47 protein-coding genes and 6 pseudogenes (1 of these 53 running past the window's edge) are annotated in these 57,671 nt (G+C 43.3%); 31 read left to right on the top strand and 22 right to left on the bottom strand.

What is annotated here, in order from left to right; translation table 11 throughout:
* The 5 genes and pseudogenes from ACRQ5D_RS14275 to ACRQ5D_RS14255 form a co-directional block, all read right to left on the bottom strand.
* A protein-coding gene (locus ACRQ5D_RS14275) for a SusC/RagA family TonB-linked outer membrane protein (protein ID WP_091172180.1) crosses the window boundary here: on the bottom strand, window positions 1–2,937 show its 5' portion. The gene continues 90 nt to the left of window position 1, outside the view; only the first 2,937 of its 3,027 coding nucleotides appear in the window; its start codon is at window positions 2,935–2,937; its stop codon lies beyond the left edge, outside the window.
* A 295-nt stretch (window positions 2,938–3,232) separates the two neighbouring features.
* Entirely contained in the window at window positions 3,233–3,502 is a 270-nt protein-coding gene (locus tag ACRQ5D_RS14270) for a helix-turn-helix transcriptional regulator (RefSeq protein ID WP_432329290.1), read from the bottom strand.
* On the bottom strand, window positions 3,481–6,093 hold the full coding sequence (locus ACRQ5D_RS14265) for a triple tyrosine motif-containing protein (RefSeq protein ID WP_432329288.1): 2,613 nt from the start codon (window positions 6,091–6,093) through the stop codon (window positions 3,481–3,483). The genes ACRQ5D_RS14270 and ACRQ5D_RS14265 overlap by 22 nt, the downstream gene beginning before the upstream one ends.
* 102 nt (window positions 6,094–6,195) lie before the next feature.
* Entirely contained in the window at window positions 6,196–7,152 is a 957-nt protein-coding gene (locus ACRQ5D_RS14260; protein ID WP_091172177.1) for a rhodanese-related sulfurtransferase, read from the bottom strand.
* A 201-nt stretch (window positions 7,153–7,353) separates the two neighbouring features.
* Window positions 7,354–9,833, bottom strand: a pseudogene (locus ACRQ5D_RS14255) (DUF5686 and carboxypeptidase regulatory-like domain-containing protein).
* A gap of 130 nt (window positions 9,834–9,963) precedes the next feature.
* Here ACRQ5D_RS14255 and kbl point away from each other — a divergent pair.
* The 11 genes and pseudogenes from kbl (at window position 9,964) to ACRQ5D_RS14200 (ending at window position 18,764) form a co-directional block, all read left to right on the top strand.
* Window positions 9,964–11,153 (top strand): annotated as a pseudogene (kbl, locus tag ACRQ5D_RS14250) (glycine C-acetyltransferase).
* A 41-nt stretch (window positions 11,154–11,194) separates the two neighbouring features.
* Complete coding sequence (locus ACRQ5D_RS14245) at window positions 11,195–11,344, top strand: DUF6364 family protein (RefSeq protein WP_431199851.1); 150 nt, start codon at window positions 11,195–11,197, stop codon at window positions 11,342–11,344.
* Between the two features lie 120 nt (window positions 11,345–11,464).
* The gene (locus ACRQ5D_RS14240) at window positions 11,465–11,881 is read left to right on the top strand and encodes a type II toxin-antitoxin system VapC family toxin (protein WP_091172169.1); all 417 of its coding nucleotides are present in this window, start codon (window positions 11,465–11,467) and stop codon (window positions 11,879–11,881) included.
* On the top strand, window positions 11,881–12,915 hold the full coding sequence (gene pheS, locus ACRQ5D_RS14235; protein ID WP_176844531.1) for a phenylalanine--tRNA ligase subunit alpha: 1,035 nt from the start codon (window positions 11,881–11,883) through the stop codon (window positions 12,913–12,915). Before ACRQ5D_RS14240 ends, pheS begins: the two co-directional genes overlap by 1 nt.
* Entirely contained in the window at window positions 12,912–13,172 is a 261-nt protein-coding gene (locus tag ACRQ5D_RS14230) for a hypothetical protein (RefSeq protein WP_431199850.1), read from the top strand. Before pheS ends, ACRQ5D_RS14230 begins: the two co-directional genes overlap by 4 nt.
* A gap of 151 nt (window positions 13,173–13,323) precedes the next feature.
* A pseudogene (locus ACRQ5D_RS14225) lies at window positions 13,324–13,904 on the top strand (TetR/AcrR family transcriptional regulator).
* Window positions 13,905–14,254: 350 nt separating this feature from the next.
* Window positions 14,255–15,589 (top strand): cell envelope integrity protein CreD, encoded by a 1,335-nt coding sequence (gene creD / locus ACRQ5D_RS14220; RefSeq protein ID WP_091172162.1) that lies wholly within the window; start codon window positions 14,255–14,257, stop codon window positions 15,587–15,589.
* Window positions 15,590–15,923: 334 nt separating this feature from the next.
* The gene (gene rlmD, locus ACRQ5D_RS14215) at window positions 15,924–17,333 is read left to right on the top strand and encodes a 23S rRNA (uracil(1939)-C(5))-methyltransferase RlmD (RefSeq protein ID WP_091172160.1); all 1,410 of its coding nucleotides are present in this window, start codon (window positions 15,924–15,926) and stop codon (window positions 17,331–17,333) included.
* Window positions 17,334–17,457: 124 nt separating this feature from the next.
* Window positions 17,458–17,853, top strand: a complete 396-nt coding sequence (locus ACRQ5D_RS14210) for a hypothetical protein (protein ID WP_091172158.1) — start codon at window positions 17,458–17,460, stop codon at window positions 17,851–17,853.
* Between the two features lie 131 nt (window positions 17,854–17,984).
* Entirely contained in the window at window positions 17,985–18,497 is a 513-nt protein-coding gene (locus ACRQ5D_RS14205) for a phosphoribosyltransferase family protein (RefSeq protein ID WP_091172302.1), read from the top strand.
* A 30-nt stretch (window positions 18,498–18,527) separates the two neighbouring features.
* Complete coding sequence (locus tag ACRQ5D_RS14200) at window positions 18,528–18,764, top strand: hypothetical protein (RefSeq protein ID WP_091172156.1); 237 nt, start codon at window positions 18,528–18,530, stop codon at window positions 18,762–18,764.
* A gap of 284 nt (window positions 18,765–19,048) precedes the next feature.
* On the opposite strand, the gene ACRQ5D_RS14195 is transcribed toward ACRQ5D_RS14200, so the two are convergent.
* From ACRQ5D_RS14195 to ACRQ5D_RS14175, 5 genes are read right to left on the bottom strand one after another with little or no spacing between them, the layout of a single operon-like run.
* Complete coding sequence (locus ACRQ5D_RS14195) at window positions 19,049–19,558, bottom strand: shikimate kinase (RefSeq protein ID WP_091172152.1); 510 nt, start codon at window positions 19,556–19,558, stop codon at window positions 19,049–19,051.
* Between the two features lie 10 nt (window positions 19,559–19,568).
* A complete protein-coding gene (locus ACRQ5D_RS14190; RefSeq protein WP_432329284.1) occupies window positions 19,569–20,060 on the bottom strand; it encodes an ABC transporter permease in 492 nt (163 codons plus the stop codon).
* Window positions 20,054–20,626: a hypothetical protein gene (locus tag ACRQ5D_RS14185; RefSeq protein WP_432329282.1), complete on the bottom strand. Its 573-nt coding sequence runs from the start codon at window positions 20,624–20,626 to the stop codon at window positions 20,054–20,056. The genes ACRQ5D_RS14190 and ACRQ5D_RS14185 overlap by 7 nt, the downstream gene beginning before the upstream one ends.
* 4 nt (window positions 20,627–20,630) lie before the next feature.
* Window positions 20,631–21,794 (bottom strand): BT_3928 family protein, encoded by a 1,164-nt coding sequence (locus ACRQ5D_RS14180; RefSeq protein ID WP_431199848.1) that lies wholly within the window; start codon window positions 21,792–21,794, stop codon window positions 20,631–20,633.
* 5 nt (window positions 21,795–21,799) lie between these two features.
* On the bottom strand, window positions 21,800–22,291 hold the full coding sequence (locus tag ACRQ5D_RS14175) for a DUF1599 domain-containing protein (RefSeq protein WP_090534301.1): 492 nt from the start codon (window positions 22,289–22,291) through the stop codon (window positions 21,800–21,802).
* Window positions 22,292–22,468: 177 nt separating this feature from the next.
* On the opposite strand from ACRQ5D_RS14175, the gene folP reads away from it, so the two are divergent.
* A complete protein-coding gene (gene folP, locus ACRQ5D_RS14170; protein ID WP_091172145.1) occupies window positions 22,469–23,323 on the top strand; it encodes a dihydropteroate synthase in 855 nt (284 codons plus the stop codon).
* 162 nt (window positions 23,324–23,485) lie between these two features.
* Here folP and ACRQ5D_RS14165 read toward each other — a convergent pair whose 3' ends face one another.
* The 5 genes and pseudogenes from ACRQ5D_RS14165 to ACRQ5D_RS14145 all read right to left on the bottom strand — a co-directional run bounded on the left by ACRQ5D_RS14165 (window position 23,486) and on the right by ACRQ5D_RS14145 (window position 28,302).
* Window positions 23,486–24,013 carry an REP-associated tyrosine transposase gene (locus ACRQ5D_RS14165; RefSeq protein WP_091172143.1) on the bottom strand — a complete coding sequence of 176 codons (528 nt, stop codon included), beginning with the start codon at window positions 24,011–24,013 and terminating at the stop codon, window positions 23,486–23,488.
* 183 nt (window positions 24,014–24,196) lie between these two features.
* Window positions 24,197–25,739 (bottom strand): annotated as a pseudogene (locus ACRQ5D_RS14160) (GH3 auxin-responsive promoter family protein).
* A gap of 7 nt (window positions 25,740–25,746) precedes the next feature.
* Complete coding sequence (gene lptB / locus ACRQ5D_RS14155; RefSeq protein ID WP_091172299.1) at window positions 25,747–26,487, bottom strand: LPS export ABC transporter ATP-binding protein; 741 nt, start codon at window positions 26,485–26,487, stop codon at window positions 25,747–25,749.
* A gap of 64 nt (window positions 26,488–26,551) precedes the next feature.
* Window positions 26,552–27,628, bottom strand: a complete 1,077-nt coding sequence (locus tag ACRQ5D_RS14150; RefSeq protein ID WP_432329279.1) for a single-stranded-DNA-specific exonuclease RecJ — start codon at window positions 27,626–27,628, stop codon at window positions 26,552–26,554.
* Between the two features lie 17 nt (window positions 27,629–27,645).
* Window positions 27,646–28,302: a single-stranded-DNA-specific exonuclease RecJ gene (locus tag ACRQ5D_RS14145; RefSeq protein ID WP_432329277.1), complete on the bottom strand. Its 657-nt coding sequence runs from the start codon at window positions 28,300–28,302 to the stop codon at window positions 27,646–27,648.
* Window positions 28,303–28,385: 83 nt separating this feature from the next.
* Here ACRQ5D_RS14145 and ACRQ5D_RS14140 point away from each other — a divergent pair, with 83 nt between their 5' ends.
* Window positions 28,386–29,159, top strand: coding sequence for an MBL fold metallo-hydrolase (locus ACRQ5D_RS14140; protein ID WP_091172137.1), 774 nt, complete (start codon window positions 28,386–28,388; stop codon window positions 29,157–29,159).
* Here ACRQ5D_RS14140 and ACRQ5D_RS14135 read toward each other — a convergent pair.
* The 3 genes from ACRQ5D_RS14135 to gcvP all read right to left on the bottom strand — a co-directional run bounded on the left by ACRQ5D_RS14135 (window position 29,156) and on the right by gcvP (window position 33,079).
* Window positions 29,156–29,575, bottom strand: a complete 420-nt coding sequence (locus ACRQ5D_RS14135) for a response regulator (protein WP_091172136.1) — start codon at window positions 29,573–29,575, stop codon at window positions 29,156–29,158. The two genes, ACRQ5D_RS14140 and ACRQ5D_RS14135, sit on opposite strands and share 4 nt — an antisense overlap.
* A gap of 177 nt (window positions 29,576–29,752) precedes the next feature.
* Window positions 29,753–30,127, bottom strand: coding sequence for an antibiotic biosynthesis monooxygenase family protein (locus ACRQ5D_RS14130; RefSeq protein ID WP_091172134.1), 375 nt, complete (start codon window positions 30,125–30,127; stop codon window positions 29,753–29,755).
* 60 nt (window positions 30,128–30,187) lie between these two features.
* The gene (gene gcvP / locus ACRQ5D_RS14125; RefSeq protein ID WP_091172132.1) at window positions 30,188–33,079 is read right to left on the bottom strand and encodes an aminomethyl-transferring glycine dehydrogenase; all 2,892 of its coding nucleotides are present in this window, start codon (window positions 33,077–33,079) and stop codon (window positions 30,188–30,190) included.
* Window positions 33,080–33,206: 127 nt separating this feature from the next.
* On the opposite strand from gcvP, the gene ACRQ5D_RS14120 reads away from it, so the two are divergent.
* The 5 genes from ACRQ5D_RS14120 to ACRQ5D_RS14100 all read left to right on the top strand — a co-directional run bounded on the left by ACRQ5D_RS14120 (window position 33,207) and on the right by ACRQ5D_RS14100 (window position 42,871).
* Complete coding sequence (locus ACRQ5D_RS14120) at window positions 33,207–34,139, top strand: hypothetical protein (RefSeq protein ID WP_431199847.1); 933 nt, start codon at window positions 33,207–33,209, stop codon at window positions 34,137–34,139.
* Between the two features lie 155 nt (window positions 34,140–34,294).
* Window positions 34,295–36,733: a gliding motility-associated C-terminal domain-containing protein gene (locus ACRQ5D_RS14115; RefSeq protein WP_432329273.1), complete on the top strand. Its 2,439-nt coding sequence runs from the start codon at window positions 34,295–34,297 to the stop codon at window positions 36,731–36,733.
* Window positions 36,734–36,850: 117 nt separating this feature from the next.
* Window positions 36,851–39,517, top strand: coding sequence for a gliding motility-associated C-terminal domain-containing protein (locus ACRQ5D_RS14110; RefSeq protein WP_432329271.1), 2,667 nt, complete (start codon window positions 36,851–36,853; stop codon window positions 39,515–39,517).
* Window positions 39,480–40,340, top strand: a complete 861-nt coding sequence (locus ACRQ5D_RS14105; protein WP_432329269.1) for a gliding motility-associated C-terminal domain-containing protein — start codon at window positions 39,480–39,482, stop codon at window positions 40,338–40,340. Before ACRQ5D_RS14110 ends, ACRQ5D_RS14105 begins: the two co-directional genes overlap by 38 nt.
* A 173-nt stretch (window positions 40,341–40,513) precedes the next feature.
* On the top strand, window positions 40,514–42,871 hold the full coding sequence (locus ACRQ5D_RS14100) for a gliding motility-associated C-terminal domain-containing protein (protein ID WP_091172125.1): 2,358 nt from the start codon (window positions 40,514–40,516) through the stop codon (window positions 42,869–42,871).
* Here ACRQ5D_RS14100 and ACRQ5D_RS14095 read toward each other — a convergent pair.
* A pseudogene (locus ACRQ5D_RS14095) lies at window positions 42,854–43,584 on the bottom strand (pyridoxine 5'-phosphate synthase). The gene ACRQ5D_RS14100 and the pseudogene ACRQ5D_RS14095 overlap by 18 nt on opposite strands.
* A 55-nt stretch (window positions 43,585–43,639) precedes the next feature.
* Between ACRQ5D_RS14095 and ACRQ5D_RS14090 the strand changes: the two are divergent.
* Window positions 43,640–44,176 (top strand): hypothetical protein, encoded by a 537-nt coding sequence (locus ACRQ5D_RS14090; protein ID WP_091172122.1) that lies wholly within the window; start codon window positions 43,640–43,642, stop codon window positions 44,174–44,176.
* Complete coding sequence (locus ACRQ5D_RS14085) at window positions 44,157–45,158, top strand: polysaccharide deacetylase family protein (protein WP_091172120.1); 1,002 nt, start codon at window positions 44,157–44,159, stop codon at window positions 45,156–45,158. Before ACRQ5D_RS14090 ends, ACRQ5D_RS14085 begins: the two co-directional genes overlap by 20 nt.
* A 397-nt stretch (window positions 45,159–45,555) precedes the next feature.
* On the opposite strand, the pseudogene ACRQ5D_RS14080 reads toward ACRQ5D_RS14085, so the two are convergent.
* Window positions 45,556–46,466 (bottom strand): annotated as a pseudogene (locus ACRQ5D_RS14080) (serine hydrolase).
* A gap of 85 nt (window positions 46,467–46,551) precedes the next feature.
* Between ACRQ5D_RS14080 and ACRQ5D_RS14075 the strand changes: the two are divergent.
* From ACRQ5D_RS14075 to ACRQ5D_RS14045, 7 genes are all read left to right on the top strand, one after another.
* Window positions 46,552–46,818 (top strand): hypothetical protein, encoded by a 267-nt coding sequence (locus ACRQ5D_RS14075; protein ID WP_431199842.1) that lies wholly within the window; start codon window positions 46,552–46,554, stop codon window positions 46,816–46,818.
* Window positions 46,803–47,006, top strand: a complete 204-nt coding sequence (locus ACRQ5D_RS14070) for a hypothetical protein (RefSeq protein WP_431199841.1) — start codon at window positions 46,803–46,805, stop codon at window positions 47,004–47,006. The genes ACRQ5D_RS14075 and ACRQ5D_RS14070 overlap by 16 nt, the downstream gene beginning before the upstream one ends.
* 170 nt (window positions 47,007–47,176) lie before the next feature.
* On the top strand, window positions 47,177–47,494 hold the full coding sequence (locus tag ACRQ5D_RS14065; protein ID WP_431199840.1) for a tetraacyldisaccharide 4'-kinase: 318 nt from the start codon (window positions 47,177–47,179) through the stop codon (window positions 47,492–47,494).
* A complete protein-coding gene (locus ACRQ5D_RS14060) occupies window positions 47,466–48,059 on the top strand; it encodes a tetraacyldisaccharide 4'-kinase (protein WP_431199839.1) in 594 nt (197 codons plus the stop codon). Before ACRQ5D_RS14065 ends, ACRQ5D_RS14060 begins: the two co-directional genes overlap by 29 nt.
* Window positions 48,056–48,220, top strand: a complete 165-nt coding sequence (locus ACRQ5D_RS14055) for a hypothetical protein (protein WP_431199838.1) — start codon at window positions 48,056–48,058, stop codon at window positions 48,218–48,220. The genes ACRQ5D_RS14060 and ACRQ5D_RS14055 overlap by 4 nt, the downstream gene beginning before the upstream one ends.
* Window positions 48,204–49,019, top strand: coding sequence for a purine-nucleoside phosphorylase (locus ACRQ5D_RS14050; protein ID WP_090534201.1), 816 nt, complete (start codon window positions 48,204–48,206; stop codon window positions 49,017–49,019). Before ACRQ5D_RS14055 ends, ACRQ5D_RS14050 begins: the two co-directional genes overlap by 17 nt.
* Before the next feature lie 34 nt (window positions 49,020–49,053).
* The gene (locus ACRQ5D_RS14045; RefSeq protein ID WP_091172297.1) at window positions 49,054–51,117 is read left to right on the top strand and encodes a putative porin; all 2,064 of its coding nucleotides are present in this window, start codon (window positions 49,054–49,056) and stop codon (window positions 51,115–51,117) included.
* 523 nt (window positions 51,118–51,640) lie between these two features.
* On the opposite strand, the gene ACRQ5D_RS14040 is transcribed toward ACRQ5D_RS14045, so the two are convergent.
* Together ACRQ5D_RS14040 and ACRQ5D_RS14035 are read right to left on the bottom strand one after the other, a co-directional pair.
* Window positions 51,641–52,345 (bottom strand): REP-associated tyrosine transposase, encoded by a 705-nt coding sequence (locus ACRQ5D_RS14040; RefSeq protein WP_431199837.1) that lies wholly within the window; start codon window positions 52,343–52,345, stop codon window positions 51,641–51,643.
* Between the two features lie 67 nt (window positions 52,346–52,412).
* Entirely contained in the window at window positions 52,413–52,781 is a 369-nt protein-coding gene (locus ACRQ5D_RS14035) for a glyoxalase superfamily protein (RefSeq protein WP_091172111.1), read from the bottom strand.
* Window positions 52,782–53,008: 227 nt separating this feature from the next.
* On the opposite strand from ACRQ5D_RS14035, the gene ACRQ5D_RS14030 reads away from it, so the two are divergent.
* The 4 genes from ACRQ5D_RS14030 (at window position 53,009) to ACRQ5D_RS14015 (ending at window position 57,668) form a co-directional block, all read left to right on the top strand.
* Window positions 53,009–53,470, top strand: coding sequence for a hypothetical protein (locus ACRQ5D_RS14030; RefSeq protein WP_431199836.1), 462 nt, complete (start codon window positions 53,009–53,011; stop codon window positions 53,468–53,470).
* Window positions 53,452–54,042, top strand: a complete 591-nt coding sequence (locus tag ACRQ5D_RS14025; protein WP_431200789.1) for a sensor histidine kinase — start codon at window positions 53,452–53,454, stop codon at window positions 54,040–54,042. Before ACRQ5D_RS14030 ends, ACRQ5D_RS14025 begins: the two co-directional genes overlap by 19 nt.
* Window positions 54,039–54,743 carry a LytR/AlgR family response regulator transcription factor gene (locus tag ACRQ5D_RS14020; protein ID WP_432329264.1) on the top strand — a complete coding sequence of 235 codons (705 nt, stop codon included), beginning with the start codon at window positions 54,039–54,041 and terminating at the stop codon, window positions 54,741–54,743. The genes ACRQ5D_RS14025 and ACRQ5D_RS14020 overlap by 4 nt, the downstream gene beginning before the upstream one ends.
* A 549-nt stretch (window positions 54,744–55,292) precedes the next feature.
* A complete protein-coding gene (locus ACRQ5D_RS14015; RefSeq protein ID WP_432329262.1) occupies window positions 55,293–57,668 on the top strand; it encodes a TonB-dependent receptor in 2,376 nt (791 codons plus the stop codon).
* Window positions 57,669–57,671 lie beyond the last annotated feature (3 nt).

Here is a 57,671-nt window from a genome sequence, read left to right as displayed (position 1 = left end):
TTCGGGGCTAAAGCCTTTGTAGCCGAAAAAGTTAAGGGCGTTTTGAGCGTTGGCAAACAGCCTGACTTTTTGAATTTTCCATTTGCTTAAGATGCTGCCCGGCAAGGTATAACCCAACTGCGCATTTCTGAGCCTGAAGTAGGCACCGCTTTCTACATAAAATGAGTTAGGTTTTGCATTGTCTGTCGAGCCCACGTTTACTGATGGATAGGTATTTGAAGTACCCGGGCCATGCCAGCGATGATCAAAAAAATCTTTAGTGAAGTTTTCGTTACCAAAACGGTAAGCAATATTGGCGTTATAAACACTTACATCGGCAGTACCCTGAAAATCCAGAGCCAGGTCAAAGTTTCGGTAAGTGAACGAGGTATTGATACCGTAGTTATATTTTGGCAGCGGGCTACCTAAAACTACGCGGTCTTTGCTATCAATTACACCATCATTATTGGTGTCCTGGTATTTAAAGTCGCCAGGTTTGGCGCTGGTTTGTTTTGATGCCGCAACTTCCTGTGGCGTTTGGAAAATACCGGTTACCTGGTAACCATAAAACTCGCCGATGGGCTGACCAACCACAGTACGGGTAGCCAACTGACCATTGGCAATGCCGTTACCGCCCTGGTAAATAGGAATATTTCCTGATAATACATTTAACACTTTATTGGTGTTAATGCCAAGGTTAGCGCTGATGCTGTAATAAAAATCCTTGGTAGCCTGGTCTTTCCAACTTAATAAGAACTCGACGCCGCGGTTTTGGATGGTAGCCTGGTTGCCAAGCACTACGCCGCCATTTGTACCCAACGATCCAAGTATTGGAAGAGGATAGATGGCATCTTTGGTTTTACGATCATAATAATCAGCCTCAAACGATAATTTGCTATTAAGAATCGCACCCTCTATACCAAAATCGGTCGATTGGGTTTTTTCCCAAAATATAGTTGGCGGTACTACTGTGTTAACGCTTGCACCAGGGAACGTTGTTTGAGGTGTGCCAAATATCGCTGTTAAGTAAGGATCGGCAGATACGGTTAGGATGCTCGGGTTAATAGGTACACCTGAGTTACCTACTTTACCCCAGCTGGCACGTAATTTTAAAGTGTTAAACACCTTCTGATCTTTCATAAAATCCTCGTTGGTGATAACCCAGCCACCGCCTACCGACGGAAAGTACCCGTAGGTATGGTCGCCGTAAAACTGCGATGCACCATCGCGGCGTATAGAGGCGTTTAAGAGATATTTATCTTTAAACGAATAGTTAACACGCGCAAATTGCGACAAAGCGCGGGTATATACCTGCGAGCCCGGAGTAGCGTAATAAGTTACCTTAGCCGTATCAGGGAACGAACCGCGCTGGCTGCCGCTACCAACGTAAGGTACATTTTGCGCATGCGCATCTAACTGTTTGGTACGATAATTTTGCGCGCTGTAACCTAATAAAGCGGTTATTTTATGATCCTTGATTTTCACATCGTAGGTAAGTGTGTTTTCCCAGATCCAGTTACGGGTTTCGCTGTGGTTAACATCCAGGTTTGATACAAGGCTTTTTTGTGCAAATGTGGCGGCATAAACCGGAGTGTATCCTCTAACTTCGGCCTGACCTATATCGCCGCCAAAGCTTGTTTTAAATTTAAAGTTTTTGAGAAAAGATACTTCACCATACCCATTGTAAGTAAAGCGCATGTTTCTTGATTTCTGATTGAAAAAATCAAGTGTAGCCTGCGGGTTATAGTTATTACCATCACCTGTATGGTAATCGTTAGGATCGCCATAAGCACCATCTTTATAATAAACAGGTAAGGTTGGAGCCACACCAAACAACTGATGGAAAATTCCGCCGTTTACATCGGCCGATTTCCCGGATAAACCACTTAATGTATATCCCAATTTAAGCCCTTTTACAGGTTTAAAATCGTTTGATAAGTGAAGTGTGTAACGCCTGTAATTGTTTGTTTTAGCCAAACCATCCTGGTCAAGGTAACCGAATGAAAGGTGGTATGTTACCTTTTCGGTGCCTCCGCTTACTGAAAGTTCATGATTTGTTACGAAAGCATTGCGTAAGATTTGCCCATACCAATCAGTACCTTTTCCGTAGCTTGCCGGATCGCTGAATAATACCGGGCTTACGTTATTAGAAGTATAAAGCTCATTAATAGCCGTTGCGTACTCGGTAGCATTAGCCATTTTTACCTGGTTGGTAACCGACTGCCAGCCTGCATAACCGTTATAATTAATAACAGGTTTGCCTTTGACCCCGCGCTTGGTTGTAACCAGTACAACACCGTTGGCTGCACGGATACCATAAATAGCAGTACTTGAGGCATCTTTTAAAATAGAGATATTCTCGATATCCTGCGGGTTAAGAAAACTGATATCATCATACCAAACCCCGTCAACCACAAACAATGGGCTTACATTACCAAATACAGTACCTAAACCGCGAATACTTACCGCAGGTGAAGCGCCCGGAGAACCGCTGTTGGTGATCTGCACACCGGCAACCTTACCCTGTAAACCGCTTATTGGGTTTACCGAAGCCTGTTTTGAAATTTCGGTACCTTTTACCGATGCTACCGAACCGGTAACATCAAGCTTACGCTGAGTGCCGTAACCAACCACAACAACCTGTGCCAATTCGTTTGCTTGTGCCTGCAGCGTTACATTCAATGTGGTTTGTTCGTTTACCGGTACAGACTTGGTTGCATAACCGATATAAGTAATGGTTAAGATTCCATTTTTTGATGCCTTAATTGAGTAAAGGCCGTTAACATCTGTTTGGGTCCCGTTAGTTGTTCCTTTTTCTTGTACCGATACGCCTATCAAGGCTTCGCCGGTAGCAGCGTCGGTTATTTTTCCTTTTACTGTAACGTTTTGTGCAAACGCAGCGTCAAAAGAAAAAAGAAGCAATAACATCAACCCTGAAATAGTAAAAATTCTTTTCATAGTGGTTAATTAAATAAAAAGCGGATTAGAAATAATTGGTTTATTATTCTACAAAGCTGAACAGATAATGTTTTCTTAACAAATATTGATACTCAACATTAATACATCATCATAAAAATACTTTCTCAAGAGCAATTTTATTAATCTGCAATGAACTGACAATTAAATATATACATACAAAAAGCATATACCATACATACTACACAACCGGCTACACCGGATTGATGTATTAAAGACACGATGAGAGGTAATGATGTAGTATTAAAGCTCAATGAGAAACTCGGTTAGGTTTTTATCATGCTCCAGATTGAGCTTTTTGCGCAGCCGGTAACGACGAGATTTCGACACCCCGCAAAGAGATGTTGAGCAGTGACGCTATCTCCTTACTATTCATATTCATGCGCAGGTACGCGCATAGCTTAAGGTCATTTGGCACCAGGTCGGGGTGACCGGCTTTTAATTTTTTAAAGAAATTTTCGTGCGCTTCGTTAAAACTGGTTTCAAAAATGTTCCAGTCACGCTCATCGCTCATGCCTTCATCAATCACTTTTTGGATACGGCGCAATTGCTCGTCGGCAAGCTTCTTACCGTCGCCCCCTTGAGGTGGGTTAACTCGTCGCTTATTTTTTGCAGCAATTCATTTTTATAAACTATGTTCATGGCCGAATTTGCGAGTTCACGGCTTTTACTGGCCAGGTCGGCTTGCAGCTGCTCGTTCTTTATATTGATGATGTGCTGCTCATTTGCAATAGCTTCCTGCTTCAAAAATTCTTCCTTCTCTTTCTGCAGCTTTTGTTGAATCTGCTGCTGATGTTTTTTCAATTTAAGCCCGTAGTAATACCTGATCACATAAAATAGCAATACAGCCAGCAATACATAAAACACCAGCGCTATTTTGCCGGCATACCATGGCGGCAATACCGTAAAAGTTATTGTTGAAACAGCAGATTGATACTGGTCATTGATCTTAGCCCTCACCTTGAAATTATAGGTACCCTGGTTAAGATTCGTAAACTCCTTTTGGCTTTGCGGCATCCACTCACTCCATTGATGCGAATAGCCTTCCAGATAATACTGAAACCTGATTTTAGCCTGGGTATAATAAGGCAGAGAATAACTTATACGGATGTTATTTTCGGCGTAAGGTATTTCAATGTTATTGTTCTGTTCTGCTGCTTCAGTTATCAACGATACCTTATCGGTAACATTCTCTATCCTCCTGATCAAAACATCAGGTATTTTGATCCTATTGGGCAGTTGAGCATCTGCATCGTTTAATATCACAAACCCGTCATCAACACTTATCAAATAGGTTGAGTTGTTGATACGGTTAATGGTTTCATAATGCTGTACCATCTGTCCGTTCAGGATTGAAAACCTGTTGGTATCGATGGTTAGCTTCCCGGTAACAGACATATCGGCCAAACCAACCCTGCCCTGGTTAATGAACCAGTATTTTTTGCCTATAGCCTTAATGATTTTGCTTGAGGTGGCAAATGTGCCCAGTTTGCTATTAAGCTGCTGATATTTATAAAATCTGTCGGTAATATCATCATACACATAAAAACCCAAATCTGACGAGAAAACCGTGCGGTTGTCGAGATCAAATACATTAATGTTGTAACTACCCGGCAAACCATGTTTTTGGTCGTAATAAACGTGCGATACCACAGTGCGCTGATCGGCGCTTAAAGTGAGCTTATAAATACCCTTATAAGCGTGGCTTACCCAAATTTGACCTTTGGCATCACGTTCAACATAGCGTGAAGGTTCACTGAAACCCGCTAATTTATGGCTGAATTGCCAGTTGCCAGCGGCATCTTTCCGGTAGATCACCAGGCCGGTATAAGTGCCCTGCATGAGCATATCGGGGGCCATTTTCTTAATGGTCCAACCGCCTGTTACATCCGAGATCTTTTTTAACGAAGCTCCGTTTACCTGGTAGGTTCCGTCGTTATGGCCGCACAGCAACCTGTTATCCTGTAAGGACAAATCCCACACCTGCCCCTGCGAACCGGGGATCAGTTTAAAGTCGAATGTTTGAAAGGGGCTGTTATGATTATCGGGCAGCCAATCGCTATAAAATAGTCCCTGATTAGTGCCGAGATAGATCTTCTTATCAAAAATGATACTTGAATAAACCGTACCGAATTTGCCGGTTTTGTCGAAATAAAAATACAAAGGCGAGTTAACCTCAATTCTATCGATACCATTATCCAGTCCGGCCCAAAGGTTTTGGCTGGCATCGGTATAAAGGCTTAACACCGTATTGTTTTGCATACCGCTGGCTTTATTGATATGCTGCACTACACGACCGGCAGTATCAACGATCACAATACCATTAAGAATGGTACCATAGGCGAAATACTTATCGGCGATGGCCGCGCCATTATTCAGCTGGTAGGTTTTTAAAAAATCATTTGCCTGGCTCACCCATGGCTTAACTGTTTTACCATCGTAGATAAATAAACCATTTTTTGCCGTACCGATGAGATATTTACCCTGTTGAAATGGCAAAATAGATAACACACCACTTGCACCTAAAATATTGCTGCCTTCAATATATTCAAGCTTTAAACCTTTAAGCTCAAAAAGCCCTTTTGTTAATTGCTCCACAAAAAAGCGGCTACCACATTTAAAAAGGAACAAATACGGCTCATGCGCTTTTACAACTTCAATTTTACCAGCCGAATAAATATAGATAGCCCCGAATGATTGGAAAAGCACCCTGTTGTTATCGCAATATATTTTCCAGATCTCTTCGGTTACCGGTAAAAAGTTTTTCGGTACCAGGTTAACGAGTGAGGTATATTTTAAAATGCCCTTACCATCGTTATGCCAATAGCCAAATTCACCGTATCCACCGGCATACACCCTGCCCTTGCCATCAGCACTAACTGAGCGTACAATTAAGCCATTGGGCATGTGGTACTGCTGCCAGTATTTACCATCAAAGGTGAGCAGGCCTTCGGCATTACCAAAGTACATGATATCGTGCTCATCGCGCGTTACCGACCAGTTTTGGTTACCAAACTGGTAAAGGGCCTTTGTATAATTTTGCACATACGGCACACCTACGCTCTTAATATCTACCGACCACGCGGGCCAAACCGATATAAAAGCAAGAACTATAATAATACACAGGGTTTTACGCATAGGATGTAGCGGCTCAATTTGCTAAAGTAGTGTTTGTACCCGACAAAATAAAAAAGCCTACCCTTGAGGGTAAGCCTTATATAATTAATTGTGCCACAGCTGTTATACTATTGGCTGCAGTTTATTTTTACTCACATTTACCGGTTGAGGTACTTTTACATAATACCCGGTACCATCATAAACCCGTTTACGCGGATGCTCTTTACAAGCATCGCTGCAGCAGCCGTCCATAGCGGTTCCGCATTCATCGCACTGGGTAAAATGCTCGTTGCACTCGGGATTGGCGCAATTGATCATTTTTGGTGTGGTTTTGCCGCAATTTAAACAGGTTGAAATAACAACCGGGTTCACGCTGTTTACATCAACCGAAAGGCGGTTATCAAATACATAGCATTTGCCCTCAAAATCCTCGCCGCCGGCTTCCTTACCATATTTAATGATACCACCATGCAACTGGTACACTTCCGGGAAACCCTCGTGCAACAATAAGGCCGATGCTTTTTCGCATTTGATGCCACCGGTGCAATATGTCAGGATCTTTTTATCCTTGTATTGTGCAAGCTGATTGATCATATCCGGAAAATCACGGAAGTTATCGATATCGAGCGTTACGGCATTTTTGAACTTGCCTAACGAGTGTTCATAGTTTGAGCGCACATCCAAAACAACAACATCGTCCCTGTCTTTCATAGCCAAAAACTCTTTTGGCTCCAGGTGTTTGCCGGTTTTTTGTTTAGGGTCGATGACATTAGGGTCACGGAGACCTGAGTGTACAATTTCTGACTTATAACGCACATGCATTTTTACAAAGGAAGGCGTATCTACTTCATCAATTTTAAAGTCGATACCGGCAAAACGCTCGTCGGCGTGTACGGTATCCATATAGGTTTTACATGCCTCAACAGTACCAGAAACAGTACCGTTAAGCCCTTCATCGGCCACAATAATGCGCCCGGTTAAACCTAAACTTTTACAAAATTTTAAATGATCGGCAGCAAATTGCTCCGCATTAGCTATTGTTGAATAACAATAGTATAGTAGGGTATTATACATTTTCATAAAATCATTGATACTGCTGCAAACAGTGTTAAATGAGCGGCGCAAATGTAAGATTTTTAGGTGAAAGCTCAAAATGAGGTAAAAGGCAAAAGGTAAAAGGCGAAAGGTAGCTGCAATATTTTAGGCGAAAGGTAGCTAGGACTTTCTGCCTTAGGCAAAAAACCTCTTACCTTTCGCCTTTAACCTTTTACCTTCAAAACCTTATCTTATCCCATAAAAGATCCTGAAGCCCTGGATGTATTTTTTATCGCCGGCGTAGGAGATACCGTAGTCAACACGGAAAATTAAGCGCTGTATGCCTACGTAAAACTCGCGATAATTGCGGTTATTTTTCGTGGTGAGGTAGTTGGCACCGATAATTTCTTCAAGCTTCCACTTTCTTAACAACGGGATATGATTAAATAGTGAACCTGCAAAATTATGTTGGTAATGCGCCTCTAAAAACGCACCGTTGGTACTGTAGGTATAAAAAGGCAGGAAGTGGAAACTACCTACATAGGTAGGATCAAAAGTGGTACCCTGGTTACCTAAAAAGTGGTTATAATCCATGTAGTACAGGTTGTTGTTATTGAAAAAGCCTCCGCCCGATACTTTAAATGATGAATAACCCGAAAGGCCGACACGGATATGGTCCTGCGAGAGATCGACAGAAGCAAAATCGTAATCTACATCCGAGCCAATAATATTTTTAAATCCCTTGCGGTAGTTTACCGTTAAGGTTGGATATTTTGAAGGCAGATTAAACTTGCCGGTGGGCCGTGTTTCATACCGCTGATCAAAAGTAAAAGTAGCCGACGCGTTAAATACAAGCGCCTGATTATCCGGAAACAAAAAAGAATGGTCATCAGCCGGAGTACCCGGCGGAGCTAATGGATTATTTGATGTAAACTGGCGATCTTTAATATCCTTTATCTTGCTAAAAGACGTATTGTAAAGCTGCGAGCGACTTGAATACGACAAACCTCCTTTTAAAAACACGCCGTTTAACACTTCGCGCTGATAGCCGAAATCGCCATAATGGCTTCGGTAATATTTAACATAGTTATTTTCGCTCAGAAGCGTACTCAGCGTGTTGAAATATAACGAACGCGTGCCTACATTGTTAAGATCAAGCACATCGCTGCCAAAATCAGCATAAAACTTAGCGTTATGGAAAGGATCGTTCTTATACTCAAAACCCATGTTGGCGCTAAAGGTCTTATTGGAGAAGCCGTAGCGAACAGCCGGCGTAACGGTTAATGAATGAAAATCATCAATTGTACGGATATAGCTTACCTTTGCGTTAATGCCAAAGCCCTCAACCGTGTTGTAGTAAAAGGTTTGTATAAATGGGAAGATATATAATGAATCCCTGTTGCTTTTATTGCTGGCCGCATAGCCAAAAATCAGGTAACCCGGGTAATTAATATGATTTTTATGATGCTGAAGCGAATCCAGGTAGGCATCCGTCTTTTTATATTCTTCAAAGGCATCCTTTTTTTGTAATCACGATCCTCAAAAGCGGTTAAAGGTATGGGCCTTGCATCGGCCCAGTAGCCCGGCTTTTTACTATTAGCTACCGTATCAATTTTCAGAATCTCACCGGTAAAAAAGTTATCAGGAAATGTCGGGTTGATTTTGTAGTTATTATAAACAGCGGCGTAATATCCGCCAAATTTAAATCCGAAAACGGCCCCTTTAAAACTGTATTGGGTTGATGCAGGCATCCATACGCTATCGGTTATGGCTACGTATTGCTGCCTGATCTTTAAAGTATCAACCAGGTTGAGGTTACTTGTTTTATTTTCAATAAACAGGTCAACGCTATAAATACGCCAGTCGCCGTCAACAATATAAATATCGCCCTGAAAATACTGACCATGCCCGCGTTTCGGAATCACCTGGATTTTGTGGATGGTATGGCCATTTTCAACAGAAGTTCCCAGCAATTTGTAATTATAAAACCTGGGACCATATGAAGCAACCGGAGAAACAAAGCCACGGGTAGCCAACCCGTTTATAGTAAATACATTCTGGTAAAAATTAGCCTGCAGGTCGGACGCTTTTTTGTAGCCAAATGCTGTGTTCTGGCCAGCCATCCGGTTGGCAATGGTAATCTCCCGTACCTTGTTGGGCTTTTGAAAATTATATTCAGATAGTGATTCGGACTGGTAGAGTATCCCCCTACCGTTTGTATCCAGATCGAGCGTTTTCCTTACCTCCTGCCCCAACAATGATTTAGGTACGCTCAGTAATTTTTGCACTCCTTTGATGTAAACCGCGCAGGAGTACGAAGTAGCTTCCTCAATATAGTACTTGCGTTTTTTTAGCACCTGCTTCATGATGGTATCGGCAGCATCCCGGTTTTTACGATAGGTTTCGGCTACCCTGTTGGTGGCAAATACTTCATCGGCCATTTGTACATTATGCTCCTGGTCATGATCAGCTATGGTAACCTCTTCAATCTTTTCAGTATAACCAACATAGCGATATATGACGTTATAGGTACCGGGGGCAAGTTTAAACTGGTAAATTCCGTTTTCGTTGGCCGTTGTACCATAGGTGGAATTGCGGATATAAATAGAAACAAATGGAATAACCTGTCCATTTTTATCGGTTATCTTCCCTGTTAAAAGTGATTGCTGTGCGGAGGCCCTTATTACGCAAAAAGCAGTGATTAATAGTAGTATATATTTTCTCATATGTTACTTATGGGTAATGTGTTATGGCTTAAAAATGTTTTATTATTCAGTTAATAATTATTTAAGGTTTAATAAACCCTATCAAATGCCCGCGAATGCTTAATTTTGCCCTCTTTAAAACACGCATGCTATGTACAACACACTAAAGCCGGTTTTACAACAGGAGTTAACCGAAATTGAAAACGCCGGGTTATACAAAAAGGAACGGATCATTACTTCGCCCCAGGGCGCCGATATTACTGTTCAGGGCGGTGCCGAAGTAATTAACTTTTGCGCCAATAACTACCTCGGCCTATCGGGTAATGCCAAAGTAGTACAGGCCGCCAAAGATGCCATGGATACGCATGGTTACGGTTTATCGTCTGTACGGTTTATATGTGGTACACAGGACATACACAAAGAGCTTGAAAAAAGATAGCTGAATTTTTGGGCACTGAAGATACCATACTTTACGCTGCGGCTTTTGATGCCAACGGCGGCGTGTTTGAACCTTTATTTAACGATCAGGACGCTATTATATCTGACGAACTGAACCATGCTTCGATCATTGACGGCGTGCGCCTTTGCAAGGCCCAACGCTACCGTTACAAGCACGATGATATGGCCGACCTGGAAGAAAAATTAAAAGCTACACAGGAGTTACGCCACCGCATTATCGTAACCGACGGTGCTTTCAGCATGGACGGCACCATTGCCCAGTTAGATAAAATCTGCGACCTGGCCGATAAATACAACGCGCTGGTAATGATAGATGAGAGCCATTGCTCAGGTTTTATGGGCAAGAATGGTCGTGGTACGCATGAACATCATAATGTGATGGGCAGGATTGATATCATCACCGGTACATTAGGTAAAGCTTTGGGTGGCGCATCGGGTGGTTTTACATCTGGTCGTAAAGAAATTATTGATATGCTACGCCAGCGCTCGCGCCCGTATTTGTTCTCAAATACTTTGGCACCAGCAATTACCGGTGCTTCAATTGCGGTACTGGATATGTTAAGCGAAACCACAGAGCTTCGCGACAAACTGGAAAGCAATACGCAATACTTCCGTCAAAAAATGACCGAAGCTGGTTTTGACATTAAACCCGGCGTGCATCCGATAGTCCCGGTTATGTTATATGATGCCAAGCTGGCCCAGGAATTTGCAGCCAAAATGCTTGACGAAGGTATTTATGTAATAGGCTTTTACTATCCGGTTGTACCGCAGGGTAAAGCAAGGATCAGGGTACAGATCTCGGCAGCGCATGATATGCACCACCTTGATAAAGCTATCGCAGCGTTTACTAAGGTGGGGAAGGAACTGGGAGTGCTTAAATAACACGCTTAGTTTTTTTATATTTGTAGATATAATTCCTTTTTATGGAAAGTACAAAGTTAACTTTGAGTGTCAAGGCCGATTCGCTGTCTCTTGTTAAGGAGTATGCAAAACGGCAACACACCAGTGTATCCAAACTGGTGCAGGAGTTTCTTGATGGCATAGCAGAGCAGGAAAAAAGGACGATCCGATAAAAGAGAAGTATAAAAATGTGGAAATACCTGAATGGATCAAACAACTTACAGGTATAGTGAAGGATCCTAATCCGGATATGAGCTACGATGATATGAAACACGAATATTTCAAAGAGAAATATGGCATATAAACGCCCCTTTCTGGATAGCGATGTTTTACTGGACATGTTTTTAAAAAGGGATCCCTTTTTCTTCCACACTCAGATACTGCTAATTGAGTGCATAAAAAGAAACATCGAATTGCGAACCTCCTCATTGGTAATAGCAAACATAGTTTACGTGTTGAGGAAACAGGTTGGGATATTGAAAGCCAAGGAGAATTTAAAGAATCTGTTTAATTCTGCAAAAGTGTTGCCTTTCGAATTCGATGCAATAGAAACAGCAATATTAAGTGATATCACAGATTTTGAAGATGCCATCCAATTTCACATTGCCCAAAAACATAATTGCGACGCCATCATCACCCGAAATATAAAAGACTATAAAAACTCAACCATACCGGTTTTAACGGCCGAACAATTTTTAAACACATTATAATGCAAGCTCAGATAGACCAATATACCGCCGAGATCAATGCTTTTTCGCCAGCTAATGCTGATGAACTGGAGGCGTTCCGTATTAAATTTTTAGGCACCAAGGGTATTATTAAAGACCTTTTTGAGCAGTTTAAAAGCGTTAGTCCGGAAGAAAAACGCACTTTCGGCAAGGTACTTAACGAGTTTAAACAACTGGCCGAGGCTAAGTATAACGAACTGAAGGAAAATTTAACATCCGACGTCCAAAATTCGAAATCCGAAATCGATCTTACTTTACCCGGCGATGGCTTTACTGTTGGCTCACGCCATCCGTTATCATTGGTGCGTAACGAGATCATCGATATCTTTAAGCGCTTAGGTTTCGTTGTTGCCGAAGGCCCTGAAATTGAAGACGACTGGCATAACTTCTCGGCCCTGAACTTCCCGGAAGAGCACCCGGCACGTGACATGCAGGATACCTTCTTTATTAAAAAGAATAACGGTAAAGATGATATTGCGCTGCGTACCCACACCTCATCGGTACAGGTACGGATGATGGAAGCCGGCAAACCACCGTTCCGTGCAATTATGCCGGGCAGGGTTTACCGTAACGAGGCAATTTCAGCTCGTGCACATTGCTTTTTCCACCAGGTTGAAGGTTTGTATGTTGATGAGAATGTATCTTTCTCTGATCTGAAACAAACGCTTTATCACTTTGTACAGGAGCTTTATGGCGAAGGTACAAGGGTACGCTTCCGTCCGTCATACTTCCCGTTCACCGAGCCATCTGCCGAAATGGATATTTCGTGTACCATTTGCGGTGGTGCCGGTTGTAACATGTGTAAACACAGCGGTTGGGTAGAGATTTTAGGCTGCGGCATGGTTGATCCTAACGTTTTGGAAAACTGCGGTATCGACAGTAAAAAATATACAGGTTTTGCCTTTGGTATGGGTATGGAGCGTATTGCCAACCTAAAATACGTGATCCGCGACCTGCGCCTGTTTTCAGAAAACGACGTACGTTTCCTTAAACAGTTCCAAACTGAAATTTTATGAGGAAACTCACTATAATATTATTGGTAGTTATCGGTTGCTTTTCGTGCGGAAAAGCAACCGATAATGTACCGAGCGTACCTGTTAATTTCCAGGCCGCGTTGGGCACACCGGCATTGAGCCCCCTTAACGTTGCGGGCGGCGCGGTGGCCATTAATGGTTATGGTGTGTCCGGATTGATCATTTACCGTAAAGTGAACGGCACTTATGCGGCCTACGACCGGTGTAGCAGCTATCAGCCCGAAAAAAATGCGCCGTAACAATTGACAATACAGGCTTTACGGTAACCGATCCCTGCAGCGGTTCAAAGTTTAGCCTGGAAGATGGCACTCCGGTAAAAGCCCCGGCAACAAAGGCATTAAGAACCTATAGGGTAGCTGTTACCCAGTTTGAAATTCAAGTAACTAATTAATGGAAGCCGACAAAATAAAAGATAGTATTAAGCGGGCGGCACAGGAACTTTTCCGCAAATTCGGGTACCATAAAACCAGTGTTAACGAGATTGCCAAAAAGGCAAAAATTGCCAAGGCAACCATCTATAAATACTTCGATAGCAAAGAGGCCGTATTGCACGTACTGCTGATGGACTACATCAAAGCCAGTGTTGACGACCTGGTACAAAGCAATTGGAATGATATTGATGAAGAGGTTTATCTCAACAACCTCATCATGAAAACCTGCCGCCTCTCCTACACCGTTTGTAACGAGTTTATTGGCTGGGACTTTATCCGCGAGTCAACCAATTCGCAGGATTTTTTAAAAATCTCTCTAATGAGCTGGAAGAATTGCTTATGGCATCGTTTATCCAATTGCCAGGTATCCGCAAGCACGAAACTTATCAGCAGCGCTTACGCTTCCTGATCAAGTGCAGCAAAAGCATCGTGTTTAGCTTTGCCTTTACTTCGGTAAGTGATTCGGACGTGCGCAAGAATTTTGTTTCTTTTCAGAAAGAGATCCTACCTTATCTGGTTAAGGCTGCGGTTTCGGTTTAAGAATACCTTTCAATTAAAAACTACCTAAAGAACGACCTACTTATTGCCGTTGACTAAAGTCAACGGATTAAAGGAGTAAATAGCCGGGCTTCAGCCCAAATCCAAGGTGTATTTCGGCTAAAGCCTTCTGTCTTTCGCAATAATTCCGTCGACTAAAGTCAACGGCAATGAATTTATTTGATAGCTATCTGACCGGCCTTTAAACAGTTTTTGACTATTTGAGTAAAAATTTCTATTTTTTACTTTGAAATACAAAGTACTTTACGCTATATTTGTCTTGGGTTTAACAACGAGCCCCTTCTTTTTAATTATACACTTTGAAATACAAAGTACTTTATATCTAAACAATCATGATAGAGGAACAATCACCAAAACAAACAACATTGGGCTGGCTCAGGGAGTCGGCAACATTTAAATTGATCTTTATCGGGCTATTGGCGCTTTTACTCTTAATTCCATCAGCCTTCGTCCAAAACCTGGTAACCGAACGTGCAGCCAGACAGGGTGAAACGGCCAAAGAGGTATCAGATAGCTGGTCGGCCAGTCAGATCATTAAAGGTCCAATATTGGTTATCCCTTATAAAAAAGGAATAAATATGCCCGACACCGCTAAGCAGGCGCCTATAGAAAACCTGTACATTTTGCCCGACAACCTTCACATTAAGGCAGGCCTTACAACACAGCTTAGGCACCGGGGCATTTTTGACGTGGCGGTATACAATACGCAGGTAAAAGTAAGCGGTAATTTTGCCAGGCTTGATCTCTCCTCACTCGGTATAAATATAAACCAGCTCCTTTTAAACAAAGCAAGATTTGAATTTAGTGTGAGCGACCTGAAAGGTTTGAAAAGCAACCCGGTTATAAAAACAACTCAACCCATACTTGGCGCCGAACCGTCATTTGAATCCGTATTTGGCAATGGTTTGCAAGCCGGTGTTGATCTTTCAGCAATAAACAATAACGAAATTCCATTTGATTTCACGCTTGATTTGAAAGGCAGTGAAGGATTGAGCTTTTTACAAATGGGTAAAACTACCGATGTGCGGGTAAATAGCAACTGGAGCAGCCCGAGCTTTGATGGCAATTTCCTCCCCGATGACGCTAAAGTTGATACCAGCGGCTTTAGCGCCAGCTGGCGTATGATGTATTATAACCGGCCATTCCCACAACAGTGGACCGGTCAGGAAAAAACGTTGGATAACGACAAAAAACTTAAAGATGCCACCTTTGGGGTAAAACTCCGTCTCCCGGTTGACCAGTATCAGAAAACCATGCGTACCAGTAAGTATGCGATATTCATTATCCTGCTCACCTTTATCTCCTTGTTTTTAACCGAGGTTATCCGCAAGCAACCGATACATATGTTCAATTACATACTGATTGGTGCGGCTATGGTTATTTATTATACGTTGCTATTATCGTTTTCAGAGCAGGTTGGCTACAACATGGCTTATCTAATTGCTTCTGTGTCAACCATAGCACTTATATCCGTATTTATATCATCCCTGCTCAAAAACGGCAAGGCGGCGTTACTGTTCGCCTTTATTTTGGCTGTCTTTTATGCCTTCATCTTTGTGATCATTCAACTGGAAGATCTTGCCTTAATGGTTGGTAGTATCGCGCTGTTTATCATTATAGCGGTGTTGATGTACTTTTCGCGCAAGATAAACTGGGATAAAAATTAAGCATTGCATATACCAATCAACAAAGATTTATGAAATCTTTGTTGATTATAAATTAAACCCTATACCGATTTGGTTTTTAGTTTAAAAATTACTATGTTAGCATAGTAATTTTTTATTTTATGAGCCGCGAACTAACAGAACTTTCAGACCTGATTGATGAGCAATTTGAGATAGAAGATATTACCGTTGACGATAATATGGTTAACTATCTGCTAAGTTTATTTGCTTAGAAATCCTGCTTAAGATCGTAACGTCTTTTAAAGGCGACCGGCTTTCTTTTGTCCCTCTCCTCCCATTTTCAGGATTAAATAAATAGGGTTAACTTTGCAGCCTGATGAGTAAAGCTAACAAACCAAAGTTTTTTGAAAACGTACAGATCATTGATATTGCCGAAGAAGGCAAAGGTGTAGGCAAGGCAGATGATTTTGTTCTTTTCGTAGATAAAGCCGTACCCGGCGACATTGCCGATGTACAAGTGTACCGGAGTAAGAAAAACTTCGGCGAAGGCAAGATCACCGAATTAAAACAAGCTTCTGAATACCGCACTACTCCTTTCTGTGAGCACTTTGGCACCTGTGGTGGCTGCAAATGGCAGCACATGACCTATGAGGCTCAGCTTAAATTCAAACAAAAATCGGTTGGCGATGCTTTAAGTCGCCTGGCCAAGATCAACGTTGATGGCATAATGCCTATCGTCCCATCTCCTGCCGACAGGTATTACCGCAACAAACTTGAATTTACATTCTCCAACAAACGCTGGCTTTACGACGGCGAAAACAAAGAAGATGGCACACTGAATATGAATGCCCTCGGTTTCCACATTCCAGGCAGATTTGATAAAATATTAGATGTAAACCATTGCTATCTGCAGGCCGAGCCCTCCAACAGTCTGCGTAACGAGATCCGTGATTTTACCATTCAACAGGGTTATACGTATTACGATCTGCGTAATCACAGCGGTATGCTCCGCAATTTGGTTGTACGCACCTCATCAACCGGTGAGATCATGGTTATTGTGGTTTTCGCTTACGCGGAACAAAGCGAGATCGATAACCTGATGAGCCATATTGACGCTCGTTTCCCGGAAATAACTTCATTGTTATATATCGTAAATCAGAAAAAGAACGATACTATTTTTGACCAGGATGTTGTAGCCTTTAAAGGCCCCGAATATATCCACGAGGAAATGAATGGCATCAAGTTCCGTATAGGGCCTAAGTCATTTTACCAGACCAACTCTGTACAGGCACTCCGTCTGTATGAAATAACCCGCGATTTTGCGGGTTTTAAAGGCGATGAACTGGTTTATGACCTTTACACGGGCGCCGGCACCATTGCCAACTTTGTTGCCGGTCACGTGCGTGAAGTTGTTGGTGTTGAGTATGTACCAACTGCTATTGAAGATGCTAAGGTAAATTCGGCCATTAACAATATCACCAACACCAAGTTTTATGCGGGTGATATGAAAGATGTATTGGTGGCCGATTTCGTAGCTGAGCATGGCAAACCGGATGTGATCATTACCGACCCACCACGTGCAGGCATGCACCCTGATGTAGTAGCCCGCTTAATGGAAATTGAAGCCCCTAAAATTGTTTATGTAAGCTGCAATGCCGCCACCCAGGCCCGTGACTTGCTGGTGCTAAAAGAAAAATATGATACGGTTAAAATTCAGCCGGTAGATATGTTTCCGCATACCCAGCACGTAGAGAACGTGGTGTTGCTTGTTTTGAGAAGCATATAGTTCATGGTTGAGGTTCATAGTTATCGGCTTGCGGATAATTGAATCTTAATCAAAAAACCGGTGTAATCCCCTAAAAAAATCAACGAAATCAGCGTAATCAGCGTAATCAAAAAAATCAACGGTCATGAACCCTGAAGAACTGCTTAACGAAGGAAATGAACGCAACAAACCGGCGGCCGATAGTCCACTGATAAGTTTGGAGCGCGACCTAAAATATTTTAACGAGTCAATTAAAGAGGTATCTGAGGAGATCATGAACGAAGGTCTTTCTTCCTACCCTATTTTTATAGCTCATCAGCACGAACTTAGTTTAGGCGAATTAATCCTTGATCGTCATGATTTAAACTCGGAATGGAGCATTCATGCTTCTACATTGGAAGAATTTGTAGAACGAGACGTTATAAAGCCTGTACTGAAAGAACGCTTTATTAACAGCTACAAAGATCCGTACCAATTTATGTGCGTATTTGTAGTGGTTCCCGAAGGCGCAAACTTTGTGTTTTTCCCTTACGCTAAGTAAGTTTTATTTATATAAATTTGAGACGTGCGGCCCCTTCTCCCGAAGACGCAATATGGAATGGACTATTTTAGTTAAATCCTGCTTCCGCATAAAAGCTCCTTTAAAAAGAGCAATAAATAATGCTGATAAAAATGCCTGAAAAAAAGCTTCTCATACTAAATAAGCAACAGATCCAGCAAAAGCTCGACAGGATGGCCTACCAGATACTGGAGGATAATTTTGACGAGAATGAAATACTGATAGCCGGTATTCTGCCACGCGGTAACCACATTGCCGAACGCCTGAAAACCATACTTGACGGTATTGCGCCTTTCAAAAGCCGTATCATCACCATCGAGCTCGAAAAACAAAGCAGCAGCCTGAGCGCTAATATTGATTTTGAGGTTGAGGAATGCAGCAATAAAGTAGTGATACTGGTTGATGATGTACTAAACAGCGGTAAAACCCTTGCTTATGGCTTTGGTGTGTTTTTAGATGTTCCGCTCAAGAAACTTCGTACCGCGGTATTGGTTGACCGTAATCATAAAAGCTTCCCTATCACTACGGATTTTGCCGGTGTGGCCCTTTCAACCGTTATTAAAGAACATGTTGATGTAGTGCTTGATGAAGAAGATGGCGAAGAGGATGCGGTTTATTTGAGGTAAGATTATTAAATTTGTTTATAATCTAAAAACATGTCAATAGCTGAAATAAAACAAACCAAATCAAACCTGATTGCATGGATTGAGCAGCTTTCTGACTCAAATCTGCTTGCCTTTTTGGATAGTATAAGGAGTTCAAAATCTGAGGGGGATTGGTGGGAAAATTTGTCTGAGGCACAAAGAACGCATATAAATGAAGGTGTTGATGATGCTGAACAGGGAAGAACTATTTCCTCCGCAGAGTTTTGGAATAGATTAAAAAATGGGTAAAGACCAGTTAGTCCGTATCAACTATACGAATCGCTCAATATCAGATGCAGAGGCCATCAAAAATTACCTATTATATAAATTCACTCAACGGGAAGTTGACAAATTTTTTCATCTCCTTGAGATTTTTGAAAGCGTAATTCTAACTTTTCCAGAATTATATCCTAAAAGTTCAATTAATAAAAAGGTGCACAGAGCTGTTTTAAGTAAACAGCTCTCTGTTTTCTATACCACAAGCAAGTACAAAATTTCTATTGTGGCAATATTGGATAATAGGATTAGTACTTCTAAGTGGCCGTAACCCCCAACGCCTCTTCCAGCTTCTCAACCGACATATCAATCCCTTCAACAATATTTGTTGCCTGCAGATAAAAGCCTTCGCGTTCGGCCAGTTTGCCTGTTATAAATTCAATCAGTTCATCACCTTTTTTCCCTTGCAATACCGGACGTATTGTTTTGCTGTTCTCCAGCCTGTCGGCCAAGGTTTTGGGAGATAGTTTTATGTAGAGGGTTTTACCGTTGGCATTCATCCAATCCATGTTATCAAAAAAACAGGGCAATCCTCCACCGGTTGATACCACCGTATTTTCGGCATATTCAGTTTCTTTCAATACCTGCGATTCCAGCTTACGGAATGCATCTTCACCAAATGAGGAAAAATATTCGGCTATGCTCATGCCTGCTTTGGCTTCGAGCACATGGTCAAGATCAATAAATTCATAGCCCCATTTGGCGGCCAGTTTGCGGCTCCAGGTTGTTTTGCCACACCCCATAAAGCCCACAATAAAATATTTCATAAAAATTTCTTCAGCTTAATTTTACCCGAGGGTCAATCCAAACATAGATAACATCCACCAGGATACTGATCACTACAAATATAAACGCGATAAACAATATAGAGCCCATCACCACCGGAAAATCCGACATTTCCAAAGCATCAACAGTAGCTTTACCTAATCCGTTATAACCAAAAATGTATTCCACAAAAAACGAACCTGCCAAAAGCGACGCAAACCAGTTGGCAATGGCGGTAATTACCGGGTTCATGGCATTTTTAAGTGCATGACGGTAAATAATCGTCCGGTTACTTAATCCTTTCGCTTTGGCAGTTCGGATGTAATCCTGCCCCAAAACATCAAGCATCGCATTACGGGTAAGCTGCACAATAATAGCCAATGGGCGCAAACCCAAAGTAATTACCGGCAGTACCAGATTTTTCAGCGTAATCACCTCCCCTTTAAAAGGATCATAGCTATATAAACTGCCCGACATATTTAAATGCGTGTAATTACTTAGCACAAAACCAAAGATCCAGGCAATGATAATCCCGGCAAAAAAGAAGGGGCAGAAATGCCCAGTGTTGAAAAACTAATAGCCAGTTTATCAATCCAGGTATCTTTATTAACCGCGCTTGCCACGCCCAAAAAAACACCGATAATGATAGCGAAGATCATAGCAGCCGCGGCAAGCACCAGTGTATTCGGGATTACTTCCATCAATAATGAAGCTACATCTTTACGGGTTTGGTATGAACGCCTTAAATAAGGCCATTTCAACGCCAGCACTTTGCTTTTGCTCACCGGGAATAGTTTTACATAGCCGTAGCGCTGTTGCTCGTCAGCCGTATTAAGATGGATCCCTAATGGGGAAAGATCATTCAGATAATAGGCGAATTGCACCGGGACTGGTTTATCCAGCCCAAACTCTTTGCGTACGGCCTGAAGCGATTGTACGTCGGCACGCTGCCCCTGGGTCATACGGGCAGGGTCTACAGGTAAAATATTGAACAGGAAAAAAACAACAAACACTACCCCCAGCATTACTGCCAGCCCGTACATTAATTTGCGGAGCAGGTAGGGGATCATTTTGTTATTTCTGCAAGTATTCCTTTACTATGTCTTCGTATTTAGGCACCGAATGATAATGCCACTTATTAATAACGGTGCCATTCTTAATTAACAAAACGCCCGGATTGGAACGCACCATTGATTTCAGCGGAACACCGTCTGCATAAAAGATTTCGCTGATCAGTTTATGCTCTTTGGCAAACGCTTTGGCATCGGCTGCGGAATTTGAGGTGAGCAGTACGGTACGGATATTATAATTATCAGTCAAATTAATGGCCAATGCGTTTAAGCGATTGATCGCATCTTTATCTGTTTCGCTCAAATCATAGGCTACAATGAACAGGCTATAAAAAGGGCTCGAAAGTAATTCTTTGGTATAATCGTTCCGCTGTTCATCCTGGATAGCAAGGTCACGAATTTTAGGCTCATATCCCTTTTTTACCAGGCGGTTTTCCGGGTCACCAACAACTTCCCAACTGGCGTCCTTCCAGATATTACTTTTAAGGTATTCCTTATCGTTCATCACCCTGGTAGCGCCAGTCTTTTTGTTTTTGAGGTGATAGGTAAGTTCAAACTCGTCAAGAGGTGCACCAGGCGGAATCTTCATTTCATCGGGCAGGTTAGCACCTATTTTGTATGGCAAAAAATCAATGACCGGCGAAAAGTTGTAGGTGTATACGCCGAAGCCAACCGAAACTACGGCAGCGCAGATCAGCCACTTATCGCCAACCTTCGCGCTAAATAATGGCTTAATTTCTTTGCGCTTTACAAACAATACCAGCACCAAAGCCAGCAAAACCATATCCTTACTGAAGGACTGCCATGGTGTTAAGGGAATAGCATCGCCAAAGCAGCCGCAGGTTTGCACCACTTTAAAAAAGGCCGAGTAAAAAGTTAAAAAGCCAAAAAAGATGATCAGTAATAACAATCCCCAGGCAACCTTAACAGCGCGGGCACCAATGAGCAAGGCGAAACCCAGCAACATTTCAAGCGCGCATAACACAATAGCCATCGTAAGCGCAAGCCCATTGAGGAAAGTTATATGAAAAACCTCAAAATACTCAACCAGCTTATACGAAAAGCCCAGCGGATCATTGGCTTTAATCGCTCCCGAAAATATAAACAACAAGCCCACCAATAAGCGTGGGATCCATATTACAGCGCTATTTGATGATGTATTTTTCATAAGCTTTATTTGCCCAGATGTATATTAAGCTTGATCAGCGCGAAAACGGCATAGTTCAGCATATCCTGGTAGTTGGCTTTTACACCTTCTGAAGCTTCTGTAAGGCCTTGATTATCTTCTATCTGTTTTACGCGGAGCAGTTTCATCAGTATCAGATCTGTCAATGAACTGATGCGCATATCGCGCCATGCTTCGCCGTAATCATGATTTTTGGCAAACATCAGTTCTTTGGTTTCATTCACCTTCTCGTCAAACATCTGGCTCACATGATCAGGGTTAAGCTCGGTCGACATTTCGGGGCCGCATTCCAGCTGCATCATGGCTATCACACAATAGTTAACAATGCCGATGTATTCGCCGGTGATATCATCGCCCACTTTTGAAATTTTCTTCTCTTCTAAAGTGCGGATGCGCTGGGCCTTGATAAAAATCTGATCGGTAATGGATTGCGGACGGAGGATACGCCATGCGGTGCCGTAGTCGCGGGTCTTTTTCATGAAAAGGCCTTTACATATATTAATTACGCCTTCGTATTCTGCTGCTGTATTAGTCAAAAGATGATGTGTTTTGTTTGTTGTAATGTTGTAAAGCTTAAATGTTGGGAGGTTTTGAAGCCTGCGCCTGTAAAGTTAGTTAACTTTGCCGTATTATAACTTTGCAACACTTAACTAACCGTGACTAAAAATACATTTTTCCGTAAAAAAGTTACACTTAATGCCGGGGGCCGATTGATTGATCTTTCATCGCCAAAAGTGATGGGCATTATCAATATCACACCCGACTCCTTTTTTGCCGATAGCCGCAAACCCGGCGTTGATGAAGCCCTATTTCAGGCGCAAAAAATGCTCGCTGATGGTGCAACGTTTTTAGACATTGGCGCGTATTCATCACGCCCCGGAGCGGTTGATATTTCGGTTCAGGAAGAAACGGACAGGTTATTGCCTGTTGTTGAAGCTATTGCTGCCCAATTCCCGGAGGCTATTATGTCGATAGATACCTTCCGGGCAAAGGTTGCCGAAGCGGCTGTAAAAGGCGGCGCACATATTATCAATGATATATCAGGCGGCATGCTTGATGGTGATATGTTTGCTACTGTTGCCCGCCTGCAGGTGCCTTATATCTTGATGCATATGAAAGGCACTCCGCAAACCATGAACCAACTGGCCGAATATGACGATGTATTTGGTGAGGTGTTTGATTATTTTATCTCGAAATACAGCGAATTAAAACGCCTTGGGGTACATGATGTGATCCTTGACCCAGGTTTCGGCTTTGCTAAAAAAGCGGAGCATAGTTATGAACTGATGAGCCGGATGAATGAGTTTAATATGTTGGGTTTACCTGTGCTTACTGGTATCTCCCGTAAAAGGATGATCTACGGTTTATTGGGGAATACGGCGAAAGAGGCGTTGAATGGTACTACAGCTTTAAATACTATTGCATTGACGAAAGGTACCAATATTTTGAGGGTACATGATGTGAAAGAGGCCGTGGAGGCGGTGAAGATTTGGGAGGCTTGTAAAAGTTAAAATTCGGCGGCCGGGAGGCCGCTTGATAGTTTGGCACTCGGCGAGAGCCGAGCGCCGGCCTTTTTATTTTAATTTTTTATCAACTTAACGCTGACGCTCGGCTCCTGCCGAGTGTCGACTATTTCGCGGCCTCCCGGCCGCCGCAGCCCAAACAATTAACTGCTACTCGTCAACCTTAAACACAGAATCAGGGTTAGCGCTACTATACACATAAGCTACAGGATCGTTCACAATCATAGCTTCAACAGGATTATTGTGAATATAATCTGCCTTCTGATCAAACACTTTTACTGTTATCAGCTCGGTAGGATGCGTTGTCTTTTGCCAAAACTGATATTCACTATTTTGCTGAGTAGCATTTGCATAATATCTGAACATATAATGCAGCCATTCTTTTCTGCTTTCCGTATGGCTATCAGTTATCAATGCTATAATACGCTTAGCTGTATAACTTTTGAGGTCTCTTATAATTTGCGGAAGTTTTGCTTCCTCAGATTCAACTATGAGATGAATATGGCTAACCATTATACAATAAGCATACACCTTTAAGCCCTTGTTTTTTCTGCAAAATTCCAGGTTATTTAAAAACTCTTCGCAATATTCAGACCGGGTGAAAACATCTATCCAGCCAACTACCGTGAGGGTTACAAAAAACGGGCGATCTGTATTGGCTTTTCTGAATTCTGACATGATTTAGGCTTATTTGCGCTACGGCGGCCGGGAGGCCGCTTGATAGTCGACACTCGGCTGGAGCCGAGCGTCAGCGTGTTTGTTTATTTATTTTATTTCTATTTTCCCGCCACCGCTCGGCTCCAGCCGAGTGGTAACTATTCCCAGGCCTCCGGCCTGCGTTAACCTTTTTCTTTTTGCTTCTTAATTCTTAAAGTCCTGATTCTGAAAAGCCCCTTCCATCGTTTTCAAAATAGCATCAACATATTCCCGGTCATTAGCCAGGCGTGGTACCTTATGCTGGCCGCCTAATTTTCCTTTTTCCCTCATCCAGTTAAAGAAAGTACCATCAGGTGCGCGACGAGACTATCGGGCGGCGAAGGGCAAGGTCTTTAAAACGTTTGGCGTCATAGTCGGAGTTGATGCGGCGCAGGGTTTCATCCAACAGGTCAACAAAACGCTCAAACTCGGCCGGTTTCTTTTCAAATTCAATAATCCACTCATGGGCACCGCATTCATTGCCGTTAAAATATACGGGAGCTGCGGTGTATTCCCTGATAATGGCGCCTGTTTGCGAGCAGGCTTCGTCCAATGCACGTTCGGCATTGTCAATGATTACCTCCTCGCCAAAGGCATTGATAAAATGTTTGGTACGACCCGTGATCTGGATCCTGAATGGCGAAAGCGACGAAAACTTAATGGTATCCCCTATCATGTAGCGCCACAGGCCCGCATTGGTTGATATGATGAGCGCGTAGTTTTTGTTTAGTTCCACCTCATCAAGAGTAAGTGTTTCAGGGTTTTCATCGTGAAGGTTTTCGATGGGTAAAAACTCGTAAAAAACACCGTAATCAAGCATCAGCAGCATATCGCCGGGCTCTTTGGTATCTTGTATGCCAAAGAAGCCTTCGGAAGCGTTATAATTTTCGAGGTAATACATATCCTCATGAGGGATAAGCTTTTTAAACTGCTCGCGGTAAGGTGTAAAATTCACCGCGCCATGGAAATACATTTCCAGGTTGGGCCAAATTTCAAGCAGGTTATTTTTGCCGGTGATCTCCAGGATGCGTTTAAACAACACCAGGTTCCAGGTGGGTACGCCGCTGATACTGGTAACATTAACATCCTTAGTAGCATGGGCTATCTTCTCAATCTTTTCCTCAAAATTTTCGAGCAGGGCAATGTCTAAATGCGGTGTACGGTGAAACTCGGCCCACATGGGCAGGTTTTTCATGATCACCGCCGAAAGATCTCCAAAGGAAGTATCCGGACTTAGCTGACTGATCTGGTGACTGCCCCCGAGCGTCAGGATTTTCCCCGTAAACATACGGGCGTTAGGCTGATTATTGAAATAAATGGTGAGCAGGTCCTTGCCACCTTTAAAGTGGCATTCTTCCAACGCTTCTTCACTTACCGGGATAAATTTGCTCCTGTCGCTGGTAGTACCCGATGATTTCGCAAACCAGCGGATCTCTGAAGGCCACAGCACATTTTTTTCGCCTTTAAGCATCCGCTCAATGTAAGGCTTTAACGTATCGTAATTTTGTATGAGGACGCGCTCCTTAAACTGGCCCAGATTTTCGATACTTTTATAATGGTGTTTTTTGCCCCACTCCGTGTTTTCAGCAACCGATACAAGTTGCTCAAACCATTCTTCCTGCACTTCATTAGGGTACTTCATAAAAAGCTCTATCTGGTGGATACGCTTTTTCATGAACCAGGTAAATACGGAGTTAAAGAGGGTCATAGGGTTATTATTGAGGAAAAACCTTTCTTTTAAGCACAAAGTTTGCCCCAAGATACACTTTCCTCACCATTTCATTCTCAGCCAATACCTCGGGCACGCCTGATTCTAATATTTTACCTTCAAAAAGCAGGTATGCGCGGTCGGTGATCGATAGCGTTTCCTGCACGTTGTGGTCGGTTATTAATATACCGATGTTGCGGGTACGCAGTTTGGCCACCATCGCCTGGATCTCCTCTACCGCAATCGGGTCAACCCCTGCAAAAGGCTCATCCAACAGGATAAAGTTTGGCTCGGCAGCAAGCGCGCGGGCAATTTCTGTGCGACGGCGCTCACCGCCCGATAACAGGTCGCCCCGGTTTTTACGCACTTTGTGCAAGCTAAACTCATCGATCAGCTCTTCCAGCTTATCTTTTTGCTTTTCTTTAGACATATCGCCCATTTCAAGCACCGCCTTAATATTATCCTCAACCGAAAGCTTCCTGAATACCGAGGCTTCCTGCGCCAGGTAGCCTATCCCTTTTTGGGCACGGCGGTACATCGGATCTTGCGTTATGTCCTGATTATCCAGGTGAATAGTACCTTCATTAGGTTTTATCAAACCTACTATCATATAAAATGATGTGGTTTTACCTGCGCCATTAGGCCCAAGTAAGCCAACAATTTCACCTTGTGCCACATCAAAAGACACGTCGTTAACAACGGTACGCTGCTTGTATTTCTTAACTAAATTATCTGCTCTTAGTATCATTTTTTGTCTGAACCATGATTTCCGGGATTCATGGATTACCCTGATTACCTCACCCAACCCTCTCCTAAGGAGAGGGCTTTAATTTAAAAGTCTCCCCCTTTGGGGGAGATTTAGAGGGGTTAAACCTTATCCCCTTCACATTCAACTGTATCGTTCTTCTTTCGCGCCAAACATTTTCTTCTATCGAATAGCACATTTCGAACGGAACACCCGGCCTTAATTGTTCCAGGTACTGGCCGTGGTTAAAGGCTATGCAATCAAATACTGCCGATCCTTCCTGCATTACGCTCATTTTAATGTGCGAGCCGCCAACCAAACCGGCGTTACCACTAACATACACATTTTTACTTATGAAAACCGGCGCCATATTTTCGGGCCCGAAAGGAGCAAATTGGCTCAGGATCCTGAAAAATTTTGGTTCTATCTGGCTTAAACGTAATTCGGCGTCAATTTGTATTTGCTGGATCAATTGTTCGGGTTTTATGGTAGAGCTTACCACCTCCTCAAACCTTTCAATAAAAGCTTCAAGGTTTTCGGGGGCCATGGTAAGGCCGGCCGCATACTTATGCCCTCCAAACTGGATCAGCAGATCTTTGCAGCCACAAAGCGCTTCGTACAGATCATATCCTAAAACCGAACGTGCCGACCCGGCTACATGCCCATTTGAACGGGTAAGCACAATGGTTGGTCGGTAGTATTTTTCAGTAAGTCGCGACGCCACAATACCTATTACCCCTTTATGCCAATCTTCATTAAAAACCACCGTCGATTTACGGGCAATCAACACCTCGTCATTTTCTATCATGCCAAGCGCTTCGTCGGTAATGGTAAGATCATGCCCCTTGCGTTCGGTATTGCGCACATTGATCATGGCGCTTTTTTCTTTGGCAACCTCTTTATCCGTTGCTATCAGTAATTCAACGGCATGTTTGGCGTCATCTATCCTGCCCGCCGCATTAATCCGCGGGCCCAGCGAAAATACTACATCTGATATAGTATATGTCCCTGTCTTGCCCGCTATCTCCATCAAGGCTTTAACGCCTATACATGGGTCAGTATTTATTTTTTGCAGGCCGAAATGAGCCAGCACCCTATTCTCTCCGGTGATATGAACAATATCACAGGAGATGCTGATCACCACCAGGTCGAGATAGCAGTTTACTTCTTCAATTGGGATATTATTTTTTCGGCATAGGCCTGGATCAGCTTGAAGCCAATGCCGCAGCCGGATAATTCTTTATATGGATATTCACAATCTTCGCGTTTGGGATCAAGCACCGCTACCGCTGCCGGAATAGATGTGCCTGGCAAATGGTGATCACAGATGATAAAATCAATGCCTTTTTCATTGGCATAGTCAATTTTATCAACTGATTTAATGCCGCAGTCGAGCGCTATGATTAACGTAATACCATGCTCGGCAGCGTAGTCAATTCCCTGGGTAGAGATCCCATAACCTTCTTTGTAGCGGTCGGGGATATAATATTCAATATTGGTATACAGCTTTTTGAAAAAACTGTAGGTTAGCGCTACAGCTGTGGTGCCATCCACATCGTAATCACCGTAGATCATGATCTTTTCGCCTGCTGCCATGGCTTGCTCAATACGGAGGATGGCCTTTTCCATATCCTTCATCAGGAATGGATCGTGCAGGTGCCGGTGATCGGGCCTGAAAAAATAGCGGGCATCTTCAAAGGTGGTAATACCACGCTGCACAAGCATAGCGCTTAATACGGTATCGATATTGAGTTGGGCGGCTAATTTTATTACATCATCATGGTTTGTATTATCCTTTAGCGCCCAACGTTTATTCATATCTTTGCAGCTTGAAACAGTAAATATACTTATGCTCTGTTAAAGAGCCAAAGGTACATTCAAAATCTGATACTACGTTTACTATGGAATTTTTTGCTTTAGGTGAGGGCTCATATTCGGTTGATGCAACCAAGAAATTTATCCCGTTTAACCCGGAAACTGATAACCCCAAAGACCGCCCGGCTTCGTTGTTCATTCACGTTAACCCCTTCCTCATCAAAACAAAAACCGATCTGATTGTATTGGATACCGGCCTTGGCTTTAAAGATACCCGCGACGAGCTCATGCTGCACCAAAACATCCGTAATGCGGGTTTCGATCCGGATGATGTAACCCTGGTGATGATGTCTCACCTGCATTATGACCACTCAGGCGGTTTGGTAGTTGAACGGAATGGTAAATTAGTACCCAGCTTTCCGCAGGCCGAGCACGTGATCAATAAACAGGAATGGGAGTTTGGGATCAGCGGCAAAGGCTCATCGTACCATGTTGAAATATTTGAAGCGTTACAGGCCGAAGGAGCTAAGATAACTTTAGTTGAAGGCAGCGGTGAGTTTAAACCGGGCATCAGGTATGAACATTCGGGTGGTCATTGCCCGGCGCATCAGGTATTTTGGTTTGATATAGAAGGCGAAAAAGTATTTTTTGGCGGTGATGAGCTTCCCGAACCAGAGCAACTGTTGAGGAAATTCATAGCCAAATACGATATGGACGGCCGCAAGGCTATGATGCTGCGCGAAGAATATGGTAAAAAGGCTGCCGCCGAAGGATGGAAATGCCTGTTTTACCATGCTAAATCGTTCACTATCGGAACCGTTGAAACAGAAGGAGACCATTTTAAGGTTAAACCGGTTTAATTTTCGGCAGCTACCTCAAAAAGTTCTTTTATCTTTTCAACGTTGAGCGGCTTGGAGATAAAATCTTTAACCAACGGATATGAACGCGCTTTGTTAATATCGTTGCTAAAAACGGATGATGAAATAATATAGATCTTGCTTTTGCCCAGGGGATCGAGGTTGAGGCGCTTATACTCATCCAAAAATTCCCAGCCATTCATAATGGGCATATTAATATCAAGCAAAATATAATCGGGCAGTTTATTAGGGTCTTTTCTCTGGATATCAGAAAGTTGCTCAATCGCATATTTTCCGTTCAGACAGGCCATAATTTCTGTATTAAGTAAAGCTTTCTTTATCAGTTTTATGGAGATAAAGTTATTTATCTCATCATCATCAACCAGTAATACACTTATGGCTTTATTGTTAATATTCATATCTAAAATTTAAGCGCGTTGTTTTATACGAGACCACGATTCAAAAAGTTATATTCCTTATAGTTGTAAATTATAAAAAACAATACATTTAAACGGCTCCGCAGCGTGAATATTTCATTTGATCTGGCCACTTAAATAAAGTTCAAAAAAATACAGGACAGAAATTAGCCATTGAATTTAAAAGGCGTAGTCATGCTCCACCCGGCAAATGCGTACTTTATAATTCAGGTACCATTTATCGCGCCCCTGCTGCTGGGCAAACAGGTGCCGGGCATTAGCTTTCCAATTCTTAATAGCTTCAACCGACTGCCAATAAGACACCGTAATTCCAACATTGTTACGCGCCGATTCAACGCCCAGAAAACCTTCCTGCTGCCGCGCCAGTTCAACCATTTCATTAGCCATATCGCCATAGCCTTCCTCTACACCGGTACGTACCGATGTGAATATTACCGCATAATAAGGGGGCTGTGGTGTTTGGGCGATAAGGCCCTCTAAATCTCCCCTAAAGGGGGAGACTTTTGAATTACCTTCGGGATTAGCTGAACTCATAATATATATTTCTGCGAAAAATAAAAACCCTCCTTGTTTAGGGGAGGGTTGATTTAAAATCTATTCAATCACGCTTTCTTCAAACTCATACTCTTCCAGCGGAGGGCATGAGCAGATCAGCGTTCTGTCGCCATAAGTGTCATTAACCCTGCCCACCGAAGGCCAGAATTTGTTGGCAGCCACGTAAGGCAGCGGGAATGCTGCTTTTTGACGGGTATAAGGATGCTCCCACTCGTTGCCGGTAATTACAGCTACGGTATGAGGTGCATTTTTTAACGGATTGTTTGTTTTATCAGATAAACCATCAACCACATCGGCAATTTCATGGCGGATGGAGATCATGGCATCGCAAAAACGGTCGAGCTCATGCTTAGGCTCTGATTCGGTTGGCTCAACCATTACCGTACCCGCAACCGGGAACGAAACAGTTGGCGCATGGAAACCATAATCCATTAAACGTTTGGCAATATCCGTAACCTCAATACCTGCCGATTTAAATGAGCGGCAATCCAGGATCATTTCATGCGCACAACGGCCATTAGCACCAGCATATAGTACAGGGTAATGCTCCTGTAACCTGGCTTTAATGTAGTTGGCATTCAGGATAGCATAACGGGTAGCGTTAGTCAAGCCTTCGGCACCCATCATGGCAATGTAAGCATGTGATATGATGAGTATAGATGCAGAGCCCCATGGCGCTGCAGATACTGCATGGATTGATTTCCCCCTGTCGATATCAACTACAGCATGACCAGGCAAGTAAGGAACCAAATGTTTAGCAACACCAATTGGGCCCATGCCTGGGCCACCGCCACCGTGAGGGATACAGAATGTTTTATGCAGGTTAAGGTGACAAACGTCGGCACCGATATTGGCCGGACTGGTTAAACCTACCTGCGCGTTCATGTTAGCACCGTCCATATAAACCTGGCCGCCGTTTTCATGAATAATTTCGCAAATTTCAATGATGCTTTCTTCAAATACGCCGTGAGTTGATGGGTAAGTAACCATCAGGCATGAAAGCTCGTTTTTGTATTGCTCAGCTTTGGCGCGCATGTCGGCAACATCAATGTTTCCGTTATCATCGCACTTAACCACCACTATCTTCATGCCGGCCATAGCTGCAGATGCAGGGTTGGTACCGTGTGCCGATGAAGGGATCAGAGCAATATTACGGTGGCTATCGCCCCTGTCATTGTGATAAGCGCGGATTACCATTAAACCGGCATATTCGCCTTGCGCACCGGCATTTGGTTGCAGGCTCATGGCTGCAAAACCGGTGATTTCGCTTAGCCAATTGTTGATCTCATCAAACAGCTGCATATAACCGCCAACCTGGTCGGTTGGGGCAAATGGATGGATTTTACTGAACTCGGCCCAGGTAACAGGTACCATTTCGGTGGTAGCGTTCAGTTTCATGGTACAAGAGCCTAAAGCTATCATAGAGTGGCAAAGCGAAAGATCTTTCGCTTCCAGTGATTTGATATAACGCAGCATTTCATGTTCAGACCGGTGGGTATTGAACAGGCTGTGCGTTAAATATGCAGAGGTACGCTGAAGTTCTGTAGGAATAACCGTTTCAAGGCTTGCATTAACGCCATCGAAATCAACATCGTTAAATGTTTTACCTTTAACTTTGGCAAAGAACCTTACTATGGTTTTGATATCCTCAACCGAAGTTGTTTCATCGATAGAGATAGTAACTATTGAACCTTCATAGTTTAGGTTCATTTCGTTATTCAACGCTTCAGAATGAATAGGGCCTGCAAGATGTGCTACATCAAACTTGACAGTATCAAAGTACGCTTCGTTAAGCTGCTCATAACCAAGCTGTCCTAAAGTTTTAGCTGTTAATACGGCTAAACCGTGGATCCTTTCGGCAATCGCTTTAATCCCATCCGGACCATGATATACGGCGTACATACCAGCCATAATAGCTAACAGTGCCTGTGCGGTGCAGATATTTGAGGTAGCTTTATCGCGGCGAATGTGCTGCTCGCGGGTTTGCAGGGCCATGCGCAGGGCATAATTATTGGCGCTGTCGATAGTAACACCGATGATGCGGCCCGGGATAGAACGTTTATACTCTTCTTTAGTAGCGAAGAAAGCGGCATGAGGGCCGCCAAAGCCCATCGGTACACCAAAACGTTGCGACGAACCAACAACGATATCGGCACCCCATTCGCCCGGAGGGGTTAATAGCGCAAGGCTCATGATATCGGCAACAACGGTAAGCTTAATACCTTTTTCATGACCTTTTGCAGCAAAATCGGCGTAGTTATAAACCGCGCCATTGCCGGCAGGATATTGTACAATAGCGCCAAACATATCGTCGGTTAACTCAACGGTACGGTGGTCGCCTATTCTCAGCTCAATGCCATAAGGCTCTGAACGGGTTTTTAAGATATCAATAGTTTGCGGGAACACTTCTTCAGAAACGAAGAAAACGTTGGCGTTGTTATTTTTACGCAAGGTATATTGCATAAACATAGCCTCGGCAGCGGCAGTACCTTCATCAAGCAAAGAAGCATTGGCAATTTCCATACCGGTAAGGTCAATAACCATGGTTTGGAAATTTAGCAAAGCCTGCAGGCGGCCTTGTGCAATTTCGGCCTGGTATGGGGTGTACTGCGTGTACCATCCGGGGTTTTCAAGAATATTGCGCTGAATAACGCCCGGTACAATTACATCATAGTAACCTTTGCCGATGAATGACTTGAAAACTTTGTTTTTTGAAGCCGTTTGCTTTAAGGTGTTCAGGTAATCGAACTCGCTTTTTGCCGCGGGCAGGTTAAGCGGTTTGGCAAGCCTGATCTTTTGCGGTATGGTTTGCTCTATTAATTCATCAAGCGTACTTACACCGATGGTTTTTAACATTTTGGCCGTGTCGGCCGCGCTTGGAGCAATGTGCCTCGACTGAAACTGCTCCTGATAGGTTGTATTCAACTTCATGAATTAATCGTCCCTCTTAAATTTACCGCAAAGGTACGATTTTGCAACATGAGTAACAATTAGCTAATATGATATTGACAATGCATTTACAGGAAAAAAATGTAATTTGGCTCTTGAATACCTAAACATGACGGGCAGGCGAGTTTTACTCTTTATCACTATTTTTCTTTTCATCAGCTTTAAAAGCTTTTCAGCTGTTTTTACGGTAACCAGCAATGCCGATTCGGGGCCGGGTACCTTGCGCGAAGCATTAACCTTAGCCGCGGCTAATGGCAGTGCGGAAAAAGATTACATTTATTTTAATTTACCCAACCTGACCGTTGCCGACAGAACCATTTCTATTAAAACAGATCTGCCCGAGATTACTTCAGATATTGTGATCGACGGCTCGACGCAGCCTGGCCCCCCTTTATCCATAAACGGCGCAAAAGTTGTTATTAACGGTTTTAATGAACAGGCGAGGATTCGGTTTTGCTTTATTGTTGGTACCGTGAACACATTTGAGCTTTATGGCATTGTTGCTAAAAACTTTTTCGTTGCCGACGGTCCGCAGGGAGGATATGGGGGTATCTTTGTATCACTGCAAGGGAAAATAGGGCATGTAATTATCGGCGCGCCCGGAAAAGGTAATGATATATACAATGTTGGCTGGGCCGTTGAAGGCATGGGCGAAGACAACTCATTAAACCTGCCTACCTGCCGGGTCCAAACATTTGAAATGAAAAACAACCTGATTGGTATTGGTGAAGACGGTATTAAGATAGGCGCCTATAAACAATCCATAATAGGCTTGCCGTTTACTTTCAATGTAATTATAGGTGGTGACAACAAAAATGAAGGCAATACTATTTTCGATTTGGTAAGTTTAGTGCCCGCCGCGGCACATCAGGACCTGGAACAGGATTTTAATTTCAAGATCAAAAACAACATTTTTTCGGCCAATTCCCAACAGCAACGAACCAATGATCCTTATATCGATATCGATAGAAACGACCAGGCCTTTGTAATGGGTGTTGAGCCATTGTTACACTACTCCAAAAATCAACTGGTGAGGTCTTAGATAACGTTTTCGGGTACACACTATTCGTATCCGGATTAACCAACCTCAATCTTAATATCCAGCATAATTTTTTTGGCACTTCAACCGATCAAAAAAATAAAATTCCGGTTGGCGGCGAGGCCATAACGTTTTACTATACCGAAGGGAATATTTTAGTGGGAGGGCCAGATAACAGCAAAGGCAATGTATTTACCAACTGTGTTCAGGATCAGCGCGCTATAGATTATGAAGAAGCGGTGGTAAACACCGCCGTATCCGGCCCCGATTTTAATTATCTAAACCATGTTGAGCTGTCGCACAACTCATTTTACTGCAATAACAATCCGGCCTACACCATACAAACCGTACTTGAAAAGAAGCCCATTAGCGTCTCTGTTGATCAATTATCTGCAACAAATGTAAATGGCATCACCAAACCAAATGCCCGGGTGGAATTATTTTATACCGATAAAGAATGTGATCAATGCCAACCTAAAACCTATGTAGCAACAACTTATGCCGATGCCGCCGGTAAATGGACCTACAACGGAAGTTTACTGCCAGGTTACGGCGTTATGGCCGGGGCTACGTTGAACAATATATCGTCGGAATTTACTGATACGCGGATCCTTTTTTCAAATACTGTAGTGATCACCCACCAGGAATGTGATATGGGCGGCTCTATCAAAAACGCGTTAGTGGTAACCAACGCTAAAAAACTGGAATGGTTAAATGAAAACGGCGATGTGGTTGGCACCAAAATAGATTTAGAAAACGTACCGGCCGGGAAATACCGCTTACGGGCCGAGCAATTTGGTTGCGTTAAATATTCGCCCTATTTTCTTGTTGAAGATCATACACCGAAATTTTTCGATTTCGAGAAAAAAGTGATTCAGCCATCCTGCGGCAACGGAGGGGCGATTACCAACTTGTACACTTCATTTGCGGATAAAACCGAATGGTTTAATGGTAAAAACGAGGTGATATCCAATCAACAAGATCTGTACAACCTTGCCGAAGGTAGCTATACGCTGCGCATTACCGGGCCGCGGGGCTGTGTAAAAACTTATGGGCCTGTCGTTTTAAAAAACACAACCGGCCCAACAATTGATCAATTACATCCCAATAAACAATCAACCTCCTGCGGCCAATCTACAGGTTCCATAAAAAACATTATTGTCACAGGTACCGGCAATATAAAATACAGCTGGCTAAACTCACAACACCAGGAAGTTGCCACCACTAATGACCTTACCGGGCAGCCGGCAGGTATGTACACATTAAAAGTTACAGACGACAGCCAATGCGGCCCTGTATATTCTTCAGAGATCGAGATACCTGAAATTAACGTCATAACGCTTGATGAAAACAACGTTACAAAAGGGCAGGCAACCTGCAATCAAAATAACGGCTTTATCAAAGGGATAACAGCTCCGGGGGCAACACATTATCAGTGGGTTAATTTGGCCGATAACAGTACGGCAGGCTCAACTATCAATTTACCAAGCGCCGCTGCCGGCAGTTACCGGCTTACTGTAAGCAATGATTTTGGATGCAGCAAAATAAGCGGGATTTACACTATTGATGCCACTCCTCCTACTGTTTATCCAAACTATAATGCTAATATCATCAATAGCTGCGCAGGTCAAAACAACGGCACAATCACCATAATAACGGATAACCCTGTTAAAACTATGCGATGGGTGGATGCTAACGACCAGCCCGTAGGCACAGATGCAAACCCGCACGGCCTTAAACCCGGCACATATAAGGTTTACTTTACTGATGCCAACGGTTGCGAAACGCTGTACCCGCATGATTTTACGGTTAACGAAATTGCTCCTTTGCAAATAGTACCCAACTCCGAAAGCCAAACAAACGACCAATGCGGGTTAAACACCGCCAGTATAAAAAACATTCAAATTACCGGAGGCACACAGCCTTACACCTATCTATGGCTTAATGAAGCCGGAGATCATATAAAAACATCACAAGATCTTAGTGGCATCGGGGCAGGAGCTTATACCTTACAGGTTCAGGACGCCAGCGGTTGCGGCGTTATGGCAAGTCGCATTTATACTGTTTTAAATGAAAACAGCAGCATTGATGCGCCGATAATTGCCCCCTTGCAATTATGCGCTCCGGGCGAAGCTTTGCTATCCGTCAGTTCTCCATCTGCCGGGAATACCTATCGTCTTTATGATTCGCAAACAAGCACTCAATACCAGGATGAACAAACCAATGGCATCTTCAAAATCAAAGCAAACCCCAATAGCACTTATTATATAAGCAAGGTTAGCGGCCAGTGCGAAAGTGAACGAACCCAGGCGCAAATAACCATCAGCTTATCTGCTATTGATATCCCAAACGCGTTCACACCTAATGGCGACGGCAAAAATGACTACTGGAAAATAAACAATGCTCAAAATTATCCGCAGGCAATAGTCCAGATATTTACCAGGTACGGGCAAAAAGTATTTGAATCAAAAGGGTATAGCGTACCATTTGACGGAACTTATAATGGCACCAAACTTCCTTCGGGAGTGTACTATTATATTTTAAATCTCGGTAAAAGCTGCAATTTGCTCTCAGGCAGTTTGTCAATCATCAGGTAACTATACAGCATTTCACCATTTTGATGTTATTTATTGTATAATAACCATCTGATCAATATAATATTCACAGTGTACTTACAGCAAAAAAGTGTATTTTGCAGCTGATTACCTAAATCAATGTTTATCAAAAAATTATCACTCTTAGTACTACTCATATCGATCTTGTGTTGCAATGTGGCCCTCGGTGCTACATTTATAGTAACCAGCAATATAGATGCCGGTCCCGGAACACTTCGCGAAGCCTTAACAAATGCAGCAGCTAACGGTACCGCAACACAGGACATCATCCAGTTTAAATTACCGGGAACACTCGTATCTGATAGAACCATCAGGCTAAGAAGCCAGTTGCCTGCCATTACATCTAACGTTGTTATTGATGGCACAAGTCAAGCTGGCATAGCTTTTGGCGTATCTGATGCACGGGTTATCATTGAGCCTGAAACAACGCCTGTAAATTTCAGCGGTCTTTTTATTAACGGCGATCCAAACTCGGGAGGGGCGGTAGCAAAAAGCATTGAGATCTACGGCCTGTATATCCGCAACTTTGCCAAAATCACCAATTTCTCCAATCCCGATTTTAACCAGGGTTCGGGTATTTATATTTTAGGTGATGCCTCAAATATCATAATAGGCGCGCCGGGCAAAGGCAACGTTATATGCGGAAACCTTAATGGTATTGTTAATTATTCAAACTACTATAACGTTAACGGCCTTGCCGATGCAAGCATTCAAAGCAATATAATCGGCTTACTTGACGACGGCTATACAGCCGCCAGCAATTTTGACGGATTGAACCTTTTTATCAGCAAAACTGTTAACATAGGTGGTGCAAATGCCAATATGGGCAACATCATATCGGCCAACGCTGTAAACATCGGTATCGGCAACACGTCCAATTTTACTGTGATGCCAGGGACTATCAATATTCAAAATAACAAAATAGGCACTGATTATACCGGCAAAAAGGATTTTAAAAACATCCCGATATTTCAGCAGAACGCGTTTATGAAGGCTTATGGCATCAGTATCAATGCTACTAATACTACGGCGAATATCAGCGCCAATATTATTTCGGGGCAACGTTTTGCAGGGATCGCTATTGAGCAGGCTACATTTAATATTACAGGTAATAAGATAGGTACTGATATAACCGGCACGGCCGATCTGGGAAACGGCGAAGGCATCAGGGTTGGCGAAAGTTCGTCGGGCACCATTGGAGGGCCGAATGCAGCAAATAAAAACTACATTGGTTATAATCAGTATGGCATTGAATCCCTTAACAGCAGGCATACACTCATAACCCGGAACAGCATTTTTTGTAATAAAGATTATGGCATAAGCGTCATGAGTAATTATTACACCGTTCCTTTTGTGCAGGTGCTCAATTTTGGCAGTACAGCGGTATCGGGAGTAGCTACACCAAACTCGGCTATCGAACTTTTCTTCTCAGACGATTGCGGAACTATATGTCAGGGCAAAACCTACATTACCACTGTTCAGTCGGATGCAAGCGGCAAATGGACATATTCAGGCAGTATCGCCAAAGCAGTAATAGCCACTGCTACCGATGGTAGTAACAACACTTCTCCGTTTTCATCGTTGGTAATACGTGATGATGATATAGTTGTTAAACATTATACCTGTACCCCCGGCAGCATCACTATAAAGCAAGACAGAAGCGGGTTATTATTTCACTGGGATAAAAAGGAGCAGAACGGCAGCCTTACAGCAATAAAAGATGGTCAGAATGTTTCGGGCCTTTTACCTGGCACCTATCAGCTCACGGTTCAATACCCGGGTGGCTGCCAGAAGGTAACACAACTTTTTGAAATAAAAGATCTTCGGATCAAGATCCAAAACGTAATTGTTCCGGTTCCGGAATGCCGCCAAAAACTGTTCCCTTTTAACGTAAACTTTACCGGCGGTGCAGGCAATCTCACTTTTACATGGAAGGACAAGAACGGCAACGTAGTGGCCAATACCCAGGCCCCCTACCTGCCCGAAGGCTCATTTACTGTAACTATTCAGGACGAGGCCGGCTGTTCGGCAACATCAACCCTTACGCCACCTATAAAAGCCAAACCGGGCCCCGATTATGACTTATCTACAATGGTTGTGACCCCTGCCCGTTGCGGTATAGCCGACGGCAGCATAAAAAATATTACAACCAAAGTTGGTATTGGTACGCTTACCTACAAATGGCTTGATGCTGCAGGCAACACCGTCGGTACTTCGAAAGACCTGGTAGGTGTAAAAGGCGGTTTGTATACCCTGGTGCTGATGGATCAAAGTGAATGTAGCCCCTATGCCACTTCACCATTATTTATCTCAGAAACAAATTCGGTAATCATTTACGATGGCTTTATTACCCCTGCCAAATGTGGTGAAAATAATGGTTCGATAACCGGTGTTGGATATCAAAATGCCAATCAACTACAATGGTACGATCCGCAGGGTAATCCCATCCCTACCAATCCTGCAAACCTCGACATTTTTAATCTTGCTGATGGCTTATACCGGCTAAGTGCGATAAATTCTATTACGCATTGTAGTAATGATAAATATTTTCCGGTTGGCCGTTTGGCTCCGGAAGTATTTACAATCAAGAACCTTATTAACGTTCCCACAACCTGCGGGCTCAACAATGGCAGCCTCCATATTGATTTTGAGGGAACTATAAAGCCAAGTTCTTATCAATGGATTAATGAAGCGGGTACAACAGTAAGTTATGGCACCGATATACCTAATGCCCCCCGGTTCATATACGCTTCATGTAACCGATAAAAATGGATGTGCTTCTGTATTGGGTACCTGGGTAATACAGGCAACCCCTTTGCTACAATTTTCGGCGAATAATGCCCCGATAGCCAAGCCCGATGAGTGCGACCAGCTATTGGGCAGCATTACGGGCATTGATGTTTCCGGCGGTGTGCCTCCATATAAATTTATCTGGACCGACGCCACCGGCAATACCGTAGGAAACGAAAAAGATTTAATAAACGTGGGTAAAGGCACTTACTCGTTAATAGTTACTGATGCTACCACCTGTGCAATACCACTACCATACAGCGGCAGCGTGGATAATCAGGAGTATAGTCCCGATGCTCCTGTATTAAACGACCAAAGGATCTGCCTGCCCGGAAAAGTGGGCCTGTCTGTTTTAAACAAAACTACAGGCATGTATAATTTATATGCCGATGCTACATCAACAACGCCGCTTCAAACCAGTAATACCGGCAATTTTGAAGTATTAATAACCGAAACCAGTGATTATTATATCTCATACAGCATAGGGTCATGCGAAAGCCCGCGCACCAAAACACATATTGAAGTTGTATTGGTCGACGTAAAATTCTCCAATACCATAACCCCCAACGGCGATGGTATAAATGATTACTGGAAGATAGAAGGCCTTGAAAAATTCCCCGGCACTTTAGTTCAGATCTTTAACCGTTACGGAAAAAGGGTATTCGAATCAAAAGAATACGCCACGCCATTTTCCGGGCAGTTTAATGGCTGGCTGCTGCCTTCGGGGGTGTATTATTACATCATTAACCTCAATACTCCTTGTAAACTGCTATCTGGCAACCTTACCTTGATCAGGTAATTTTTTAACAACATCATGACTAACCTGCCGCTTCTTTTGCGGCGGGTATATTATATTATAAAAGATATTAAACAAAAACCGTAACTTACTGGCAGGCAATATCAACCAATACTAACAAACCAGTTTATTGCCCAAATCAATTTATAAACTAACATTCAGATTAGGTTGCAGCCATGAAACACAAGTTGTTTCTGTTTATGCTATTTTTATTGCTGACCTGTTTAAATGCAGAGGCCTCGGTATTTACCGTTACGAGTAATGCCGATGCAGGAACGGGCACACTGCGCGAGGCCCTTACTAAGGCAGCCGCCAATGGCACAATTCAGCAGGATGTTATTAATTTTAACCTGCCGGGCAGCGTGACCATCACACTTTTTACGCAGCTCCCCGAGGTTACCTCTAATTTAATTATCGACGGCAGCACACAGCCAACACCCAAACTCGGCAGGAGTGACGCCAGGGTTTATATCATACCCGATGTTAGCTATACTTTTCCGGGTACTAAAGCAGCAGCCCTGTTGATGACCGAAGTTACCAATGTGGAAATATATGGCTTATGCATAAAAGGTTACAGCAGCAAACTCACAAACTTTAACGGCAACCTGCTTTTCACCGCTATATCCGCTTACGATTGTACCAATATTACCATAGGCGCACCGGATAAAGGAAATGTTTTTTGCGATAACATCTACGGTGTGTATTGCGGCACCAACTCACTAACCGACTCAAAGAATAATGATAATATCAATATCCAATCAAATTTTATTGGTTATGATGAATCGGGAACAAATGTTGTTGAATTAGGGTATGCACTTGATATAACCGCCGATAACTCATTAGTGGGTGGCCCTACCTCAAAAGAAAGAAACTATTTTGCTACCGCGATAGCCCTGAACGGAATTGATAATAAGTTTATCAATAACTCGCTTTCACTTGATGTGAACGGGCAGGACAACCGCGTAAACGGGGCATCCATACTTGTACGGTTTCAGGGAAGCAATACGCAGGTAGCCGACAATGATTTTTGTTCTACACAATTTCAGTTTATATCTGTAAACAGCTTCACTTTTATGCGTAATAAGCAAAGCAGTATACCGGGTAATTCGGGTATGTACTTATTTAAATGCAATAATGCTTTTATTGGCGATGATAATGATAACGATATCAATATCTTTAGTAATGACGGCGGCGCTTTCTATGCGGTCGAATCAAACAATATTACTATAGCCAAAAACAGTATTTCCTGCAATACAACACCATACCTGATATCAAGTGGCACAGCCATTCCCAACATTAATATAGTTGTAAACAGTGCCGCCGAATTTTCAGGAACGGCATCGCCGGGAGCTGCTATTTACATTTATAATGACAATACAGATTGCTCTGTTTGTAACCCGGTACAATACCTGGTTACGGTTGTTGCAGACGCAGCGGGTAATTGGAAGTTTACTGGCGATTTTCACAATAAAAAGCTGGTGGCAAATGCTACACTTAACAATAGCTCATCTGAATTTACCCAACCGGTCATTTCGACGTCGGCCGCCGATTATGTGAAGGTTAATCCTACTTGTTTTAAAAACAACGGATCAATCACCCTGCAAAACTTAAAGAACGTTATCGGGGTTGACTGGTATAATGACCAGGATCAATTAGTACAATCCGGTGGCCCTAAACTGGAGAGTGTTGGCGTTGGCACCTATTACGCCAAATGCTATAACGGAAATTGTTTTGCCAAATCTATCCCCATAACCTTAACCAGTTCAAATCCCGGCATTGATGATTCAGGGCTTCAAAAAGTGAATGCTTCCTGCGATGCAGCAAATGGCAGCATCAGTAATTTAAAGCTTATCAATACAAACGGCGGTACACCACCATTAAGGTGGACAAATGAAGCCGGAGATGTAATACGCAACACACTGGATATCGACGGGCTTCCCGGCGGAACATATACACTAACCATCGATCCGGACGGTTGCGCTGTGCCCTATCACATTACCCTGCTTAACCAGGAGCTTGTTATCGATCCGCCTGTGATAAGCAGCTTTCAATTGTGCGGTCCTGGCGAAACCGTTATACCTGTTAGCAATCCGGTAACAACGTCAACCTACAGGCTTTATGATAGTGAAACCAGTACTACTCCACTTGATGAGGAACCCAATGGCAAATTTAAAGTAAACGTTACCGCCAACCGGAGTTATTATATAAGCCGTTTTAGCAACGCTTGTGAAAGCACCCGCACAAAGGTTGATGTAAGTGTAGGCCTTTCAAACCTTAATATTGCCAATGTAATTACCCCCAATAATGATGGTATCAATGATTACTGGCAGATAGCAGGAATGGAAAACTATCCATCGGCCACCGTAAAAATATTTAACCGTTATGGCAAAAATATTTTTAACTCCATAGGATACAGCCACCCGTTTAACGGCACCTATAATGGCAAACCATTACCTACGGGCAGCTATTATTATATCATTAACCTCAGCTCGGGCTGTGGCTTATTATCGGGCAGTTTAAGCATTATCCGTTAGCGATAATTGCCTCAAGTACATTTGGATAGTGTTTTCCAAACCATAATACAAGGCATCGCTTACCAGGGCGTGCCCAATGCTTACCTCAAGCAGGCCGGGTATATTTTCTGCAAAATATTTCAGGTTATGTAAATCCAGATCGTGACCGGCGTTAAGACCCAGACCAGCCTGCTGAGCCGCTTTTGCTGCCTCGATATAAGGAGCAATAGCAAGTTCTTTCCCCTGCGGAAAATGAGTAGCATAGCCTTCGGTATAAAGTTCTACACGGTCGGTACCGGTTTTGGCTGCGCCCTCAACCATTGCAGGTATTGGATCAACAAAAATAGATACACGGATCCCGGCTTCTTTAAATACCGCTATCATATCTTTTAAATAATGATAATTGGTGATGGTATCCCAGCCATGATTAGAGGTGATCTGCCCTAAAACATCAGGTACCAGGGTAACCTGCTCGGGTTTATTGGCAAGCACCAGGTCGATAAATTTTTGTTCCTGGCAATTGCCTTCAATATTAAATTCTGTAGTAACAATTTTCTTAAGCTCAAACACATCGTTATAACGAATGTGGCGCTCATCGGGCCGGGGGTGCACCGTTATTCCCTGCGCGCCAAAACGTTCACAGTCTTTAGCAACCTGGATCAGGTCGGGATTATTGCCCCCCGCGAATTACGAAGGGTGGCTATTTTGTTGATGTTGACAGATAGACGGGTCATACTTCAAAGTTATAGATCATTTAGATAAATTGGCGGATATATTTAACTTTAAACCATGAAGCCTAAACAATTTATCACCGAGCTGATCGTATTGATAATACTGTATTTATTTATTGCATTTGGTATACGCTTTTTGCTGGGTATTTTTTGGGGAAATTCAAGTTTCGACATAGCGCTGCATGACACCTATTTCACACTTCCATTCAACTGGATAGATTTTACTTTATTTCCGTTTCTATTGCTTACAGCTATCGTTTATTTGATCCGGTCATTAACCAGTCGTTTTAAAAAGCAACACATAAATATCATCCTGATAATAAGCAATTTGTCTTTAATACTTTCAACTTTTAATATTTACAAAACAGTTCTGTTTTTTGAACAGCATACAACTCATGCGGGGGATGGATGGACAGTTTATCCTCCCCTTTCTGCGCTTGACCGACAACAACCGGGGCCACTGCCTTCAGAACGCCTGCTTTTCGATCATTATGTACTGACTTTTATTATCATTTTTATGCTGATATTAGTTGTCAGTACCTTTGTTGCCGGCAAAAACTGGGATGCAAAACCTCATGAACAAAACATTCACTAATTTAATATTCGCGCTATTTTGCACTTCTACCATTTTTATTGAGCAAACATCAGCGCAAACCGTTTACCGCAAAATCGGGAACTACAAGGTTTACTATGGCTGGGCGCATAATTATCCGCAAGACTGGATGATCCTTCGCCGCTTTGATAATGAAGGGCGCAATTACCTGTTGATGGTGAACCCGCAAACCCTCGAAACCAAAATAAACGAAAGCAGCTTTTATCAGATCAAACCCATGACGATGGAGCAGGCGCGTGAGTTTTTTAAAAGTACACCTTATCAAAAGGCGCTCAGTAAAGCCGAAAAACAATCTGTCAACATCCAGGACGCAGGCATCGAAAGCGGAATCCCCAAACAAACCGGCATCAGCCTTACCGCCGACCTTTGCCCATCGCACCGCCCGTTGGATAAACGCATCTTCACCGACATTTTCACCGAATTTAAAAAAGTAGAGCGCCCTGTACCAATAGCGCTTTCCATAACCGGCATCTGGATGCGCCAGCACCCGCAGGACCTGGCCTGGCTAAAACAAATGCAGGCTAACCGTGAGATCTACATCACCTGGATCAATCATTCCTTCAATCACCGGGTTAGCCTGAAAGCTCCGCTTAAAGAAAACTTTTTACTTGAACCAGGAACAGATATTAGTTATGAAGTACTGGAAACAGAACAGGCCATGCTGCGTAATGGGCTATTACCATCTGTATTTTTCCGCTTCCCGGGCCTGGTATCTGATCAGCAACTGGTATACCGAATTACCGGTTTCGGCTTGATCCCGGTTGGTACCGATGCATGGCTGGCTAAAGGCCAACAACCCCAAAATGGCAGTATTGTGCTCATACACGGAAACGGCAATGAACCTGTAGGCGTTAACGATTTCATTAAACTACTGCAGTCAAAAACACGATCAATTGCCGGTAAGCAATGGTTACTGTATGATTTACGCGAAAGTGTGGATGAAGAGTTTAGTGAAACGCCGTGAGGAAAAGCCGGCCGTGCACAGTGGCAATTAGCAGTGCAAATGCGCAGACTTACGAAGTTTAGTTTTTAAGTTTTTTGAGTATGACCTAAAATAAAAGCCCCATAGCACTCGCTGCATGGGGCTTTAAACCTAAACCTTATCACAAATCCGGGTTTGGATACCCGTAATTGAATTGTAAATATAAACATGATTTTAATAATTTCATGGGCTTTGTTACAATTTAATTCTTTTGCACCATATAACATCCATTTATATAAATCTCATATTTTTTTCACCTTAATTTAACAGTATATTCAGAATGGTGTCTGCATCGTTTTATCCGGGTGCTAAAAACAGATGTCTCATGACTTTCTCTCAAGACTTTACGCTACGAGAAGCAGCAATGCCTTTTAATTATTTACTCATTCAACATAAACTTCTCAACTCCGTGTGCTGGTTGCCATTTATCTCCAGGTTCAAAATAATGCCAAAGCAGGGCCGATACTTTTTTGATCAGCAATCCAGCCTCATTGTCGGGTGTCCAACTGGTATCTTTGTTATGATTAGTAATGATCGAAAACACATAATCTCCATGCGGGGCATTCACCAGCACGGTTTCTGACCTTGATTCATCAACCGCTCCCTGTTTGGAAATGGTATGTATATAAGGCGGAATTTGCGACAACGCGTGCTCATCCCAGTAAATGCGGCCCATGTTACGGTACATCCGCTCGCTGGCTGCCGGGCTTACCGCCTTACCTTCGCGTATCATGGCAAACAGGCGGCACATTTCGCGGGGGTGCTTACTCCCCAACCATAGATCTTGCGGATAGCTTCCCTGCCCGGCACACGTGAATTTACCCGCATTACCTTAAAGTCATTTTGATTGAGCCAGTTGTTGATATATTCGCCGCCCACCAGCTTTTGCAGCCACAAACTTGCGGTGTTATCGCTCATGGTGATCATGAGCATAGCCACTTTACTCAATTGTACAGTGTCTTTATCTTTGAACGAGCCCAGCAAATCTTCACCTGCATAAAGCAATGAATCTCGGTAAACTAATTTTTGATTATACTTCAGCTCACCTTTTTCTATCTTATCCATCACCCCGCATTGAATGCTCACTTTGATCATGCTGGCCGTAGGGAATAAGGTATCGGCATTGATTTCGGCTGTTTTACCGGTTTTTAGGTTATGTACATAAATGCCAACCTGGCCCTGAAAATCTTTGACAGCTTCATTCAATTTAGCGGTGAGTTTACTGTCGGTTTGTGCAAATGCCGGTGCTGCTAACAATGTCAACAACAGTAAGGTAAGTTTATGTTTCATGTGATGGCAATTTAAAAAATGAAAATACAAATTTTAATATAACAGGCAATCACTCGTTTATATTTGCTAAAACATCCGTTAGCCCATGAACCATTTTGTTGATATTACCAACCGCAAAGTGCTGTACCGCTTAATGCTCAACCTGCGGCCCGAAGCAGCGCCACTTTGGGGCAAAATGAAACCGCAGCAAATGATCGAGCACCTTATTGACCAGGTTCAGTATACCAACGGTGTAAAAATACCAGCCTGGGATGGCCCGGATGACAATACAGCTGCACGTAAACACGCCGCCGTTTATACCGATGCAGAAATACCCCGTAATATTTTTTGGAAGAATTGGCTGATACCTTAATCTACCCCAATTTGGAAACAGCTATTAATCAGCTCATGAAAGAACTTGACACTTTCGACAGGTATTTCAATACCCCCGATGTTAAAGTGATCCACGGTGCTTTTGGCCCTATGGATTATTACGAGTGGACCATATGGCACGGAAAGCATTTTACACATCATTTGAAGCAGTTTGGCGTGATAGACTGATAGTAAATCGGCATCAAATATTAACTTTGTTGCTCTTCAGAAATTTAAAAGAAGAAAGGACGTCATTGCGAGGTACGAAGCAATCCCAAACTATACAGAGGGGCTTGCACTGCCGACCTGCACATCGGGGATTGCTTCATACCTCGCAATGACGGCCCGCAAAATCATTTATGAAATTCCTTCGCTGGCTTTTAATCCCGTTTTCGCTGATCTATGCCCTGGTTACGGCTATTCGCAACTGGTGTTATGACCGGGGAATTTTCAAAAGCACTGGTTTTGACATGCCGCTGATCGTAGTCGGCAACCTGGATGTTGGCGGTGCCGGCAAAAGCCCTATGACCGAATATCTGATCAGGCTGTTGAAGGGTAATTATAAAATTGCCACGCTTAGCCGGGGCTACGGTCGTATTACCAAAGGTTTTTTGCTGGCATCTGGCGAAAGTAAAGCCTCGGATATCGGTGACGAGACCTGCGCAGTTCAAACATAAATTCCCGGATCTTGATGTTGCCGTTTGCGAAAAGCGGGTTGATGGCGTTGAGCAGTTAAAAGACGATCATGATGTTATTATTTTAGATGATGCCTACCAGCACCGTGCGCTTGAACCGGGCATGAGCATTTTGCTTTTTGATTACAGCCGTGTTAACGAACCCCATTTTCTGCTCCCGGCGGGTAACCTGCGCGAGCCATTCGGCGGGCGCAAAAGGGCGGATGTCATCATCATCAGTAAATGTCCGGCTTCGCTTACCGATCTGGAACAAGGCCGCGTGATTAAACGGATCAAACCGTATCCGCACCAGTCGCTATTTTTTACCACCATAAACTATCTGCCGGCCCAAACTCTCTATGGCGCCCCGGTTACAAATGCCATCGACGATCAAACCACGGTTTTCCTGCTTACGGGAATAGCTAATCCAAAACCGTTATTGTCGCATCTGAAAAAGCAAACACCCCTGGTTGTTCATCATAATTATCCCGACCATCACAGTTTTAGCTTAAAAAATATCAGTAAACTTGCCGATGAATTTTCGGCCTGTGCATCACAAAAAAAGTGATCATCACAACAGAAAAGGATGCACAGCGTTTAGGGGAACAGGACCTGCTTGCGATGGTTAAAAAACTGCCCATTTTGGTGCTGCCCATAGGCATTAGTTTTTTAAATAACGGGCAACAACAATTTGACGAATTAGTACAAACATATGTTAGACAATATTGAAGGCACCGCCCGGTACATCAAAAACCGGATAGGCGATTTTGAACCCGAAGTGGGTATAATTTTAGGTACCGGCCTTGGCGGCCTAGTAAAAGAAATTGAAGTTGAAAAACAACTCATGTATTCCAACATTCCTGATTTCCCTATCTCAACATTGGAGTTCCACTCGGGGAAGCTGATTTTTGGTACCCTTGCAGGCGTTAAAGTTGTGGCCATGCAGGGCCGTTTGCATTATTACGAAGGCTACAATATGCAGCAGATCACCTTCCCGGTTAGGGTGATGAAATACCTGGGCATTAAAACGCTATATGTTTCAAACGCCAGCGGCTCGCTTAACCCCGATTTTAAAAAGGGCGACCTGATGATCATTGAAGATCATATTAACCTGCAGCCTCAAAACCCGCTGGTTGGCCGCAATTATGAAGAGCTTGGCCCGCGGTTCCCTGATATGAGCGAACCTTACCGTCATGATATGATCGAAAAGGGTTTAGCCATCGCTCAAAAAAATAACATCACCTGCCATAAAGGGGTATACGTAGCCGTAACCGGCCCTAACCTGGAAACCCGTGCCGAATACAAATACCTGCGTATCATTGGCGGCGATGCAGTTGGCATGAGCACCGTGCCCGAGGTTATTGTTGCTAACCACATGGGGATCCCGACGTTTGCTATTTCGGTATTAACAGATGAAGGCTTCCCGGAAGTGCTTAAGCCCATAACATTGGAAGAGATTATTGCTATTGCGCAGGAAGCCGAACCCAAAATGACCCTGATACTTAAAGAACTGATAGCCGGTAATTAATGCGCCAAAAGCTCAAATATATTTTTTATTGCTGATGTGCTTATCGGTACAAGCCGCTTTTGCGCAGTATGGTACCCGTACAAATCCGCGTAACCTGCCTACCCGTGATACTGCACGCCGACAGGAAAAACAGCTGACCGACGACCAACTGCTGGACAGTTTAAGACGAAAAGAAGAAAACAAAAAGGATTCGGTAGTTTTTAGCTCCAAATTTATCCGCGTTACCAACGAGCGTTTGCTGAATGATAGTACGCAGCTGTTTCCGATTGATACCGGTATCACCAACTTTGAGATCTATAGTCCGCTTATTGATCCACGCAGTCCCCGTATTCATTTGGGTAATATTGGTTTGTCACAACGGCCTTTGCTTTTTGAACCCAGCAGAACCATAGGCTTTGACCTGGGCTTGCATGCGCTTGATATTTACGCATTAAAGCCCCAGGATATCAATTACTATAACACACGCGTACCCTACACCAAGCTTACCTTGTACAACGCCTTTGGTGGTTCGGCCATTCAACTGTTCAATATCATCCATACCCAAAATATAAAGCCTAACTGGAACATTGGTTTTAACCTTAATTTCAACGGATCAAGAGGTTTCTACAATTTTAACAACGTGCTTGGCCAAAACGTGAGCGATTTGAATGCTTCTATTTTTACCTGGTACGAATCAAAAAGCAAACGATATAACCTGTTGGCCAACCTTTTGTTTAACAACCTTAAAGCCCCCGAAACGGGCAGCATTCTCAACGATTCGGTGTTTACGAGTACCAATGTAAATAACGCCTTTTCAAAAGACAGGGCAGCGGTACGTTTACCGTATAGTTATGAAAACTGGAACGATAAGGGCCTTTACATTAAACAGTTTTATTATTTAGGCCGGATAGATAGTTTGAATAAGGGGAAAGACAATTCAAAGATCCTCCCTACCCAACGTGTATCGCATACCCTTCATGTATCAAACAGCAGGTACCTGTATAAGCAAAGCGGTGTTGATACCTATAATGTGTTCCCCGATTATTATTACAGCAATAACCGGTCAAGGGATTCAACAGTCGTCACGCATATTCAAAATGAGTTTTTGTATAGCTTTTATCTGCGAAGTAAATCGGTAAAATTTGTAAAGAACGAGCTTAAGCTTGACTTAGGGCTTGTACACGATTTTTATTCGTATAACCAATATGTTAGCGATACCACCCTAAACGAGTATGGTGTAAAATACGTTCACCAGGACAAGGTACAGCACAACACTTTCCAGGATATTACGCTGAAAGCCAAACTGGGTTATCGCTTTAGCGACCGCATTGCGCTCGACGCCGATTTCAGGCAGATTGCCCAGGGCCGTGATTTTGGTAATTACTTATATGATGCCAAACTTACCCTGGCAGGCGGCAAAAAAACCGGCAAGATCGTTTTAGAAGCCTATTCACAAAACAGCTCGCCGCCGCTGGTTTATAATAACTGGATCTCTAATCATTATATTTTTCATAATGATTTCAGTAATCAAAAAACAACCAGCGCTTCGTTCAACTACATTAACAATGCCCTGCAAATTGATTTAAAAGCCGAATACTTTTTGATCAGCAATTACCTGTATTTTACAGCCCAGGATGGCGGTACCGATGCGCGCCCGGCTCAGCTTAACAACTCTATCAACCTGTTAAAAGTAAGTTTGGGTAAAAACTTCACTTACCGGAGCCTGCACTTTGATAATTACGTGGTATACCAAAAAACCGATTATCAAAACACGCTTCGTACCCCGGAAGTATATGCTTACAGCAGCTTATATGTTAACAGGGTTTTGCTTAATGTACTGCATGCCAGTATGGGTATAAATGGAAGGTATAATACAGAATATGTTGCCCCTTCATACGCCCCGGGATTGGGCCAGTTTTATAACGGCGCAAACGTAACGTTTTCATCCTATCCGATATTTGGTGTATTTTTCAAAGCAACCCTGCAGCGTACCAACCTGTTTGTTGCTTATGATTACATCAACCAGCGGGCCTGGAGTAAAGGCTATTACACAGTTAACCGTTACCCACAACAGGATGCCATCCTGAAGTTCGGCGTTTCATGGACGTTTTATAATTAATAAAGATCCTCATTTTCTGGCGCAAGTCTTGTGTGGCTGGCATGGGGGTGGATGACTTGTGCCTTCTGGAACTAATAATATCAATGTGCTACTTCAACTTCCCCCAAAATGCCGCCCTTTTCTTCCTTTTCTGGCGCAAGTCTTGTGTGGCTGGCATGAGGGTAGATGACTTGTGCCTTCTGCAAGCTGTGTCTCCCATTTCTGGCGCAAGTCTTGTGTGGCTGACATGAGGGTGGATGACTTGTGCCTTTGGGCTTTAGACAGCAAGACATATTGTCGAAGCACAAAGTCTCCAACTACGCATCTCCGGGGGCTCAAGACTTGCGCTAAAACTCAAAAAAAATCTAAATTAATATGCTACCTCAACTTCCAACAAAACCCCTCCTTTTTCTTCATAATTAGCGGCGCTACTATAAACATATGCTGAAGGTTCGTTAACCCATCCTGCTTTAACATTTTCTGGCGCAAGTCTTGTGTGGCTGGCATGAGGGTGGATGACTTGTGCCTTCTGGAACTAATAATATCAATGTGCTACTTCAACTTCCCCCAAAATGCCGCCCTTTTCTTCATAATTAGCGGCGCTACTATAAACATATGCTGAAGGTTCGTTAACCCATCCTGCTTTAACAGGGTTTTGGTGAATATAATTCAACTTTTGATCAAACATATTTGAGTGTGGTTCAATTTCAATCGGATGATTTTGTTGTTGCCATAACTGATAGTGGGTATTATTTGTATTTGCTTTTCCTGTGTCAGCAAAGAGTTTAAGCATCCAGAGTTTTCGGCTTTCTGCCGGGTTTTCTATAATTTCCCTGATGATTTTAACAGATGAAAACTTTTTCATATCCCGCATAATGGCCGATAGACTTTGATCCCCTTTTTTGCCTATGACCAAATGAACATGATTGCTCATAATAACAAACCCATAAATAATTAAACCCTTTTCCTTTATACAATAACGAAAACTATCAAGTAAGATATCACGATAAATGTTTCTTGTAAAAACATCGGCCCAATGAACAACGGCGAAAGTCACGAAGTATATCCCCTCCGGATTGGCGAATTTATATTTAGTACTCACGCACTGAAAATAGTTAAATACAATTATAAAAGTATAAAGAAAGCACAAGTGAGCACCCCCTCCAGCCAACCACACAACACTTGCGCTAAAACGGGCATTTACAGCCATAGTTGTAGAGTCTGATGCAAAAGATTTCTCTTTCGCCACACTACTCAGTCCGCCCCTGCTCTATCGAAATGACATTTTTTTTAAAGATGTGAAGAGATCGACAGGCTTATCCCTTCAACTCCTCACTAAAAGTTAACCGGTTACCAAACGGATCATGAACAGTCATCATGATAGCCTTGTCATTCCATTCGGGTACTTCCAAACCTGGGCGGTTATATTTGTATTTTTTTGCGATGAGGTGGGCGTGGTAATCCCTTAGCTCACTAAAGTCATCGATCGCTATATGGCTGCCCGGGCTCGCATCGCCATGATGTTCGGAGAGGTAAAGCACTAAATCGCGCAGGGAAATTTGGATGTATACCGGTACACCTTCGGGTTTGTGCTCCCAATCGGTTTTAAAGCCAAGCCAGTTGATATAAAATTCAATGGCTTTGTCATAATCAAAAATTCGGAGGATAGGTTTGGTTATTGACATAGGTAATTAGTTGTTAAACAAATTTAACGGAAAATGCCACCGTTTTATACAGCGAAACCGCTTGTTTTCAATTAGCCGCCTTTAAATGTTAATAGATGTTAAATATGCCTTGTGCAGCACCTGAAATTAGGGTTCCATACAACAGATACCGTACTTTCGTCGGCACATTTTGCCCCATCGTCTATTACATTGAGTGCGGGTTTAAAATGAGGCTACCTTAGCATGATATGTTTAAACGGATAAAGCCGGCGCTGATTATCGAAATTTGTATCCACCTGTTATTTTGGGCGTTGATCATTTTTACGCCCATCATTTCCAGGCCGGATATGCGCGGCTTTCCGCAGCCTGCTTTTTCATCGGGGCACATTATCAGTTTTAACCTGGTGCTTGCCGCCGAATTTTACCTGAATGCGTTTTTCCTTATTCCCAGGATCTTAAAAAATAATATCTGGCTTTACTTTTTTGCCTTGCTTGCCTCCTTTGTGGTGTTCAATGTAATACTAATGGAAGTACGACATTATTTCCCTGTGCCTCATTTTCCCTGGATGGGGCATCATCGTCGCCCTCCGGGGCCGTTCCTGGTTATTTTCCCCTTATTATCTGTCACCGCCGGCAGCTTTGCTTATCACTACCTGGCCGATCAGTTTAAAGCCATCAATAAAAAAAGGACATTGATAATGCTTCGCTGATCTCTGAACTGGCATTTTTACGTTCGCAGATCAGTCCGCATTTTATTTTCAATGTGATTAACAGTGCGGTGGCGCTTTCACGTTTAAACCCTTCGGCAGTTGAGCCTACACTCATCCAGCTTTCTAAATTACTCCGTTATATGCTTTATGTAACCGATGCCGAAAAAGTTATGCTGTGCCAAAAAGAAGACTACCTCCGCAGCTATATCGAGCTGCAACAACTCCGTTTTCGCGACCAGGTAAAGATCAGCTTTAGCTCCGATATTAAAGCTCCTGAAAAAAGTATTGAACCCATGCTGCTGATCCCCTTTGTAGAAAATGCCTTTAAGCATGGCACGGGCGATATTGATGCGCCGGCTATAACCATCACACTTTTTACCGACGAAAAGAACCTGCGTTTCAGCGTACAAAACGTGTACAACCCAACCGAATACAGTAAGGATAACGCCTCGGGTATTGGTCTGGCTAATGTTAAACGCCGGCTTGAGCTGTTATACCCCGGCAAACACAATCTATATATCAACAAAAACGAGCAGGCTTATATAGTTATGCTGCAACTGGAACTTAAATGATGCGATGTTTAATAATTGACGATGAGCCGCTTGCGCTCGACTTGCTGGAATACAACCTGAAGCATGTAAATACCATACAGGTAGTGGCGCGTTGCCGCAACGCGGGCGAGGCTATCATAGCCATGCAAAAGGAGCAGATAGACCTTATTTTCAGTGATATATACATGCCCGGCATCAATGGTTTACAACTCATCAGGAGCTTGACACAGAAGCCCATGGTGATATTTGTAACCGCTTATGAAAAATTTGCGGTTGAAGGTTTTGAACTTGATGTGGTTGACTACCTGGTTAAGCCTGTACCCTTAGACCGCTTTTTGAAGGCCTGCCACAAAGCGCTCGACTTATATGAGCTTCGCCGCAGTTATGTGCCGCAGCCAACCACAAAAAACTATTTCTTTTTGCATGCTGATTATAACCTCGTTAAGATCAGTTTTGATCAGGTTGAATACATTGAAGGGCTTAAAGATTATATAAAAGTTCACCTCATCAATCAGCAAAAACCGGTATTGTCCCGCATCAGCCTCAAAGCAATTGAACTACAATTACCGCCCGACCAGTTTTTCCGGGTACATAAATCATACCTCGTTAACCTCGATCACGTATCCCAAATGCGCCGTGCCCGTATCAAACTCATCAACACCGAGATACCATTAAGTGATGGATATCGTGATGTGATAAACAGGATGATAGGGAAGGTGTAGGCTTCACAAAATATGTCATTGAGCGTAGCGCGGCAATCTCTTAGCTAATGCACGTCCGATCTGCATAGCTACGAGATTGCTCCGTCGTTCCTCCCCATAGCGATAACGCTGCTTTTCTTACAGCTTCCGAAATTCCCTCTTGAGAGGGGGCGCGGCAGGAAAGAGTGGTAGTAGGGGTGTGTTTCTGCCGTAAGCTTGTCAGCGCGGAAACACACCCCTCCGCCCCTCTCAAGAGGGGAATCGCACGAGGCCACGCTTTTCATAGTAAAATAATAGGCTACTCTACCAATACCCCTGCCACACATCCGGGCATCTGGTCTACAGAAAACCTCCCATGGTCGATTTTATTTGAGGCGCTTCAAAACATGGTGCATTTTCGGCATCGAAGAAAATATACCCCTACATGAAGAAATTTTCCCTAATGTTAATAAGCTCCCTGATTTTGTGCGGTACGGTGGCCCATGGTCAGCAAACCCAACAAAAGCTAAAAAAGATTGTAGTTAACCATTTTTTTCGTGTCCGCTTGATGAGCTCTTTGATACATTGGCCATGAACTATAAAGTCCGCATAGTATTTGAACGGGAGCCTTTACATGAAATGGACGTTGTGGAGCACTTTTTTGAAGAACCGCTTAAAAATGTAATTGCCAAGGTTTGCAATGAAAACAACCTGCATTACTGGATAGAATCAACCGGCACTATCTACATCCTCCAAAACACCGACGATCTGGCGCGGCTGCAAAAACTCAACAAGTTGTCATTGCAGGCATCTAACGCGGTAAAGGCTAAAGAGATTGAGGCGCCCAAAGCCAAACCCAAACATTTTTTGGTGAGTATTAACGGGCGGGTAATTGATCAGCAAACAGGCGAGTCGCTGCCATCGGCTACGGTGAAGATCAGGGGGACCGACCTCAACGTTATGACCAATGCTGATGGTTATTTTACGATGTTCAGGGTACCTTCAGATACATCGGTAGTGGAGGTCTCCTATACAGGTTACCAAACGGACTATTTTAGGCTGAGTAGCGAAAAGCTGAATTCGCCGCTGATCTGTGGGTTATATTCATCGCTCAACAGCTTAAACGAGGTTACTATTACGGGTAAAAAAAGCGGCGTTATGAATACCGATAGCAGGCAGGTTGGCGTGTTACAGCTTTCGCCGGCCAATTTAGATAAGCTGCCAACCATGGGCGATAAGGATGTGCTGCGGGCTTTCCAGCTGATGCCCGGCGTAAGCGGTACCAACGAGTCATCATCAGGTGCATATGTACGCGGCGGCACGCCCGACCAGAATTTGGTTGTACTGGATGGTTTTACCATTTACCAGGTTGATCACCTGTATGGCTTTTTCAGTGCTTTCAATGCCAGTGCCATTAAGGATGTGCAATTATATAAAGGCGGCTTTACGGCCAAATATGGCGGCAGGCTTTCGAGCGTTACCGAACTCAACGGCAAAGAGGGTAACAAGAACGAAACCAACATCGGTACCGATTTGAGTTTGCTGAGCGCAAGCGGTTACCTGGAAACGCCGCTTTCTGATAAATCGACCTTGCTGTTAGCAGTAAGGCGCTCATACCAGGGGCCGTTTTATAACAAGATCTTTAACCAGTTTAATCAAACATCAACCACGCAGGGCGGCGGTCCGGGTGGCGGCGGCCGGGGAGGCTTTGGCGGTGGCGGTTTTGCTAACCAGATTACCCCAAGCTCCTACTTTTATGATTTTGATGCCAAGTACACGTACAGCATCAGTCAAAAAGATAAAGTATCATGGACTTTGTACACAGGTACCGATAAAACAGATAACAGCAGGGAACTGGGCCTGCCATCGTTCCTGTCGTCGGGCAGCAGCGGTATCAACATAACCGATTATACCAAATATGGTAACCTGGGCAGCAGTATCAAATGGTTCAGGCAATGGAATAAGAAACTATACTCCAACAACTACATCACCTACTCATCCTATTTCAACGACAGGAACCGCAGTACTTCGGGCTTTTCACAAATCGATACCAACGGCATCTCACATACGCTGAGCAATGGCACGCTTGAAACCAACAACCTGAAGGATGTAAGCTATAAATCTGAGTGGGAATGGACAGTTAGCAACAAGTATAAGCTGCTCTTCGGGGGTTTTGCGTCCTATAAAAAAATAGATTATGAGTATACCCAAAACGATACAAGCAAACTCATCAATCAGCATAACAATGCCATGTTAGCGGGTTTCTACACCGAGCTGGCTATCGACCCAAACAATAAATTTCATATTCAGCCTGGTTTACGGGCCAGTTATTTCGGCCCTACATCCAAACCGTACTTTGAGCCCCGGCTGTCGGCAAGTTATAGCCTTACCGATAAATTTACCATAAAAGGCGCTACCGGGCAGTTTTACCAGTTTGAAAACCAGGTGATCCGCGAGGATATACTGGCGGGGAACCGTAATTTCTGGGTACTATCAAACAACAGCAATATCCCCGTTGGGATGTCAAGACATTTCATATTGGGCACCAGCTACGAAACAGACGAGCTTTTATTCAGCGTTGAAGGATACTACAAAACATTGAGCGGCCTTACCCAATACACAGTAAGGCAAACTCAGCCTGCCGGCGGCGGTTTCAGGATGGAAGCGAACCAAAATCAAACACAAACCGTTACCGAAAACTTTTATGAGGGAACCGGTCGTGCCAAAGGCGTTGAATTTTTGGTGCAGAAAAAATGGGGCGTTATACCGGGTGGATCAGCTATACCCTTGCCCAGGCCCAGAATAAATTCTCAGCTTTTGGCACTGATTATTACGCCGCCGACCAGGATGTGCGCCATGAATTTAAATCCATCAACATGTACCATTACGAGCGCTGGAATTTTGCTGCCACTTTCCTGTTCAGTACCGGACATCCTTACACTGCCCCCTATCCAGCTATACCATTAAAAC

This window comes from Mucilaginibacter sp. P25 (genome assembly GCF_050859465.1).
GTDB classification, from domain to species: domain Bacteria; phylum Bacteroidota; class Bacteroidia; order Sphingobacteriales; family Sphingobacteriaceae; genus Mucilaginibacter; species Mucilaginibacter gossypii.
The sequence above is the reverse complement of the archived record's forward strand: the minus strand, read 5'-3'. Positions and strand labels throughout refer to the sequence as shown.

What these genes read in the sequence shown, in the direction of transcription:
- ACRQ5D_RS14265 (WP_432329288.1), bottom strand. Translation starts at nt 6,093, where the DNA reads ATGCGTAAAACCCTGTGTATTATTATAGTTCTTGCTTTTATATCGGTT.
- ACRQ5D_RS14260 (WP_091172177.1), bottom strand. Translation starts at nt 7,152, where the DNA reads ATGAAAATGTATAATACCCTACTATACTATTGTTATTCAACAATAGCT.
- ACRQ5D_RS14245 (WP_431199851.1), top strand. Translation starts at nt 11,195, where the DNA reads ATGGAAAGTACAAAGTTAACTTTGAGTGTCAAGGCCGATTCGCTGTCT.
- ACRQ5D_RS14240 (WP_091172169.1), top strand. Translation starts at nt 11,465, where the DNA reads ATGGCATATAAACGCCCCTTTCTGGATAGCGATGTTTTACTGGACATG.
- pheS (WP_176844531.1), top strand. Translation starts at nt 11,881, where the DNA reads ATGCAAGCTCAGATAGACCAATATACCGCCGAGATCAATGCTTTTTCG.
- ACRQ5D_RS14230 (WP_431199850.1), top strand. Translation starts at nt 12,912, where the DNA reads ATGAGGAAACTCACTATAATATTATTGGTAGTTATCGGTTGCTTTTCG.
- creD (WP_091172162.1), top strand. Translation starts at nt 14,255, where the DNA reads ATGATAGAGGAACAATCACCAAAACAAACAACATTGGGCTGGCTCAGG.
- rlmD (WP_091172160.1), top strand. Translation starts at nt 15,924, where the DNA reads ATGAGTAAAGCTAACAAACCAAAGTTTTTTGAAAACGTACAGATCATT.
- ACRQ5D_RS14210 (WP_091172158.1), top strand. Translation starts at nt 17,458, where the DNA reads ATGAACCCTGAAGAACTGCTTAACGAAGGAAATGAACGCAACAAACCG.
- ACRQ5D_RS14205 (WP_091172302.1), top strand. Translation starts at nt 17,985, where the DNA reads ATGCCTGAAAAAAAGCTTCTCATACTAAATAAGCAACAGATCCAGCAA.
- ACRQ5D_RS14200 (WP_091172156.1), top strand. Translation starts at nt 18,528, where the DNA reads ATGTCAATAGCTGAAATAAAACAAACCAAATCAAACCTGATTGCATGG.
- ACRQ5D_RS14195 (WP_091172152.1), bottom strand. Translation starts at nt 19,558, where the DNA reads ATGAAATATTTTATTGTGGGCTTTATGGGGTGTGGCAAAACAACCTGG.
- ACRQ5D_RS14185 (WP_432329282.1), bottom strand. Translation starts at nt 20,626, where the DNA reads ATGATCCCCTACCTGCTCCGCAAATTAATGTACGGGCTGGCAGTAATG.
- ACRQ5D_RS14180 (WP_431199848.1), bottom strand. Translation starts at nt 21,794, where the DNA reads ATGAAAAATACATCATCAAATAGCGCTGTAATATGGATCCCACGCTTA.
- ACRQ5D_RS14175 (WP_090534301.1), bottom strand. Translation starts at nt 22,291, where the DNA reads ATGAAAAAGACCCGCGACTACGGCACCGCATGGCGTATCCTCCGTCCG.
- ACRQ5D_RS14165 (WP_091172143.1), bottom strand. Translation starts at nt 24,013, where the DNA reads ATGTCAGAATTCAGAAAAGCCAATACAGATCGCCCGTTTTTTGTAACC.
- lptB (WP_091172299.1), bottom strand. Translation starts at nt 26,487, where the DNA reads ATGATACTAAGAGCAGATAATTTAGTTAAGAAATACAAGCAGCGTACC.
- ACRQ5D_RS14145 (WP_432329277.1), bottom strand. Translation starts at nt 28,302, where the DNA reads ATGAATAAACGTTGGGCGCTAAAGGATAATACAAACCATGATGATGTA.
- ACRQ5D_RS14140 (WP_091172137.1), top strand. Translation starts at nt 28,386, where the DNA reads ATGGAATTTTTTGCTTTAGGTGAGGGCTCATATTCGGTTGATGCAACC.
- ACRQ5D_RS14135 (WP_091172136.1), bottom strand. Translation starts at nt 29,575, where the DNA reads ATGAATATTAACAATAAAGCCATAAGTGTATTACTGGTTGATGATGAT.
- ACRQ5D_RS14130 (WP_091172134.1), bottom strand. Translation starts at nt 30,127, where the DNA reads ATGAGTTCAGCTAATCCCGAAGGTAATTCAAAAGTCTCCCCCTTTAGG.
- gcvP (WP_091172132.1), bottom strand. Translation starts at nt 33,079, where the DNA reads ATGAAGTTGAATACAACCTATCAGGAGCAGTTTCAGTCGAGGCACATT.
- ACRQ5D_RS14120 (WP_431199847.1), top strand. Translation starts at nt 33,207, where the DNA reads ATGACGGGCAGGCGAGTTTTACTCTTTATCACTATTTTTCTTTTCATC.
- ACRQ5D_RS14110 (WP_432329271.1), top strand. Translation starts at nt 36,851, where the DNA reads ATGTTTATCAAAAAATTATCACTCTTAGTACTACTCATATCGATCTTG.
- ACRQ5D_RS14105 (WP_432329269.1), top strand. Translation starts at nt 39,480, where the DNA reads ATGCCCCCCGGTTCATATACGCTTCATGTAACCGATAAAAATGGATGT.
- ACRQ5D_RS14100 (WP_091172125.1), top strand. Translation starts at nt 40,514, where the DNA reads ATGAAACACAAGTTGTTTCTGTTTATGCTATTTTTATTGCTGACCTGT.
- ACRQ5D_RS14090 (WP_091172122.1), top strand. Translation starts at nt 43,640, where the DNA reads ATGAAGCCTAAACAATTTATCACCGAGCTGATCGTATTGATAATACTG.
- ACRQ5D_RS14085 (WP_091172120.1), top strand. Translation starts at nt 44,157, where the DNA reads ATGAACAAAACATTCACTAATTTAATATTCGCGCTATTTTGCACTTCT.
- ACRQ5D_RS14075 (WP_431199842.1), top strand. Translation starts at nt 46,552, where the DNA reads ATGAACCATTTTGTTGATATTACCAACCGCAAAGTGCTGTACCGCTTA.
- ACRQ5D_RS14065 (WP_431199840.1), top strand. Translation starts at nt 47,177, where the DNA reads ATGAAATTCCTTCGCTGGCTTTTAATCCCGTTTTCGCTGATCTATGCC.
- ACRQ5D_RS14050 (WP_090534201.1), top strand. Translation starts at nt 48,204, where the DNA reads ATGTTAGACAATATTGAAGGCACCGCCCGGTACATCAAAAACCGGATA.
- ACRQ5D_RS14045 (WP_091172297.1), top strand. Translation starts at nt 49,054, where the DNA reads ATGTGCTTATCGGTACAAGCCGCTTTTGCGCAGTATGGTACCCGTACA.
- ACRQ5D_RS14035 (WP_091172111.1), bottom strand. Translation starts at nt 52,781, where the DNA reads ATGTCAATAACCAAACCTATCCTCCGAATTTTTGATTATGACAAAGCC.
- ACRQ5D_RS14030 (WP_431199836.1), top strand. Translation starts at nt 53,009, where the DNA reads ATGTTTAAACGGATAAAGCCGGCGCTGATTATCGAAATTTGTATCCAC.
- ACRQ5D_RS14020 (WP_432329264.1), top strand. Translation starts at nt 54,039, where the DNA reads ATGATGCGATGTTTAATAATTGACGATGAGCCGCTTGCGCTCGACTTG.
- ACRQ5D_RS14015 (WP_432329262.1), top strand. Translation starts at nt 55,293, where the DNA reads ATGAACTATAAAGTCCGCATAGTATTTGAACGGGAGCCTTTACATGAA.